The organism is Alteromonas sp. W364 (assembly GCF_031846205.1).
In the GTDB taxonomy this organism is placed as follows: Bacteria; Pseudomonadota; Gammaproteobacteria; order Enterobacterales; family Alteromonadaceae; genus Glaciecola; species Glaciecola blandensis.
The window spans coordinates 1-57671 of sequence record NZ_JAVRID010000001.1 but is presented as its reverse complement, the minus strand read 5'-3'; the positions used below and the strand labels follow the sequence as shown (position 1 = coordinate 57671).

The window sequence follows — 57671 nt, the reverse complement described above, 5'->3', positions numbered from 1 at the left end:
GCAATAAAGAAAAGAACAGCATGGTAATAGTCACTGGGCGGCGAATAGCAAATGAAGCTAAGGCTGCCCCCGTATGCGATAACTTATCCATGAGAAACCTCCGCATCGTCAGTTAACACAGGCGTCGATTCCTTGCTCGTTTGAGCATAATGTTTACGATCAAAGATACTGTACAAAATAGGGATCAAGAACAGTGTTAACAATGACGCAAATAGCAGCCCAAATATTACAGTCACTGCCATAGGTGTGCGAATTTCTGCGCCTTCACCTAAACCAATCGCCATCGGTAAGAGGCCCAAAACGGTCGTCAGTGTGGTCATCAGAATTGGACGCAAACGGCTATGAGCAGCATCGATAATCGCCTCCATTTTCTCTGTACCCGCTTGGCGCAACTGGTTAATTCTATCAATAAGTACAATCGCGTTGTTCACCACGATACCTGCCAACATTATCAAGCCAATAAACACCACGACACTAATGTTCGTGCCAGTAATAAACAAACCATATACGGAGCCAGCACAAGCCATGGGCACGGTGAACAAGATTAAGAAAGGATGTAAGAAGGATTCAAACTGTGAGGCCATGACAATATAAACCATGAACACAGCCAGCGCTAACGCTAGGTAAAGTGATGAAAAGCTTGCCTCCATCTCTTCGCTCTGCCCTGCTACTTTGGCATCTAATGATAATGGAACTTGTGTTTCATCAATGATCTTTTGCGCTTCAATTGCAGCGGTACCTAAATCACCATAGGCTAGGTTAGCACTGACTAAGACAACACGTTGTTGATCAACGCGAGAAATCTCACTAGGGCCAACGGACATTTCAACATCGGCCACAGTTGCCAGTGTGACTGCCGGTGAAGAACCTGGGTTCACAATCAACTGACCAATATCCGCAACAGAATTACGTTGGTCGCTTTGATTGCGAACAAGGATATCAATTTTACGATCATCAATACTAAATTTAGTCGCAATTTCGCCACCTACTTTGGCCGCAATTAAACGTGATACATCCGGTGCATTTAAACCCAATTGCGCAAGTTTTGCATGGTTGAAGTTTATTTTTAACTCTGGAGAACCTGTTTGCAAAGAGCTTTTCACATCAGCAAAGCGCTTATCTTCACCTAAAGCACCTGCGAGTTTATCTCCATACTGCTTGAGTAGCGCAAGGTCATAACCTGCAATTTCAATTTCTAGTGGCGTTGAGAAACTAAATAACTCAGGTGTACCAAATTTACTTTGCACGCCGGCTTTTCTTGATAAATGAGCGCGCATGGCTTCCCGCACTGCATTCGCTTGCTCTGGCGTAGTGCCATCTTTCATCACGACATTGAGCTTGCCCCAATAGTCTCCGCCCTGTGCTGGTGAGGCATTCATTAAACTACCTGTACCTGCCAATGAATAGGTTCTTTCAACCCCTTCTTGAACTTGCGTGAAACTGGCTAGTTCACTTAACACTGCATCAGTCGTTTCTAATCGTGTACCAGTAGGCAAGGTAACTTCCACATCAAACTCGCCTTGCGCAAGCGGTGGAATCAGTTCTAAACCGATTCGTGGTAATAGTAAGATAGAAAGTAAAGATACCGCCATGATGGACATCATCACTAATACACGCGCTTTCAATGCCCCTTTTAGAGCGACAAAATAACTGGCAGACAAAACGTTATATACTTTATCGAACACCCATAAAACAGGTTTAAACAAATAAGACAACGCGACTGCAAGAAGTTTATAGATACTTAATACCAGGGTAACGAAAACAGCTGGAACATAGTAAAAAACTAGCTTAATTAAGCCCCTAAATGGCGCTCCCAGGTAGTAGAAAAATATACCGACTTTACTCGTTGGCTTTGTACGTGACGAGCGTGGGCCTAAGTCGAGACCTGGTGCATCATTACTATTCGTTGCACCGGCTTTATCACGCGCAGCTAGCATTGGTATCAATGTTAGCGCAACAACTAAGGATACAGCTAAGGCGAATGTAACAGTGAGGGCTTGGTCGCTAAATAACTGCCCTGCAATCCCTTCAACAAACACTAAAGGGAAAAACACAGCCATAGTCGTTAAGGTAGAGGCAACAATAGCCATTGATACTTCAGATGTGCCTTTTGCCGCAGCTTCCTTCGCATTCACTTTGTTCTTTTTGTGACGGTCAATATTCTCTAAAACAACAATACTATTATCAACTAACAAACCAATCGCGAGCGCGATACCGCCTAAACTCATAATGTTGAGGCTAATATCATAGCTATTCATTAAGTTAAATGTGGCAATGATAGATACCGGAATTGAAATAGAAATAATCAGCGTTGGCCAGATATTTTTTAAGAAGAAATACAAGATAAACATCGCTAAAACACCGCCAATAATGGCTGCCGACTTCACCTCATCAATGGCACTAGCGATAAATTCAGACTGGTCATACACTTTTTGAATTTCATACTCTTCTGGCATATTGTTTTGCAAACGTTCTAAGCGTTTTGCTACCGCATTTGCCACATCAACCGTGTTCGCATCACCTTCTTTATAGATAGCAATTTCGACACCTTCAAAACTATTGAAACGAGTAATAGAACTTCTTTCTTTGTATGAATCAATAACTTCGGCGACATCACTAAGCTTAATATAGCGCCCTTCTCTGCTCGCAATAAAGATGTTTCGCATATCGTCTAAGCTTTCGAACTGATTGATGGTACGCACCAAATACTCTTGAGAGCCATCTTCGACTCGACCGCCTGACGCATTGACGTTTTCGTCTTTTAAGCGTTGGATAATTTCATTCAATGAGATATTCAATTGGCTTGTACGCTGCTGGTTTATCAACACTTGTACTTCGTTTTCTAAACCTCCGCCAACACGAACTGATGCAACACCTTCCACTGATTCAATACGACGCTTAATTTCTTCTTCTGCGTAGGTCCGCACACGTTTGGTAGTATTAACATCCATCACCGTGAGTGAAGCACTATCGCTTTGCTCGGCATCGATGTTCTTGCTTCCCAGCCCATAACGCATAATAGGATCTAAACTTGGATTAAAACGCAGTAGTAAGGGACGAGTCACATCCAAAGGCAGAAAAAGCACATCTAGCTTTTCGCGTACTTCCAAGCTTGCCATGTCCATTTCTGTGCCCCATTCAAACTCAAGCACAACGTCAGACTGTTCAGCTTTTGAAGCAGAGACCACTTTTCTTACGCCTTTCACAACGCCAACCGCTTCCTCAATAGGTTTAGTCACCAACTGCTCCACTTCCCCTGGGGCGGCACCAATATAATCAGTGCGAATAGTCAGGGTTGGATAAGATAACTCGGGTAATAAGTTAATGGACAAACGAGACAGTGAAACGAAACCAAAAAGCAATACAGCTAAGGTAAACATCCACACTGTGACCGGCCGATTAACAGCAACGTCGATGATTTTCATGGTGAACTTCCTTATTAACCGTTTACGATTTCAACAGTAGCGTTGTCTTTCAGGTTTTGATGGCCTGTTATCACTACCTTTTCAGTACCCATCAAACCATCAATCACTTCAACCAAATTACCTTCTTGATAACCGATTTTGACTGCTACCTTTTTCGCCATACCTTGGTCATCAACAACAAACACATTCACTTTGTCATCTATCGCTAGCATCGCTTTACGAGGGATTAGTGTAGTATTGTCACGGGTGTCATAATTCAATTTTACTTGAGTGAACATGCCAGACTTTAATTGGTTTTCATCGTTTGGTACTCGAAGTGTGACCTTAAATGTGCCGGTTTTAGAATCGATAACGGGGCTAATACGCTCAACGAAAGCATTGACGGGTTTGTCACTCAATGCAGTCACAATTAGGCCTGCTTTTTGGTCTTTATGTACTTTGGAGAGTTCTTTTTCTGGCAAATACACAATGCCATATAGCTCTTTTTGCTGAACGATGTGAAACATTCTTTCACGTTGGAAGGATTCGGTTAAGTTTCCTACCTTCGCGTTTCTTTCAGCTATATAACCACTGATAGGTGCCACAATGGTCGCTTCTTTCAAATCAAGCTCAGCTAGCGCCAAGGTGGCTTTTGCAGATTCATACTGTGCGGTGATCTTATCGTAGGTATCATCACTCACCAGTTTTTGATTATAGACTTTATTGATTTTAGCTAACTCTTTTTCAATTCCTTGCATGTCGGCTTCAGCGCGCTTTAGGGCTAACTCGTAGCGAGTTGGTTCTAGCTTCGCAAGCACTTGGCCTTTTTCAACATAATCACCTTCTTCGACCATGATTTCTTCAATGATGCCTGACGCTCGCCCAACAACAAAAGCTTCTTCTTTCGCTTCTAGTACCGCTGTTGTTTGATAATTTGAAGAGATACTTCCAACAGCAACCGAGTCGACTTCTACCGGAATTGGGATGATTTTTTCTTCAACAACATCACCAGCTTGCTCAGAATCTTTGTTTGCTGCAGCTTGTCCGCAAGCGCTTAAAGAGACAGTGAGTGCCAGAATAGAACTACATAGGAGTAATTGAAGTGAAGAGCTTTTGTTTGCTTGATCATCATGAGAGTAAGTCATGGGTTTCCCTTATTGAGTCTGTGCTATCAAATTAAAAATGAATGTCACATCGCAATTGTTTAAATATTTATAGCTTGCGATGCGTGTTATCTATTAGTCGCGAGAAAAGCGCGAATCGTTGAAAACAAGTTTGCACCGACTGTGCCATTAATAATTAATCAATATTTTCAATAACTTAAGAATAATCGATTCCATTGATTGGTGAATAAAGCGATTAGAATTGGTGAGTTTTGCTAAATGTTGGCTAGAAAGTTTGTGGTTTGTGTTACAAACGGGGCGAATCTAAATATCCTGTTACAAACAAGTTACCCGTTCTGGCGATATCGAAGTCGCTTCCACTGCCGTCTCGGCACACAAGGTCATTGCAGAACACATCGCCACCTCAGCACACACCGTCATCTCCGCACACACCGTCATCTCCGCACACACCGTCATCTCCGCACACACCGTCATCTCCGCGAAGGCGGAGATCCCCTCTATATTCTCGAATATGCAAAAATAAAGTAGGTTCCCGCCTTCGCGGGAATGACTATGGATTTCGGAATGACAGTGGCGCGCGGGCATGGGTTCCCGCCTTCGCGGGAATGACTATGGAGCCGGGAATGACTATGGAGCCGGGAATGGCTACGGAGCCGGGAATGGCTACGGAGCCGGGAGTGCCTATGGAGCCCGGAATGACTATGGGGCGCGGTGATGACTATGGGGCGCGGTGATGACTAAGGCGACAGCGATTAAAAGTTTGGTTTATAGTCGTAGTCTTCTACTGTTCCTGATTGATGAAAATTCTCTAATGGTTCTTTTTTAGCGAAAGTCGAGTTAACTAAATTATATGGCACCATCTGAATCGAGTTATTAAAGTGTTCTACCGCTCTGTTATATATAGTGAGTGCAGCTGCAACATTGTCGTTCTTATCGCTGATTTCACTCATCAGCTCTTTAACTAGTTCTTTAGCACCTAATTCGGGATAGTTTTCAGCAGTCGCTTTGAAACTAGAAAACAAGGCATTTGATTTTGCCTCAACAGTACTAAGCGCTTGTACGTCAATATCATCTTTATCTAACTGGGAAATTGACTCTCTCAGCGCGGTGACTTTTTCAATAAAGTCACTCTCAAACTCTTTAAAGTCATTTGCCACCTCGGTGAGTTGAGGAATTAAGTCCTGTTTTAATTTTTCATAGGTAATGACGTCTGACCAAGCGCGTTTTGCTCGATTCAAATTGCTAATTATTGTGTTGTATAGAACAACAACAACAATGATTAAGCTGCCGATAATAATAGAAGTGATCATGATTTATCCTTGATGCGCTATTTGTTCTGGTTAATAAACTGCACTAATTCTTTAGTAAGCTCAAGTATTGGTATTGATGCTGGCTTATCAATCCCCTCTAGGTAACGTGTTGTTTCTTGCAATTTCGGCTTTCGTACTTCACTCGGAAACACCTGTTTTGGCAGCTCAATACATGCCACTGAATCACCGGTTACATCAAGTGACTTTACAAAGTTAAACTTGTCAGTGAATTCAAGCACGACCTTAGGTTCGAAAAACTTTGCAGCATGCATTTCAGTTAACGCCCTCACCTTGAATAACTTGTTAAAAGCACGGCTAGCGGAATCCCAGCGAGCTTGAAATCGTTTTGTATTTAAACTCAAATAATTAAAATCTGTAAACTGCACAAGCACACCGTATTTGTATTTTGTGGTTTTACTTTCAGTTGTTCGTGTTGTGCCATTACTATCGGTGCTAGTTGAAGTGCTAACATCAACATACTTAAATTCAAACAGAGTAAACGGGGTAGTATCGACACCACCTAAATACCGTTTAGTGATACTTTGCCCTTCATCCCCACATTTGAACAATGGAAAAAGCGCTTTTAACTGTCGCCAATATTCTTTGCCGTTATACTCGTAGTCTCTAACAATGCCTGCTTGAATTGCTACCGCCCTTACATACAAAAGATCGCCTGCTTTTTTAACGGTACTATATCTCATCCAAATGACAGCTATTGCGCCAATCGCACTCACACCGGCTGCGACTCTCAGCCACATGCGGTCCTCGTAAGTGAGATCCATTTGAGACCAGTATGACAATATGGCCATAAGTCCAGCAAAGGCGAGTGCCATTATGGCAAAAGTGTGATTGAACTGGTATTTCTGTTGTTTACTGAATGAGGTAATTGCTTCAGTTGCTTTGTCTATATCAGCTGGCGTTTTTGCCGTTATTGCTCTGGCTCTCAACTCAGCCAGGTGTTCCTTTAATGCTTTATTTCTCGATTTCACTCAGGTCTTGCCTTAGATATTTTTTACATACCAATACTATACTGCATTCTACTCATAGCTTGGGTGAATAAGTTTAAAAATCTAAATCACTGATTTGAATTTGACCAAATAGGAGGCTTACACCAAACTCTTGTTAAAGTTATGTTAATAATTTATATTACCTGTAACTTTTTCATAACACTTACAATTCCTGAAAAATAAAAACTAAGAATTGGGTGTCTAAAAAAGAATACTTGATGGCGCTATTATTCGGTGGGACTGCGCTGCCAAGGTCAAATGGAAATTTAATAACAACCTTGTTGTAGTAGGAGTCACAATGATATTGAATCATTTATGGGGAATTTATACTCATCCGAAAGAAGAATGGCAAACCATTGATAAACGCCATGAGTCTTATTTTTACGCGCTTAGTCACATTATGGTTATTGCACTGATACCAGCAGGCATGGCGTATTTCGCTTCTGCGCATTTAGGCTGGGATATTGGCGCAGGTCCAACCGCTGATACCATTAAATTAACGCAGTCTAGTGCCATGCAAATGGCAGTAGCTATGTACTTTGGCCTTGTTATTGGTGTAATCGCCCTTGCAGTGCTCATTCACGAGTTAGCCAAGTCGTTTGATGCTCATCCTAATTATACACAGTCATTAGAGCTTGCCGCTTACACTGCAACGCCCTTATTCATGACTGGATTCAGTGCGTTTTACCCTGAATTGTGGTTTATTATGTCGGTTGGCCTAGTTGGCTTATCGTATTCAGTTTACCTCTTATACTCTGGCGTACCAATTATGCTGCACATTCCAGAAGACAAAGGCTTTATCTATAGTAGTTCAGTGGTCACCTGCGGTTTAGTGCTGTTAGTTATTTTAATGGCATCGTCGGTCATACTATGGAGTGTTGGCATCGGTCCGCAATATATGTAGCAACAAAGTCTTTATCAAACACAAAAAAGCCCGCTAAATGCGGGCTTTTTTATGTCTGAGAAGAACCTTGCTTACTAGATAACATAATCACGCTAAGCTCTTGGACTAGGCGTTACGACCCATATTATGCATTTCTAAGTTACTTAACTCTTCTTGCACAACTGGCGCTGACTTCGCTTTTTCACTTCTCGCTTTGTCAATGCTCTCAAGGTACGCCTGGTCAACATCACCTGTAATGTAATTACCAGTAAATACAGAGGTTTCAAAGGCAGTTAAGTTATTATTCTCTTCTCTCACTGCTTCGACTAAGTCCTCAATATCTTGAAAAATCAGGCCATCAGCTTTAATACAGTCAGCAATCTGTTCTATTTCACGACCATAAGCGATCAACTCATTTGCTGATGGCATATCAATTCCGTATACATTCGGGAACCTAATCTCAGGCGCCGCAGATGCAAAGTAAACCTTGTTGGCACCAGACTCTCTAGCCATTTCTATAATTTGTTCTGATGTTGTACCTCGTACGATTGAATCATCTACTAGAAGTACATTTTTACCTTTGAACTCAGAGGAAATCGCATTTAATTTGCGACGTACTGACTTTCTGCGTTGTGTTTGACCCGGCATAATAAAGGTGCGACCGATATAGCGGTTTTTCACGAAGCCTTGGCGATACGGTTTTTCCAATGTATTTGCAATTTGTAATGCAACATCCATTGATGTCTCTGGGATAGGAATAACCACATCTATGTCTAAATCTGACCATTCACGAGCGATTTTCTCACCCAGTTTACGTCCCATATTAACGCGTGAAGCATAAACACTAATACCATCGATGAATGAATCCGGACGAGCAAAGTAGACAAATTCAAAGATACAAGGAGTGCAGCTCGGTTTAGACGCGCATTGCTTTGTGAATAACTCACCTGCTTCATTCACATAAACGGCTTCGCCTGGTGCAACATCTCTGACGAAATGGAAACCAACAGCGTCTAACGCGACGCTCTCAGACGCTACCATGTATTCGTCACCATGTTCTGTCTGGCGTTTACCCAGCACCAAAGGACGTATGCCGTGGGGGTCACGAAAGGCTACCATACCGTTGCCGATAATAGCCGCAACTACAGCGTAGGCTCCCCTAATTTTACTATGAACAGTTTCTACCGCAGCAAATATTTCTTCAGGATGTACTTCAAAACTGGCCGCGTTTTGCAAAGCATGTGCGAAGATATTCAATAACAGTTCTGAATCCGAAGTGGTATTAATGTGGCGACGAGAAATGCGAAAAACTTCGTCTTGTAATTCATGTGCATTGGTCAAGTTACCGTTATGAGCGAATGATATACCAAAAGGTGAATTAACATAAAAAGGCTGAGCTTCTGCCGAGCTTGATGAACCCGCGGTAGGATATCGACAATGCCCTATGCCAACATTTCCGGTTAAACGCTTCATGTGGCGAGTTCTAAACACATCACGAACTAAGCCGTTTTCTTTGCGTAAGTGGAACATCCCGTCATCGATGGTCATGATCCCGGCGGCGTCTTGTCCACGGTGCTGAAGCACAATTAATGCGTCATACAAATCTTGATTTACCGGACCTTTTGCTACTATCCCGACAATACCACACATACCAAAACCCTTTTATTCGGTTGGAGAGAGAAAACTTGAACTCTCTTTCACATATTCAAAAAACCATTCGATGATCACTGAAAACTCAGGAACCAAGATTGACTGCTTCCACCACTCGCTATCCGCCAATGGGGTAAAAGTATCCATGAAGAAAAGTAATGCGCTGACAATAAGCACACCTCTAATTGCACCAAATACGGCGCCAAGCGCTCTGTCTGTACCACTTAAACCAGTTGCTTTCACCAATTGTGAGAACACGTAGTTGACCAGAGCACCGACAATCAATGTCGATATAAATAAAATGGCTATTGCTACACCGTTACGAAACATCTCGTCAGAGATACCGGTAAGAAATTTTGCTAGTTGGGGATAAAGCTGACTAGAAACAATAAAGGCAGAAAACCAGACGACCAAGGAAACAGCTTCTTTCATAAAGCCGCGTATCACGCTGATGACAGCGGAAAAAGCAATAATACCTAGAACGGTAAAATCAAACCAATTCATGATGTCAGAACCGCTTCGCAAGTTTGGTGCGAGATAGTATTAAAATTTGTCATAAACCTTGGGGTTAACATGCAATGAGAAACATGCTTTTTCGGGCTTCTTAATTTGCCGCGCATTCTACCAGAAGGCAGGAAACTGTCCAATCTTTAAATCGACAAATTACGTCTAAACGCTATTTGGCTTACCCCATTTATGCCTTAGTTTGCATTCACATCAAATGGGGTTACTTTACCCGTTAAACCCGTTGTGGCTTTTAGGTGAGGTAGCGCCTTGTCGAGCTTGTCTCGTTCTATCTCTGGCCCAACAAACACTTTAGTCAAACGGCCTGCACTGGTTTGCACCTTTCGTGTAAAAACGCGATACCCGGCTTTTTCAAGTTTTCGAATAAGGTCATTTACATTTTTTAAGTTGCCAAAACTACCCAGTTGCACAACCCATCCTTGGTCTTTTAATTTTTCAGCTGAGGTGTCTTTCTGAAGAGTTTGAGTTGCTAATGAATTGTCTTGATTTGGCGTCGATGGTTTACCTTCATCAGCAGTCACGTTTTTGTTGTCAGTCTCAGCTGACGCCTGCCCTTTTTGCTCATTTGAAGCCTCATTCGCAGCCGCTTGCATATTCTTCGCTAAGGTTTTTGCCAACTCATTCGCTTGCTCGTCACTTTTTTCACTCGCATTATCAGCAGTCTGGGCATTAGCAGTATTGCCATCTGAGGTTTCATCCGCCTTTTCGAGTAAATCATCAGCAGCAACATCATCGACAATGACCACCTCTCTTCGAGTGGCATTTGCCACCTGCTCTGCAGGGAACGTTTCTGGTTCAGTGGCGGATAAATTAGAGGTCGAACGCGGAAAATCGACAAACGTTTCATTGTTCGTTTGTTTTTTTCCATCCAAATAATCTGGCAGAAAAATGACCGTTACGGCAACCAAAATAATGGTACCTACTAACCTATTCTGTAAGGCATTTGACACTACAGCGTCCTCTAATTTTGCAATTTATTAATGATGACAAAGGCGATCTGCGTTATTGTACAACTATTTCTCAAGCCTTTGATATATTATGCCTTAGCATGGCGCGCTAGAACAGCCGCAACTGTTAAAAAAGACCCCATAACCAATATCAAATCATCAACTTGAGCATTATCGAGCGCTTTCAAGTAGGCAGTTTCTACGTCTGGAAAAGACATTAGCCTCTCAACATCAAGCTGACCGGTAATATCGTTATCTTGCACCGCTTGACATAAACGCTCGGCTTTCTCTCCTCTGCTCGTCGGCAATGTCGCGCAATACCAATGCATGTCCATCTCGCCAAACGCCGACAAACTCACTTCAATATTTTTATCTTTCAGCATACCGACTACGATATGACAGGTACGAAATGAATAAGTTCGTAGTAAGGAGCTCAACTGCATTGCACTGTCTTCATTGTGCGCAACATCCAGTATGACAGGACATTCACCTTTGCATTCATCACGATGACGCAAGACATGATGACGCCCCATTACCGAAATAGAGTCGATAATTGACTGTAGTTCTTCACTGGGTAGCAAGAAGCTATGTTCATGCTTAAGTAAGGAAGCTAAAAGGTTTATCGCCGCTAGCGCGGTTGCAACGTTCTGCTTTGGAATGCTGGCACTTTCTACCGAAAACGATTGATTGTCCACTGTCACTTCTGCGCGTTCAGGAGAGTAAAAGAAGTCTTTTCCGACTAGTTTCAAAGGAGTGCCAATTTGTGCAGCATACTCTAACAGGGATTGTTGCGCCAAAGGCTCCCCCACAATAGCGGTTTTTCCAGAGCGGAAAATCCCGGCTTTTTCAAGAGCAATTTTTTCTTTGGTATCGCCTAGCCAATCTTGATGATCAAGCCCAATACTGGTAATCACAGCCACGTCAGAATCAATGACATTAGTGGCATCCAAGCGACCACCGAGGCCGACTTCTAGAATAACGACATCCACTTTTTGGAGGCTAAAGGCCTTGAGAGCGGCCAACGTCGCATATTCGAAATAGGTTAAAGGAAGTGTTTTTTCCGAGATTGATCTCGCTTGGTTAATTTGATGAAAAATAGAACACAAAGCGTCTTCATCAATATTTTTACCGTTTATCCGAATTCGTTCGCAATAACTTAGTAGGTGCGGTGAACTGTAAACCCCAACACTGAAACCCGCAGCTAAGCAGATTTTTTCGATTAAAGCGCAAGTCGTACCCTTGCCATTTGTACCGCCCACGGTCAGTACTTTTTGCTGCCTAAAATCCACCTGCAGACGCTCTACCATCTCTGCAGTACGAGACAAGCCCATATCAATTTCCTTGGTATGGGCTTGTTCTATATAGGCTAACCAGTCGTTTAGACTTGTCTGTTCATTCAACATGAAACCCTACGAATAGTTGGTTATACGGCTTCTTGAGGTCGGTGCAACTTCGATAGTACGGAGTACAACTTATCTCGCATTTGGCGACGATCAACAATCATATCAATTGCCCCTTTTTCAACTAAAAATTCGCTACGTTGAAAACCAGGAGGTAGCGTTTCACGGACAGTTTGTTCGATAACTCTTGGGCCAGCGAAACCGATCAAAGCTTTTGGTTCAGCCACATTGATATCACCTAACATGGCAAGACTTGCTGATACACCGCCCATAGTAGGGTCAGTAAGTACAGAAATATAAGGCAGACCTTTTTTACTCATTTTTGCCAAAGCAGCACTCGTTTTAGCCATTTGCATTAACGACAATAAGGCTTCTTGCATACGAGCTCCACCACTGGTCGAAAAGCAAATAAGTGGCGTGTTGTTTTGCAAACAAGAGTTAACCGCAGCAACAAACTTCGCACCCACTACGGATGCCATTGAACCGCCCATAAAGGCAAATTCAAAACAAGCAACTACGACAGGCATTCCGTTTAGCTTACCCTTCATCACTACCAGCGCATCTTTTTCGTTAGTACTTTTTTGTGCTGCTGTAATGCGGTCTTTATACTTTTTACTATCTTTGAATTTCAATACATCTTGCGGCTCTAAATCTGCGGCTATTTCTTCTCTATCCGCCGCATCTAAAAAGGCATTGATTCGCGCTCTTGAAGTGATGCGCATGTGATGATCACATTTAGGACACACTTCCTGAAGCTTTTCTAATTCGGTCTTATAGAGAACTGCGTTACAAGAACCACACTTCGTCCAAATACCTTCTGGCACATTACTTTTAGTTGAAGACTGCGTGCGGGGAAGTATTTTCTCAATCCAACTCATGAAACATTCCTATGTTTATTCTGTTAGGCTTTTTCGCCAGTTCGTTCAGTATAGTCAATTTATACAGACTACGCTGCTAACTTTGGGATGCATTAAATCACAGATCCCTTGGATGACGAAAGTAAAACTGGTCTAAGAAGTTAGCTTTGCGTTAGTAATACTGTGCAATTTTATAAAAATATAGGCCCAAAAGGGCTTTTTGGAATAGCAAATTGTGCGGGGTAACACACGTCTACTAGGTACAAACCATTTGGCCTAGCTGTTACGCCGGCAAGGGTTCTATCCTTGGCTTCTAACGTAGCCTTCATCCACGCTACCGGCTCTTCACCCGTACCTACTTTTATTAACGAACCGACAATATTGCGGACCATATGATGTAAGAAAGCATTGGCAGCAACTTCCACAACAATGTAATCGTCTTTTCGCGTCACACTTATTTCGCTCATATTTCGGTTGGCTGTATTTGCTTGGCAGCTAACGGCACGAAAAGAAGTGAAATCATGCTCTCCCACCAGACACTGCGCAGCTTCATGCATGCGCTCATGATCCAGCGGATAATAAACATGGGTAATGCCACCATGCAGAATAGCAGGCCGCAAAGGATGATTATAGATAATGTACCGATAACGCCTGGAGGTCGCTGAGAAACGCGCGTGAAACTCTTCACTTGTGTCCACCGCCCACTTCACACCAATATTGTGCGGCAAATGAGTATTTACGCCTCTCGTCCATGCCTTTGTTGGCCTTTTTGCATTGGTATCAAAGTGCACCACTTGATAAGTTGCATGCACTCCCGCGTCGGTCCGACCAGCACATACTACAGCAATGGGTTCTAGGGCAATTTTCGCTAAGGCTTTTTCAAGCTCTTCTTGTACACTAATATCAGCTTGTTGACGTTGCCAGCCATGGTAGGCGCTTCCGTCATATTCAATGCCTAACGCTATTCGCATCTTGTATTAATTAACCTATATTCTTATTTTTACTATCGTTTGGGGCGAGTACTCGCCACATTACGTCGACTTTGACCGGCTTTATTAAGCTTGTGCTTTTTAACAGAGCGACGCATGCGACTGATACGAGCATGATCAAGTTTGTCATCATCTGTTTTGAGGTTTGTTTCGGTTTCTTTCGGCAGCTGCACCATTTTACGAAGCTGATTAACTTTTTCTAAATCGAGCTCTATCCAAGCCCCTTGAGGCAAACGCTTTTGTAATTCAAGGTTACCGTAGCGCACTCGGATTAGGCGACTAACCTGCACACCTTGTGATTCCCATAAACGTCTGACTTCTCGGTTTCGACCTTCAGATAAGGTCACGTTAAACCATTGATTCAAACTTTCATCATCTGTTGGGCGCACATGAATATGTGTAAATTTAGCAACACCATCTTCAAGTTCAACACCCTTTTGCAATGTGCGTAACATAGCTGGCGCGACCTCACCGAATACGCGAACAGCATATTCGCGCTCAATTTCGTGTCTGGGGTGCATCAAACGATTTGCTAATTCACCATCGTTGGTAAATAGAAGTAAGCCACTCGTATTGATGTCAAGTCGGCCTACCGCAATCCATCTATCGGATTGAATATTGGGAAGACGATCGAAGACGGTTGCTCTGCCTTCGGGATCATTGCGAGAACACAATTCGCCCTCTGGTTTATTGTACATAAGCACACGGCAAGGGGACTTTTCTTTGCTGCGCGAGAGCAGATGCCCGTCTACACGCAATTGGTCATCACCGCCAACACGGTCTCCCAACTTCGCAACAGTACCATTGACGGAAATCCTTCCCTCTTCTATCCAGCGTTCCATTTCACGTCGAGAGCCCACGCCATTGTTGGCAAGGACTTTTTGTAGCTTTTCTGTTTCTTGACTATCAGTCATTTTCTATTCACTTTATTGGTTACTGCTTGATCTAGCGCATTCATGCACTAGTGTAGTTGTTCGTTGTTTGGCGCATCGTTCGCCTGTTCTGCTGTCGTATTGATGCCCGTGCTATCGTCACTTAGCGCGTTCGGGGCATCTGTGTCAGCCGCATCCATTGCCATCTGCAAGTTTTCTTCAAACATTTGGGCAGAAGGCAAATCTGCTAGACTAGATAATGAAAAGTAGTCCAAAAATGTTTTAGTTGTTGCCAGTAAAGCCGGCCTGCCTGGCACTTCCTTATGACCGATTACCTTAACCCAGTTTCGCTCAGTTAAGGACTTGACGATGTTACTACTGACAGAAACACCGCGAATTTCTTCTATTTCACCACGTGTAATTGGCTGGCGATAAGCAATTAGCGCCAGGGTTTCTAACATTGCTCGACTATATCGAGGGGCGTTTTCTTGCCATAACTTTGACAACAATACGCCTAAACTTTCATCTGATTGAAAGCGATAGCCGGAGGCAACCTGCACTAAGCGAATACCCCGAGATGCGTAATCAAGCTCTAACTCTTTTAGTGCTTTCTTTAACTGCTGAGTACTCACACTAAAATCACTTAAAAACGTGGACTTCATCATATCGATACTCAAGGGAGCATCAGCAACGAATATACCAGCTTCAACCAACTGCTTTAATTGAACATCATTGATCTTCTGCATACTCAATTTCACCTAATTTCACATGAATACTGGTAAAAGCACCTTCTTGAGAGCAGATAATCAAGCCACTTTTGACTAATTCCAAGATCGCGATAAAGGTCACTACCACACCGCCTTTACCTTGTTTAGAGTCAAGTAAGCTCGACATCTCAGTGTATTTATCATTACTTAGCAATTGTAACAGATGCGACATGCGCTCACGAGTTGATAATACTTCTTTTTCAATTTGATGGTGTTCGAATGCCTCAGCACGTTGCATAGCACCTTGAAACGCGAATGCAATCTCTTGCAAAGTTACTTTCGGCAAGTGTTTGATTGGTTGAACATTTTCACTAGTTTGAGCCTTTGCGATAAAGTTATCTCGGTCAATTCTAGGCGCGGCATCAAGTTCTTCTGCGGCTTTCTTAATTTGCTCATACTCTTTCAATCGCCGGATTAACTCAGCACGAGGATCTTCTTCATCTTCTGTCGCATCTTCTCGCTTAGGCAGTAATAATCTCGATTTAATTTCTGCCAACATTGCCGCCATGAGTAAATACTCTCCCGCTAGCTCTAGCTTCAAATCAGTCATCACTTCCACATATTTCATATACTGCTGGGTGATTTGCAACACGGGAAGTTCAACGATATCGAATTTTTGTCGACGAATGAGATACAAGAGAAGATCGAGTGGTCCTTCAAAACTGTCTAAGATAACTTCTAAGGCGTCAGGCGGAATATATAAATCTTCGGGCTTATCAATCATTGCCTCGCCGTTTACAAACGCCAAAGCTAAAGGTTGTTGCTCCTTTATCTGCGCTATTGGCCTCGGCTCATTGTCATGCAGTGACTTGTCATCTTCGCTCATACTCTATGTCAATCTTCGCTATTCATGCGTGGTTTAAAGCATTTATTCAAATGGACTTGGGTCGCCACTACCAACCCTGATCACGTCCGTATCGCCTTCAGACATATCGATAACTGTGGTGGGCTCTTCACCTAAATATCCGCCGTGAATGATTAAACCTACCAACTTTTCAAGTTTATCCCGAATTTCCTCTGGGTCGGTTTCGGCCATGGTTTCATTGGGTAAAATCAAGGTAGTCGACATCAGTGGTTCACCTAACTCTTCAAGCAAGGCAAGCGCGATAGGGTTGTCGGGTACACGAATACCAATCGTTTTCCGTTTCGGGTTTTGTAAGCGTTTCGGCACTTCTTTTGTGGCCTTTAAGATAAAAGTGTAAGGGCCAGGAGTATTGTTTTTAATTTGCCTAAATGCGGCATTATCAACGCGAGAGTAAACGGAAAGCTCTGACATATCTCTGCACATCAAGGTAAAGTTGTGGTCTTTGCCGATGTCACGAATGCGACAAATTTGCTCGAGTGCTTTTTTGTTTTCCATCTGGCAACCTATGGCATAGCCAGAATCAGTTGGATATACGATAACCTCGCCCGAATTAATGATCTCACAAGCCTGCTTGATTAATCGAGCCTGAGGGTTATCGGGATGAATATAGAAAAATTGACTCATGCTAAACTCTCCGTAGCAATCTGCATAGAAATCTTCGTAGCAACGCTACCGTGTAATATTTTGCCACTATTGAGCGTAAACCGAAGTTACTAATGTGGCTTGCTTAAGCACTGATCATACTCCAATCGTGCCAAACCGGCACTATACTATCTGGAATTTCTAATCGACGGCCCAGTTCAGTGAATCGTGATGGAAAATGGAAGTCTGAACCAGCAGAAGCAAGTAAGTTGTTATCTTTTAGTATTTCTTGAAGTAAACGCTTTTTATCTGCAGCCATGTTTGGATGCGTAATTTCCATTGCGTCACCACCATGCTGACTAAACTCATTAACTAGGCGACGAAGCCATTTGCTCGTCATATCGTAATGAGAAGGATGCGCTAAAACAGCGCTACCACCAGCATCATGGATCCATTGAATCGCCTCTTTTACGCTTATCCATTTGGGTGTAACGTGAGCTCGTTTGTTTTTACCTAAAAACTTTGTAAAAGCTTGCTGCGCGTGTGTCACAACGCCTCTTTGCACTAAAGCTTTGGCGATATGATTGCGCGATATTTGAGCGCCATCGGCATAAGCTAAAGCCAGATCGTAGATCCCCTCATGACCACACTTGTGGAGTTTTTCACAGATGCGCACTGCGCGTCGGTCACGTTCTTCAAGCTGCTGACTCAGACGTTCCAAGAAAATAGGATCATGATTGTCCACATTTAAACCCACTATGTGAATATCAAAACCATGCCACGAAGTCGATAATTCAACACCAGAGATTATCTGCATTCGCATATTTTCAGCTTGCACATAGTCTTTTGCTGTTTGTATTCCCGCCACAGTATCGTGATCAGTGATGGCTAACACATCAACTTGCATTTGTTGCGCTCGTTGAACCAATTGAATTGGTGATAAAGCCCCGTCAGAGCAATTTGTGTGACTATGTAAATCTATTTTCAACACTTTTTCTTCTTAATTATAACAACTAAAACAAGTAAGATACTTGACACAGAGAGCGATTTGTTTTCTTCTATGCAGTATATACAAAAACACGCAGTGAAGATATGGATGCGCATTCATTACGATGCAAACCCGCAACAGTAGCAAGTGTTTATCAGTTTGGTGTTTTAGTCCCAGGCAAAAAAGAAATAGTGAGAAAACATAAAATGAATACAGTGATTTTGAACATAACAACAAACCCTGCAAGCACTCTTGCACGCGTTTGGTGGTGGCACACGCTCAACTAAGGGCTGTGTGTACGTTCGTATCACAAAAATAAGGCCCGTTTAGCGGGCTTTTTTTTTGATTGTTTTTCGCCCATAAAAAATAAAAACAAATTACATCAGAGCAGTCAAAACGGAAAACGAGAAGATCATGAGTTTAGCAGAATTAGGCCTAGAGGCCGGCCAAGTCGAGAGTATCATCGTTGATGGCCCCTACATCAAAGATCCATTATTGGCCTACCAAGCATTAGGCAAAGAAAACAGTCTGTTATTAGAGTCGGCAGAAATAGACAGCAAAGCCAATCTGAAGAGTTTGTTGCTGGTAGATGCAGCTATTCGCATCGAGTGTAATGACCAAAGTGTGACAATTACAGCTTTAACAGCAAACGGTATTTCAGTGTTTCCAGTCTTAAAAGCAGCATTGGCTGACTATCATTCACACCAAGAGGTGGCTGAAGACTCGATGCGTTTTGAGTTTCCTGCAATATCCAGCAACATAGATGAAGACTCTAGGCTCAAACAAGCCAGTGTTTTTGATGTATTAAGAGTGTTAAAAAACGAAGTGAGCACGCTTCGAGACCATCCAAATGCTTTATTCCTCGGTGGTGTATTCTCTTATGACTTGCTTGGTACATTTGAAAAGTTACCCGAAGCAACATTCGCCGACAATAACTGTCCTGAGTATGTTTTTTATCTAGCAGAAACCTTACTTTTAGTAGATCACCAAAACCAAAAAACCGAATTAATTGGTTCGGTTTTTAGCGGCCCAATGGTTGCGCAACACTATTTCAGTATTAATCAGCGTTTAGAACAAATTAAACATCATTTAAGTGACTTGCCAAATAAGATCGAAGACGCTCAAATTGTCAAAAACATAACTCTACAAGTCGATAAGTCAGACCAAGAATACTGTGAAGACGTGAAAAATTTGAAAGAGCATATTCTGGATGGTGATATTTTTCAGGTTGTGCCGTCACGCTCATTCTCTTTACCCTGTCCGTCTCCACTGGCCTCATATCAACAGTTGAAGAAGCAGAATCCATCACCTTACATGTTCTATCTACATGATCAAGATTTCACTATGTTTGGGGCATCTCCCGAGTCTGCCTTAAAATACGACCAACAAAGTAATGTTGTTGAAGTGTATCCGATTGCTGGCACAAGACCACGTGGCAAAAACCAGGATGGCACAATAAACTTCGATATGGATAGTCGCCTTGAGTTGAACTTGCGTCAAGATGAGAAAGAGAAATCAGAACACATTATGCTTGTTGACTTGGCTAGAAATGACGTGGCAAAAGTTAGCAAGCCCGGCACTCGGCACGTAAAAGACTTACTTAAAGTAGACCGATACTCACATGTTATGCACTTGGTGTCTCGCGTGGTTGGTGAATTAAAAGAGGATTTAGATGCTCTTCACGCTTACCAAGCCTGCATGAATATGGGGACGCTAGTCGGTGCACCTAAAGTCAGTGCTGCGTCGTTGATTCGAGAAGTGGAAAAACAGAAACGGGGTAGCTATGGCGGCGCTGTTGGTTATCTCAATGGCAATGGTGATATGGACACATGTATCGTTATCCGAAGTGCATTTGTTCGTTTAAAAACGGCTTATATTCAAGCCGGTGCGGGTGTTGTGAATGACTCCATACCGCAATCAGAAGCCGATGAAACAAGAGCAAAGGCACAGGCTGTCATTTCAGCGATTATCGCCGCTCATAAACCTGTTAAACAAGGAGAAGACAAATGAGCGCCATTAATCTTGTCTTAATAGATAACGTCGATTCGTTTACTTATAATCTAGTGGATGAAATTCGTAGCCTTGGCGTAGAGATGACGATTTACCGCAACACAGTAGACACTCAAACTGTTCTCGATAAATTAGCCGAATATAAGAAGCAAGGCCCAAGTTTATTGATGTTATCTCCGGGCCCCGGCGCGCCGAGTGACGCAGGTTGTATGCCGGAACTTCTAAAAAAAGTGAAAGGAATATATCCGGTAATAGGGATTTGTTTAGGTCACCAAGCGATAGTTGAAGCATATGGTGGGACGGTTGCACGAGCGCCTTATGTCATGCATGGAAAAAGCTCTCAAATGCAGTTTCTTGAAGATCAGGACACGCTATCAATATTTGCTGGTTTATCCAACCCTTTATCGATTGCTCGTTACCATTCACTCGTGGCAACCTCTATGCCTGACGACTTAAAGACAATTGCCAGTATAGATGGCTTGGTGATGGCTGCCTTGCATCCAAAACATAAAATGCTAGGTTTTCAATTCCACCCAGAATCTATTCTAACTTGTGATGGCAGTCAGTTATTGATGCAGAGTATTCGTTATTTAGTCGAAGAACCCATCTCTGCAAATGAGAAAAAAGTAACGAAGGCATCAACATGATCATGCTTTCTAATACAATAAACAGTGATATAAGAGCTACCCAAACAAGGCTCAGCAATAACAACACAAGGACGAGCGATTATGACTAACGCACGAACTCATGTTCAAACCAGTTTAGAGAAGCTTTACCTCGGTCATTCTCTCAGCTTTGAAGAAGCACAAGCGGTGTTCAACCAAGTAATGCGTGGTGAAGTAAGCGAAATCGAGTTGTCAGCGCTGCTAGTTGCCTTAAAAATTAAACGTGAGAGCACGGATGAAATAGCCGGTGCAGCCTCAGCGATGGTGCAAAATGCGGTTCCCTTCCCTCGTCCAGATTACGCTTTTAGCGACATAGTGGGCACAGGGGGAGACGGCCATAATACTATTAATGTTTCTAGCGCAGCAGCGGTCGTAGCCGCAAGTTGCGGTGTGAAGGTGGCTAAGCATGGTAACCGAAGCGTATCGAGTAAATCAGGCTCTTCCGACCTATTCGCTGCTTTTGGTTTACAGCTCGATATGTCACCTGACACCGCAAGACACTGTTTAGACGAAGCAAATTTGTGCTTTTTAGCCGCACCTGCGTATCACTCTGGTGTTAAACATGCGATGCCGGTGAGATTAGCATTAAAAACACGCACACTGTTCAATATATTGGGCCCTTTAGCTAATCCAGCCAAGCCAAGCCACAGCGTATTAGGTGTGTATACACCGACGCTGCTAGATGACTATGCTCAAACCCTAGTAAAGCTTGGGCACAAAAGAGCTTATGTCATTCATGGTAGTGGTTTAGATGAGTTAGCTCTGCATGGGCCAAGCCAAGTTGTCAGCATAGCCGGGAGTGAAATAAGCAAGCAAGAAGTCTCTCCTGCTGATTTTGGTTTGAAAGAGTATCCACTGAGTGCCATTGAAGGCGGCGAACCAGCTCAAAATAAAGCACTTATTGCTGATGTATTTAACGGAGAAGGTAAGCCAGCGCATACCGCCGCGATTGCAATGAATGCCGCTGCATTGATTCAGTTAAATGGTCTCACTGAATCGTTTAAAGAAGCGTGTGATTTAGCAATGGCAGCTATCGAACAAGCTAAACCGATGAAGACAATGACAACGGCAGCAAGATTGAGCCAAGGCAAATAAAATGAACAATTTTCAGGTATTGGTAAGCCTAAAACTACGCAGAGTGAGTAAGCAGTGACTAAAAATGTATTAGAAAAAATTGTCGATGACAAACAAGCAGAAATAGCGCAACGCAAAATAGACTTCCCGCTGTCGCAGTTTAAAGCAACATTGCGCCCGTGTACCAAAGACTTTTATGCGGCATTAGCAGCGCCAAATGCGAGTTTTATTCTTGAATGTAAAAAAGCATCGCCATCCAAAGGTTTAATCCGTGAGCACTTTGATTTAGATGAAATAATCGATGCTTATAGCCCGTATGCGTCATGTATTTCGGTACTGACAGATGAAAAGTACTTTCAAGGCAAATTTGAATATTTAGATTATATAACCTCAAAAGTCGACCAGCCGGTAATTAACAAAGACTTTTTTGTTGATGAATACCAAATATACCTTGCCAGATATTACAATGCTGACGCGGTGTTACTGATGCTATCGGTCTTGGATGACGAACAATTCAAAGTGTTAAACGACCTTACGCATGAACTCGGGATGCATGTGTTAACAGAAGTTAGCAATGAAGAAGAGGTCGAGCGCGCATTGGCACTAAACGCCAACATTATCGGTATTAATAATCGTAACCTACGCGACCTCAGCACAGATCTCGCAACAACTGAACGCTTGGTACCTTTGATTAAGGAAAGTGGTTTTGACGGTGTAATATTGTCAGAATCAGGCATATATCAACACAGCGAAGTCCAACGCTTGACACCTTTAGTCGATGGCTTTTTAGTTGGTAGCGCGTTAATGGCTGAACATAATCTACGTAAAGCGGTTGAAAAACTGATTTTCGGTGAAGTGAAAATTTGTGGTATTAATTCCATTGAAAACGCGAAGCTAGTTGCTGCATTTCCAGCAACCTACCTGGGTCTCATTTTTGCAGCGAAATCACCTCGTTTTGTTGCCATTGAAAATGCCATGGAAATAGCCAATTTTGCACAATCTGAAAGCGGCCTAAAAACCGTTGGCGTTTTTGTCGACCACCCTATCGAGTTAGTATCGGATTATGCACGTAAATTGAACCTTAGCGCTGTGCAACTGCATGGCAGTGAGTCTCTTGGTTACGTGCAGGCTTTGAAACCATTACTGCCTCAAACTTGCGAAGTTTGGTCAGTGATTGCGATTGAACAAGACAGTGACCTTACTAATTTGTCAGTTATTGAAAACGAAATACAAGACGCCTTAGGTGTTGCTGACAAAGTACTTTTAGACTGTAAAGTTGGTCAGCAACTTGGCGGCACGGGGGTATCTTTTGATTGGCGATTGTTAGAGGGTGTGCCTCAAAAACACAGACTCATCTTAGCGGGCGGCTTGGATTCTCATAATATCCAACAAGCCAAAGCAAGTGGAGTCGGCATTCTTGATGTGAATTCTGGCGTTGAAGAACAAGCGGCAATGAAGTCACAGATGAAACTGTCACAAGTATTTGCCAACTTACGCAGCTATTAAGAGGGATGAACGAGATACCCAAACAACAAACGTTTATGCTAGTGGCATTGAGCCCTAAACAGCAAAAGGCTGTAAGCATTAATATTGAAAATACGAATTCAGAAACAAAGAGCGAGTAGATAATGAATAATTTAGAAAGTAAATTTGGTGAATTTGGCGGTATGTATGTGCCTGAATTACTTATCCCGGCGCTCGACCAACTTGAACAAGCATTTTTAGATGCGAAGGACGATCCTAGTTTCCAGAAAGAATTTATGGATCTCTTAAAAGATTACGCGGGTCGCCCCACGGCAATGACCTTGTCACGCAATTTGGTCTCAAACCCATTGGTTAAACTGTATCTAAAGCGTGAGGACTTATTGCACGGTGGTGCGCATAAAACGAACCAAGTACTTGGTCAAGCCCTGTTAACAAAACGCATGGGTAAAACGGAAGTTATTGCTGAAACCGGAGCGGGTCAACATGGCGTTGCAACCGCCTTGGCTTGTGCCTTGCTCGGATTGAAAGCGCGCATATACATGGGCGCGAAAGACGTCGAAAGACAGTCTCCGAATGTGTTCAGAATGCGCTTAATGGGCGCTGAAGTCATTCCGGTAGACTCAGGTTCGGGCACCTTAAAGGATGCGGTGAATGAAGCAATGCGCGATTGGTCTGCTAATTATGACAAAGCTCACTATTTGCTTGGTACAGCTGCAGGTCCTCACCCGTTCCCAACGATTGTACGAGAGTATCACCGCATGATTGGTGAAGAAACACGTGCACAGATATTGGAAAAAGAAGGCCGCCTGCCAGACGCAGTCGTTGCTTGTGTCGGTGGTGGTTCAAACGCAATTGGTATGTTTGCTGATTTTATTGATGAACCCAGTGTCCGCTTAGTCGGCGTAGAGCCAGCTGGAAAGGGCGTGCATACTAAAGAGCACGGTGCAACTATCGTCACTGGCACGAAAGGCATTTTACACGGTGCGTATACCTTTATTATGCAAGATAAAGATGGGCAAATTGAGGAGTCATATTCGGTCTCTGCAGGGCTTGATTACCCAGCAGTTGGACCACAGCATGCATTTTTAGCCGAAACAGGAAGAGCGGAGTATCATGCCGTGACAGATGAAGAAGCGCTAAATGCTTTTCAATTGCTAGCCAAAAAAGAGGGGATCATCCCAGCATTGGAATCTTCTCACGCCCTAGCTCACGCCTTAAATATGGCAGACGAAGCAACAGAAGAAACGATTATCGTCTTGAATCTATCTGGCCGAGGTGACAAAGATCTTGCCCATGTCACCAGTATTTTGGGAGATAAACTATGAGCACACAACGCTACGCAAACATGTTCACTAAGCTAAAAGCTAGCAAGCAAGGAGCCTTTGTTCCTTTCGTTATGATTGGCGATCCAGACAGAGAAACATCTCTCGCTATTATCGATCAATTAGTGGAGAGCGGCGCTGATGCCCTAGAGCTTGGTATACCGTATTCTGACCCTATCGCCGATGGTCCTACGATCCAAAAAGCGGCGATAAGAGCACTGGGTTCTGGGATTAAAACTCAGGATTGCTTTGAGATACTGACTGAAATAAGAGCGCGGCATCCTGATACACCGATTGGCTTGTTACTATACAGTAACCTTGTGCTCGTTAACGGTATTGACACCTTTTATCAAAAGGCTGCAGCGGCTGGCGTCGACAGTATATTAATTGCTGATGTGCCATTGAGAGAAGCGCCACGCTTTATAGAGATTGCAAAAGCGAATAACATCGAGCAAATTTTGATTGCGCCACCCAACGCCTCCGATGAGACACTTAAATCAATTGGCGAACAGTCGAGCGGTTACACTTATTTGCTTGGTCGAGCAGGTGTTACCGGGGCAGAAACAGCCGTTGAAATACCAGCATCAGACCTCATTGAGAAGCTAACAAAATTTGAAGTAGCGCCTCCTTTATTGGGTTTTGGTATATCCACCCCTGCACAGGTAGCTGATGCGATTCAATCTGGTGCTGCTGGCGCAATATCTGGCTCAGCGACAGTCAATATTATTGCTAAGTATTTATCTGATAATGATGCCATGCTTGCAGAGCTAGGTTCATTTGTCGCCAAGATGAAAGCAGCCACAGCCCTATAACGGGCTGTTTTTCTAGGAGTAAAATATATGTGGTACGTGATTTACGCGGAGGATGTAGACAATAGTCTCGACCTTAGAATGGCTGCAAGGCCTGCACACTTGGATAGGATCAAACACCTTGTTGACCAAGGAAGAATATTGGTTGCAGGACCTACCCCATCGATTGATAGCGAAGATCCAGGCCCAGCGGGATTCACAGGGTCTTTGATCATCGCTCAGTTCGATAGCTTGACCGACGCACAACTGTGGGCAGACACTGACCCTTATGTTGAGGCTGGCGTTTTTAAATCTGTGGTAGTAAAACCCTATAAGAAAGTGCTGCCATAGCACAATGAGTATTTTTGTTAACCCTTCCTTGAGTATAGAAGAGGCTGAATTTAGTTTGTCTGCTACCCGCGCCCAAGGCGCTGGGGGGCAGCATGTTAATAAAGTTGCCACTGCAATATATCTGCGATTTGATATTAATGCCTCATCGCTGCCAGAGCGCCTGAAACAAAAGCTATTAAATAGTAACGATAATCGAATTAATAGTGAGGGCGTGCTGGTTATTCGCTCTCAAAACCACCGAACTCAAGAGCAAAACAAACGAGAGGCTATTGCTCGTTTAAAAGAGTTCATCAATGAAGGTAGCTACGAAAAACCAATTCGCAAAGCAACTAAGCCAAGCCGTTCATCACAGCGCAAGCGCTTAGACAGCAAAACGAAAAGCGGTGTACAAAAAAAACTGCGAAAAAAGATAGATTTTTAATCCTTAGCCCGCTCCTGCAATGTGATAAATTACTACAAGGCTTGTGCATCTCATGATAATGTATTGACAGATTTGTAGTCGATTGCAAAATCACATGAAACGCTATAATTCAGCCTGCGTTCAGCAAAATTGAGTAGTATTAAATAGCGAATTTCAAATGACAACAGTACTCTACAGGAGATATTTGTATTAAATCGGTTTTAGTTCGGTCTTTTATTCTAAGTTTGCTTCTCGTTTTTTCTAGCCAGATTGTTTTGGTTCAAAACGCTCATGCCTTTCAACAAGCTGAGAAGAAAAAAATTACCAAGTCTCAAGCTGCGCGACAAGCACAAAAAGCGGTCAACGGGAAAGTGCTAAAGGTAGAGTTAAAAGGCAGTGCATATCGAGTCAAAATACATCAAAGCTCTGGACGAGTCGTTTTCGTCATGGTCGATGCTTACAGCGGAAAAGTTCGCAAATAAACGGTCAACAATAGACTCATATTAAGGACAATCGGAGATAAATCCATGCGAATACTCATTGTTGAAGATGACAGCAGACTGTTATTACAACTCGACCAATACATGCAATCCCAAGGCTTTAGCGTCGACCTTGCGGATGACGGTGAAAAAGCACTGTTTCAACTACAAGAATACGAATACGACTTAGCCATTGTCGATGTTGGCCTGCCCAGCATCGATGGCTTCGAAGTTATCCAACGAGCAAGAGCTGCCGACGTTTCATGCCCTATGATCATCCTCACTGCGCGCGACCGCTGGCAAGAAAAAGTAAAAGGTTTAGAGTGCGGTGCAGATGACTATCTGACTAAACCCTTCGTTCATGAAGAGCTATTGGCGAGAGTCAAAGCCTTAATTAGACGCTCAGTTGGCCAAGCAAGTCCACTCATTCAGAAAGGCCCACTATCTCTTGATACTGTTGCTAATCAACTCTTTGTGAATGAAGAAGCAATCGAACTTACGGCTTATGAATATAAAGTCATCGAGTACTTGATGCTAAACCCTAAAAAGGTAGTATCAAAGACTGAGATGGTAGAGCATATTTATGACCAAGACTTCGACTTAGATAGCAATGTCATCGAAGTTTTTGTCGGTCGCTTGCGTAAAAAAATCGATAAGAATAACGAAATAAAGCCCATTGAAACACTTAGAGGCCGAGGGTATCGACTAAATGCGAACTTATAGTGCACGACAAGGACACCTATAAACGATGAAAGCATGGTCAATCACGCGACGGATTTTCCTCACTTGCTTTTTGTTCGTCGCGATCTTCTTTCCAGCTATCATATTTTCCATGCAAAATGCCTATGAGCGCAGTTTACTTCTAGCCAAAAAAGAAGAACTATCTACCACTGTATTCGCCATGATATCTGAATTCGAATTCGAAGATGGAATAGCATCCATGCCTTCTCAGCTCTTCGTTGAAGATTTAAACTTACCAGGTTCGGATCTTGTCGCTGTCATTAAGTGGCGTAAACAGCAAGTATGGCAATCCCAATCCGCCATCGATAGCAAAATAGATACGCGTTTGTTTGGTAAATTATTCAGGCAGACAGAAGACCAAGCGTCAGGCAAATTACTCTTCAATTCTGACTTTAACCCTGAAGACCCGCATTTTGCCCTCAGCAATACGGCAGAGTTCTTTATCGATGGTAACTTTGAAGAAGTGACCTTTCTCGTGATTAACGCCAAAGATAAATACGAGAATGAACTGAATACGTTTATCAATCGGCTATGGGGATGGATTGCAGTGCTAGGATTTGTATTGCTTGGCCTCATTGCCTTGTCATTGCGCAGTGTGTTTATGCCAATGCAAAAAATCATTGCTCGTATTGGCCAAATAGAACATGGTGAAATTGAGCATATTACCGACGACTATCCGCCTGAATTACAACCATTACAAAGCAGTATCAACAAACTCCTCGACAGTGAAAAACTACAACGCGAGCGATATAAAAAGAGCCTCGATGATCTTGCTCACAGTATCAAAACCCCATTGAGCGTGGTTTTGGGTCAAAGCAATTTGAGCGAAGAAATAAAACAGCCCGTATTACAAATCGACAATATCGTTAAACGACAATTGAAACGTGCGACCATTAACGTCATTGGCTACTTACCTAGTATCGATGTGCACCCAATTTGTGTCTCTATGGTAGATGCAATGGAAAAAATACACAGAGATAAATCGCTTACTTTGCATGTCGATACGCCAAGTCCAGCACCACTTTCAATCGACCAAACAGACTTCATGGAAATTCTTGGCAATTTATTGGATAACGCATGTAAAGCAGCCAAAAAAGAAGTGGTCATTAAATATGAACGCGATGCCGACCTTACTAAGGTTTCGGTAATTGATGACGGTGATGGTATCAGTCAAGAAGAGATAGATACCATCACCACGCGAGGCAAACGACTGGACAGCTACTCAGAAGGACAAGGCTTAGGTTTAGCCTTAGTTGTTGATATGCTTGACACTTACGGGGGCCAGCTCACTATCGTTTCTTATAAAACGCACAAAGATGACCTTATCAAGCACCCTCGAAGAGGTAGCACATTTACTATCCATTTGCCGACGCAACGCTCTATATTGGATAACTAAGTGAGCTCACTTAATTTGAAGCTTGAGTTTCCTCGTTACCCTTAGCTTCCTCTACCGTTTCTCTCGTTGGATCATCACTCGATAGTAGTATTGCTAACCACTTGCTTTCATCACGCGATTCCAGCGCAATTTTCACGACCATTGTTAACGGCACAGACAGAAGCATACCTACGCTGCCGAGGAGCCATCCCCAAAAAATTAATGATAGGAACACAACTAGCGTAGACAAACCTAAGCCCCGCCCCATAAAGCGCGGTTCTATCACATTCCCCATCACCATATTCACCACAACAAAGCCTAAACCCGCTAAACCCGCTTTGGCAAAACCAAACTCAACAAAAGCCATTAACACGGCAGGAATGGCAGCAATAATTGAACCGATATTAGGGATAAAATTAAGCATAAAGGCGAGTACAGACCACAGTAAAAAGTGATCAACGCCCAAGAAATAAAGCCACAAACCAATGCAAAGACCGGTCCCCAAGCTAACCAGCATCTTAATACCTAAGTAGGAGTTGACTGACTGCAGGAAGCGGTCGATGTGAGTCATTTTCATGTCTGGATCAGCTAGGGCCACATGAATTCGCTTCGGCATTGTTTCTGCTTCAAACAGCATAAAAATGACGGTTAAAATAATCAGAAACAAGTTTGAAAGCACGCTACCCATACCACTCAGAAAACCGGTGGCTACAGACATTGCTGCGCCGGGGTCGAGGTAGGACATAATCAATTGTTGATCGATATTTATGTTCAACACAGCAAGCTTGTTGATTACCCATGCAAACTCGCCAGATAGCTGCTCTCGATAAACGGGCATGTTTGCACGAAACTCTGACAATGATTGCGTAATTAAGCCTGCTAGCATGAAACCAATCACTAAAATTATCAGTATAACTAAAGTAACAGATGCCCAACGCGGAATAGAGTATCTTGCAGCCCAGTTAATTAATGGACTACAAGCAATCGCAATGAAAGCGGAAAGAAGGAATGGCACCATAATCACGCTGGCAGCTTTAATGCCTGCTAAGACGATGACGATGCAAGCCATTACCATCATCGCTTTAGCTGTAGGTGACTTAATATCCATAAATATCCTTATTCTGTTACGCTGAGTTTTGATTGCTGCCGAGCCCATCGAAAGTGGCATAGCTATCGAAACAACATAGACTACAATAGTATGACGTCAGTCTACCCTAGTCTGATACAGGATCAACAGCTCAGCGTGATAAACACCGATTAAGAAAGTAGTAATAAAATGAATCACTCAAGTAAAATTTAGACAAAAAGGAAATGTTCATTCAATGAATTTGAATCAAGCAACAATCAGAATTAAAAACCTTCGCTTACGCACCTATATCGGCATTAACGAAGACGAAATTAAAAACCAACAGGATGTAGTGATTAATGTAAAAATTCATTATGACGCCAAGAAGGCGACTGATTCAGATTTGATGGATCACGCCTTAAATTATAAAACCATTACAAAAGCCATTATTCGCTTGGTCGAAGATAATCGTTTTTATTTACTAGAGAAGCTGACACATGACGTGCTCGAAATTGCTGCAGAGCACCCTTGGGTGACATTCGCAGAAGCTGAAGTAGATAAGCCGCACGCATTGCGATTCTCTGACTCAGTTTCGTTATCGCTATCTTGCACGAAAGGATAATTCACATGACTCAACACATTTTGCTGACTGGTGGAACTGGTCTCATTGGCAGACAGTTAGTTAAAAAATTTCAAGGCGCTTATCAGATAACCGTGTTGAGTCGTGATCCAAGCCGCGCGCAACGCTTACTGGGCAGTGAAATCAATTACCTGACCCTTGACGATTTAAGTTCACTAGAAGACGTTGATGTTGTAATTAATTTAGCTGGAGAACCAATTGCAGATAAACGCTGGACTGACAGTCAAAAACAGCGAATTTGTCATAGTCGTTGGGATATTACTCAAAAGCTAGTGGACTTAATAAAGGCTGCTAAAAACCCTCCGCATACATTCATAAGTGGCTCGGCAATCGGTGTATATGGACGTCAAGGCGATACAGTTGTTACGGAAACATTTACTGATTTTCATGATGAATTTAGTCGTGAGGTTTGTCAGAAATGGGAAGATATCGCTTTTCAAGCGAATGAATTCTGCCGTGTATGCATACTGAGAACTGGCGTGGTTTTATCTGAAGAAGGTGGTGCGTTGGCTAAAATGCTAATGCCATTTAGACTTGGCTTAGGCGGTCCAATTGGTACTGGTAAACAATTTATGGCATGGATTCATATTGAAGATATGCTTAATGGCATAGCGTTTCTTATTGATTCAAGGTCTGCTCAGGGGGTATATAACCTGACCTCCCCTAACCCGAACACCAATCACTTTTTCTCTTTAGCCTTAGCTCGTCGGCTTGAAAGGCCCTGCATTTTTAAAGTGCCTGCCTTTGTGCTCAAGACCTTAATGGGAGAGTCCTCAGACCTCGTTTTACATGGGCAAAAAGTCGTACCTGAAAAGTTATTGACTGAAGGATTTACCTTTCATTATCCAGAGCTAAAAGACGCTTTAAAAGCACTCGATTTATGACAATGGGCATGCATACATCGCAATTGAATTGAGTGTACGCTATGAAATGAGTTCCATGTCTATGTGCATGATGCCATCTTCATCATAAGGTTCGCTAAACGCTACGAAGCCGAGCCCTTCATAAAACGTTTGCAAATAACATTGCGCGCCAATTTGTATACTGTGTTGTGGCCAATTGCGTCTACAATACGCGATACTTTCATTCATTAGCGCTTCGGCAATCCCTTTTCCTCTATGCGACGGTGCTACGACGACTCTACCAATACTGCTTCCCACAAAAGATACACCCGGTGCTAAGCAACGTGAATAAGCAAGAACACGTTCCTGCTCATTATCGAACAAACAAATATGGGCTGCGTGCTGGTCAGTATCTTTGTCGTCTAAATCCGGATAGACGCACTCTTGCTCAACCACAAAAACATCGCTACGCAGCTTTAGTAAGCTATAAAGCGCAGCGACATTGAGGTCGTCGAATCGAAAAGTTTTGAATGAGATAGCACTCATTATCACACCATTTTGCGCAGTAATTCACCTGTATTTAAGCTTAACAGACGCCAGCACCCGATGGCACCTAAAATACCGACTGTCACTGCACCTACTGCTGGCGCAATCAGCCAATAACTTAAATGTAGACTTGCTTCCATTTGAAAAACCTTCGTTTGTAGCATGTATAGACTAAACTCGTTAGATATGGCTGCCATCAAGCCGGCCACTAAGCCAATGATAATGAACTCGTTGATCACACTGAACCGAATTGTCCATCCTTTCGCTCCTAGCGTTCTTAATATGGCCAATTCTTGCAAACGTTCATCCATACTCGCCTGTACTTGCGCTATCAACACTAGCGCACCGGCTAAAAGGACCAATATCAGTATAAACTCCACAGCCATTGACACTTGGTCTATGATTTCGCGTAATTGATTAATACGGGCATCCACATCGAACAATGTCACGCTGGCGAACGGCGCCATTAATTTTGTTATTTCAGGTTTACGCTCTTCGTCTAAGTGGAAACTTGTAATATAAGTTGGCGAAAAGTTTTCCATCGCTTTTGGATGCAATACGAAGAAGAAGTTCGGTTGCATCGTTTGCCAGTTAACTTCACGCAAGCTAGTCACGGTGGCTGAAACCACTTCACTGCCAATATTAAAGGTCAGCACATCACCTAGCTCTATTTCCAGTCGTTCCGCAACCTCAGCTTCGATAGATAAGGGAACGGGATCGCCCTCTTCCCAGACATCCAGCCACTCACCTTCAAGAATTTTATTACCTGTTTGCAGCGTTGTGCTCCAAGTTAGATTTGCCTCACGACCTAAGCCTTGACGGCCATCATCAGTAGCATCTCTCTCTTCTTTAGTGACTTCTGTGCGAATTTTTTCGTCGTTAATGGCAACAAAGCGGCCTCTAGCAACGGGGTAATAACCATCACTTTCTACATTGTTCTTGTCAAAATGCTCAATGAGACCTAAGCGCTGGGTTTCAGTGACATTGGACAGGAAATAGTTTGGCGTGCCTTCAGGTAATTGGTCTCGCCATTGTTTGACCATATCGTTGCGCATAACCAGCACAACTAACAGCAACATAATGGTAATTGCGAAACTTATCAGTTGCACACTGTTCCCCATTGCTCGGCGACGTATCCTAGCCCATGCTAGTGTCCACGCCCCCATGCTGCCGCTGCCAAGACGTCGACCAACCATGATGAGTACGTTTGTTACACCCAATAACAATGCAACTAAAATGATTCCTGACACAAAGAGTATCGCGCTGATCAACAAATCTTGGCTATATATCCACATCAACAAAAAGACTGCAATACCTGATGTAGCAAACTGCAATGCTTTTGATGATAAGGTGGTATTAATGTCTCGTCGAAGCACTCGCAATGGCGGTACCGAAAACAATTGCAGTAAAGGATAAAGAGAAAACAATACAGCACAGACAACACCGGTAAATACAGCAATGGCTAATGGTCTCCAGTGCCACACATCCAAAGAAACCTCGACTGTACCTGCGAGCAAATGCACAACCCCTTGTTGCAGCAAGAAGCCTGTAATTACCCCCAGTATAATTCCCAATATAGTGATAAAACAAATCTGCAGGAGGTAAATGCGCTGAACCATTTTTTTGCCAGCACCTAAGGTTTTCATGATCGCCACAGGGTCGAAATGACGTTGACTATAACGCTGTGCAGCAACTGCTATAGAAACTGCTGCAAGTACAATAGCGAGAAGACTCGCGAGTAAGAAATACTGCTCTGCTCGCGCAATAGAACGACCAATTGCTGAATCATCATCTTCGATTGACGTCCAGCGATGAATTTCGCGGTCCAATTGTGGGCGTAACCAATCATAGTATTCGTCTAAGTCTGAAGAATCGCCGGTGAAATAGTATTTATAACTGACTCTCGAGCCAGGACCTGTGATGTTAGTTTTAGGTAAATCTTCGGCTGACATCAACGCTATTGGGTCAGTATTGAATACACTGAAACCGGCATCTGGTATTTCGCTCAGCACACGCGTCACGGTGAAGCTAGAATCACCAATGTCAACGCTATCTCCCAATTCGATCTGTAGGAGTTGGAACATCCTCGAATCAAGCCATACCTCACCTGGCTCGAGAGAATCACTGGTTGCTTCAGGAACACCAAACGCTCTGTCTGTGACTTTGATTGCACCTTTCAAAGGATAATCACTGTCAACAGCCCGTAGATCTGATAAAGCGAGCTCATCATCACCAAAAACCATCGAGCGGGTAGAAACTTGATAAGCCGTTTCGAGACCAAACTCACTGGCTTTGACTACCCAGCTTTCATCCACAGGGGTGCGTGAACGCAATTGTCGATCAGCGGCGATGAACTCGGCAGAGCGGTCCGTCAGAGCGCCTTGAAGACGTTCACTAAATAACGATAAGGACAAAACCGAGGCGACAGAAAGCACAATCGCCAATAGAATTATCGTGAGTTCCCCACGCTTCGCTTCGTGTTTAAACAAGCGCCAGGCCAATTGAAATACCATAGACATGCTTATTCTCCAGAAACGACTTTAAGTGGTTTTGTTTCTTCACTTAACTCGCCAGCATGCATACGCAGTTGACGCTGGCAGCGCTGTGCCAGTGCATCATCGTGTGTTACCAAGACTAGAGTGGTGTTGGAGTCTTTATTTAAGTCAAAGAGTAAGTCTTCGACCTTTGTTGAATTGTTAGAGTCCAAGTTACCGGTAGGTTCATCAGCAAACAAAATTTTAGGATTGGTGATAAATGCTCTCGCAATCGCTACGCGCTGTTGCTCGCCACCTGATAGCTGATTAGGGAAATGACTTGCCCTGTGCTCTAGGCCAACCTGTTCGAGGATCTTTTGCGCGAGTTTTCTCGGTTCAGGTAGGCCCGCAATTTCTGCTGGAAGCATGATGTTTTCAATTGCGGTCAAACTTTGGACCAACATAAAGCTTTGGAAAATAAAACCGACCTTGTCACCCCGTAAGCGCGCCCGCTGTTCTTCGTCCATATCATGCAGCGCTTCTCCGTCTAACATAATATGACCGCCTGACACTTCGTCTAAGCCCGCAAGTAAACCAAGCAAAGTTGACTTTCCCGAGCCAGATGCGCCTATAATAGCAACAGATTCACCAGGCTTAACTTGAAAGCTAATGGGTTGAAGGATCTGTAACTCGCCTTCGCTCGTATTAACCTTTTTAATTACGCTTTTCGTTTCAATCATCAGTGGAGCTGTTGTCATAGTGTTTTCTTTTATTCAATTCTTTAAATTTAGTTGGAGTAGAACCCGAAATAACGATGGGAGTACACGCCAATCGGCACGTGTCGCTACGACCGTAGTTATGAGCTTTGTTATACTTCTTTTATTCCCGTTTTCAGCCTATTCAGATCAGCAGAAAATTCAAGAACATAAGTTGCTAGTTCTCGGTGACAGTCTAAGCGCTGCCTATGGACTTACTCAACAGCAAGGCTGGGTTTATTTGTTACAAAATGCATGGCAAAAAGAAGAAAGAGCGATAGAAGTAGTCAACGGTGCTATCAGCGGCGACACAACTGACGGAGGACTTTCTCGCCTACCCAGACTTCTCGATCTGCACAAACCAACACATTTACTCATCGAATTGGGTGGGAACGACGCGCTTCAAGGCCACAATCCGAAAAAGATTAGAGCCAATATCAATGAAATGGTTCAACTAGCAAAAGCTCAAAACGTAGAAGTAATGATACAAGCGATGCAAATACCGACAAACTATGGGCGCCGCTACACGCAAATGTTCACTCAAATATACGCTGATGTTGCAGAGACTAACGGCATTCCATTAATCCCATTTTTTCTTGAAGAAATAGCCCTCAAGCCAGAGTTAATGCAAAATGACGGCATTCATCCTACTGCCGAAGCGCAGCCGATGATCAAAGATTTTCTCAAACCTAAACTGGAACAGCATATCCTGCCATAGGATATGCTGATTTCACTAATCCTCAGCCTCGTAGGTGAAGACCTCTTCTAAAGGTTTATTGAACAGATGAGCAATTTTGAATGCCACCTCTAGGGAGGGATTGTATTTGTTTTTCTCGATTGCCATGATTGTTTGTCTTGTTACTCCGACAGCTTCCGCCAAAGCTTGCTGAGTCATTTCATCTGCAAAAAAGCGACACTCTCTTACTCTATTTACAATTGCCATACTGTTTACACCGCATCTTTTCTATACAGTACTATTTGATGAGTAAAACGCACTATTTCTGACAGAATAAACACAAATAATAAAACATGTACTTCAAATAACGGAATTGGGAAGTATGCCTTTATCGATGATTCCATGCCAATGGCATGAGGCAGCAGCAATTGACCCAAGGTAATAATCACACCAATGCTTAAGACCCAGTAGCCACTATTATTTGAGGTAAGTGCAATCAGGCGATCTCGCTCATCCCCTTCCACTTCGGCTTTGGAACCAGCAGCCGAGATAAGAGACTGAAAAATAATCTCTATGATAATGATATATAAAATAGCACTACTTAAATTAGCCATAGCGACATCGATTGCTTCTTGCTCTGAAAGACTACTCATGTCAATGCTGAAGACTCTGATTGTGTAAAAACCAAAAACAACCAAAGTCGCTATCAGTGACAGCCACGTACTTTTTTCTTTCAAGGTCATGTTCATTGTTATCTCCAAAAGAACTATTTATTTAAAAATATAAAAGCGCGTTTTCACCAAAATAATTGCTTAGCGCACTTCGAATAAAACATATAGTAAACATTACCAGACACAATGTATAGTATTTTTAACCTAAAGAACAATATAAATTACTATTTGATTGAAATTTAAAACAAAAAAAAGCCATATCACCTTGAGGGAAATACGACTTTTAACAAGAAACGATAGTCTTTCGCTTAACTCTTTATCAGAGCATGTTTAAGGCCTTGTGTATGACACAGGGACTGACTCATCTCGTTTTAAATAACGGTCTCGCAACTTAGTTTGGCGTGAGGTCATTTCAACTTCTTCACCTTGAATTATCACGTTAACCGCAGTCTGCGTAACTTCCAAAGGATCTCCAGACCATATGACAACATCAGCAACCTTACCCGGCTCTAAGCTCCCAATCTCGTTATCCAAACCAAATATTTCTGCGATATTAATGCTTAAAGCCGCGATACCTGCAGAATGCGGAAGTCCATTTGCCACGGCATTGCCGGTATGTTGAGTGGCCAATCGAATATTGTGTGTATCCATGCCAATAACAACTTTAACACCTGCTTTGTGCAAACGAGCGGCATTTTCTAGAGTGGCTCCCAATTGATCAAAACCACCTGGTAGATTGTACTCAGGATTCACAATAACGGGTATCTTTTGCGCTGCTAACTCATCCGCTAAACGCCAAGCTTCTAAGCCATGAACTAACACAATATTCAGGTCAGAATATTGCTGTTTTAGTTTTAATATTTGAGCAATATCAGCCGCTCTGTCTGCTTTCATCAGCAAAGGAACTTCACCCTTCAATACGGGAATAAGTGCTTTAGCATCGGCCATACTGCTGATGCCTTCCCAATCTTCACTTGGGTTTAATGAATAGCTTTGCGCGAAGGTCACTTCTTCAAAAATGGTATGAATAGCAACCCACATGGCTGCGCGACTGCCGCCATTGTCCTCTGCACCACTGTTGCTGACATCAATCTGCATGAAAGCTTTCGGTTTCATCACAGAATCAAAGCTAGTCGCCAAGCTAATTACTGCGCCCTGACCTTGGAAGAGCTGCCCAGTATGGCTTAAAGCCGTCGCTGCAGACGTAAAGCCTTCAATGCGAGTAATTGGTATCAACGTAGAGTCATTATTCACAGCATACTGAACATCTAAGGCTGCCCCTACTGATGAGACTGGATGTTCATTCGTCCTGGCATCAACCACTCCAGCTGACATACTGACTTCTTCCAGACCTAAAGATGTGTAGGCACCAATAAAGCCAGGTGTAACAACCTTACCTCGTGCATCAATTTCGCGGTAACCGCTTGGCACATCGGTCCCTTCAATAACCTGCTGGATACGACCCTCATTAATTAACACCGTACCTTCTTCAATAACACCTGCTGCAGAAACGGTATGTACCTTACCACCTACAATCGCAATTTTTTCAGCAAATGACGAAGCAGACATTCCCAGCCCGAGTGCCATACAGGAAACTATGCTTACTTTTTTGAACAAACTCATTTTGCGTCTCCTTCTGCTACTTGTCCTAATTCAAAGTCACTCACCGGCCAACTCTCAGGTTTATTTCGGTCATAAACCATCGCGCCATCAATAAATACTTTTTCGGCTTGAGCATAAGTAGAGAATGGGTCAGTGCTCCACAACACAACATCCGCATTCTTACCTTCTTCTAGTGAACCCGTTTTATCAAAAATACCCAGCGATTTTGCTGGATTTGCTGACAACCATGTCCAAGCATCGGCCTGCGAGATGTCGATACCTGCGCGCTTACCGTCAGCCCAAGCCTTTGCTGCCTCTTGGTTAAGTCGTTGGATACCTAAGTCGCTATCGGAATGCACAATTGCACATGCTTTGGCTGCATGTACCATCGCTACATTTTCTTTGATGCCGTCGTAAGCTTCCATTTTGAAACCCCACCAATCTGCCCACATTGCTGAGCAAACACCATTTTCGGCAAGTTTGTCGCCAATTTTATAGGCTTCAACAGCATGATGGAAAGTCCCAATCTTGTAATCAAACTCCTTCATCACATCCATCATCACCGTCATTTCGTCAGCACGGTAACAATGCATGTGCACCAGAATTTCGCCGTTCAGCACGCCAGCGAGTGTTTCTAAGTTGAGATCACGCTTTGGTGGAGTAGCTGATACACCAGCATCTAAGTCTGCCTGATAATCAGCCCAGTCTTTTTGATACCCTTGGGCATCAATCCAAGCTGAGCGATAGCCAGCGACGTTTGCCATACGTGTCATTGGACCGCCTTTTTGACCATATACACGCTTCGGATTTTCACCACACGCCATTTTAATTCCGTAAGGCGCGCCAGGAAATTTCATGTCTTGCATCGTTCTGTTCGGCACGTTTTTAACGGTGACACTGCGACCACCAAACAAATTTGCAGAGCCGGGGAGAATTTGCAAAGAAGTTACACCGCCAGCTAAGGCTCTTTGAAAGCCAGGATCTTGTGGCCAAATAGAGTGCTCAGCCCATACTTCTGCGGTCACTGGTCCGGTCATCTCATTGCCGTCTGAATGAGAATGCGTTGAAGGCGAAGGATATACCCCCAAATGACTATGATTATCGATAATACCCGGCGTAAGCCATTTCCCCTCACCGTCGATCTCAATCGCATCAGAAACGCTGCTAACACTGCTACCGACTTCTTTAATCACACCATCTTGAATGAGTATTTCACCATCTTCAATTTTACCACCAATGCCGTCGAGTATGGTGACATTGGTGATGATGAATGGCGCACTGTCTATTACTTTATAGGTGCTTGGGAATGGATTAGTATCAATACCAGCCACGATTGTTGATTTTTGTTCTTCATGGTCACTGCTACACGCACTGAGAAGCGCGGCAGATACGGCCAGCGCCAAACCGAATTTTATATTGGGTTTAAACATATCTTTCCTTGTTCCTAGAAAAGTGGATTTATTGTTATTGTTAGATACTCTTATTCTTTTATTATCTCAGCCGAATTGTTGTAGGCAGAGACAATCTTCGTAAAATTAATAGAAAGAATAAACGAGTGCAATCGAGTTTCAGCGAAAAGCATAAAATAGCCAGAAGCTGCTGTAAAGTTAGGACACAATAGCCAGTTTTTCCATTCCTAAATGGGAAATAGCAGATAAAATCAAGCTAAGTGAGAAATATCTTAAGAGGAAAGCAATTCAACAATGGCTTGAGGGTCTTTTAGTGTGCGCAAAGAAATAAACATTTCTTCAGCTTCTGGATATTGTCGCTTTAAATAGTTGAACCACTGTTTAATGCGGTTTGGATAATAACGGCCTTTATCTGAATAAATTTCATAGCCGGAATAAGAAACAAGCAAAGCCTTCACTTCTTCCCATGTCATTCCTTGATGACCATGTTTAATCGTATTTGCGAGATTAGGCAGCGCTAATGCCCCCCGACCCAACATAATATCGTCACAGCCACTTTGCTCCTGGCATAGTGCAGCATCCTGAGCACTCCATATTTCACCATTTGCGATGATTGGAATATCGGTCGTCTGTTTGATCTTTTTTATCCATGGCCAATAAGCAGGCGGCTTATAACCATCAACTTTGGTACGAGCATGGATTGTGAGTAAACTTGCTCCCGCTTGCGTAATCGCGTCGGCATTCTCAAGAGCCAATGATTTATCGTCAAAGCCCAAGCGGATTTTAGCACTAACAGCCTGTTCTGCAGGCACTGCGTCACGCACCGCTTTGATGATTTGATACAATGTTTCCGGCTCTTTGAGTAATACTGCCCCCCCTTTACTTTTATTGACCGTTTTCGCTGGACAACCAAAGTTCAAATCGATACCTGGGGAACCAAGCTCTACCGCTCTAACCGCATTTTCTGCCAGCCACTGGGGATGTTGCCCAAGAAGCTGTACCCTAACAGGCACACCCGAAGGCGTTTTTGCACCATGATGCAATTCAGGGCATAAACGATAGAAGGTTCTGGGAGGTAATAGTTGCTCTACTACTCGCACAAATTCAGTAATGCACAAGTCAAAACCACCGACTTTTGTCAGCATATCTCGCATCAAATGATCGACAACACCTTCCATCGGCGCTAATACTATTTTCATAGCCTACATTATGCCGTATCTAAGGTAATTAAATTGATGTTTCTCATGCTATCCAATTGGGCGTGTTATTAGCAATTGCTAAATTTAAGTCATAAAAAAACCACCCTATTGGGTGGTTTCTCTATATGGCGTCCCCTAGGGGATTCGAACCCCTGTTACCGCCGTGAAAGGGCGGTGTCCTAGGCCTCTAGACGAAGGGGACAAAAAACTTTTCGTTAAAGCTACGCTTTAACAGTTTTTTGTTAGGCTTATTATCGTTACGATAAATCACCTAACCTAGACCAAGCGACGACAGCTTGGATTTATAGTTACTTAACGTTTAACTAACGTCTCATATTGACCACTGAGAAAATGGCGTCCCCTAGGGGATTCGAACCCCTGTTACCGCCGTGAAAGGGCGGTGTCCTAGGCCTCTAGACGAAGGGGACAAAAAACTTTTCGTCAAAGCGATGCTTTAACAGTTTTTTGTTAGGCTTATTATCATTACGATAAATCACCTAACCTAGACCAAACTACGACGTTTGGATTTCTGTCACGACAAACTTGGTGGAGCTAGGCGGGATCGAACCGCCGACCTCTTGCATGCCATGCAAGCGCTCTCCCAGCTGAGCTATAGCCCCGTGTCCAATTGGACCTGCGAGCTATGTTTCGTGCTACAGTTCCGTGACAGCGGGGCGCATTCTAGGCATCTGGATTAATTATGTCAACGATTTTTTTAAGAATTTTCTCTATTTGCTATGTAATTAATCGCCTTGTCGATTCTTTGAGCAATTTGCTCTTTAGAGATCAGGTTTAATGTGACATCAAGAGATGGAGAATTTCCCGAACCTGTTGCTGCAACTCTCAACGGCATACCAATTTTACCCATGCCCACGTCCAATTCTTCAGCAGTAGCATTAATCGCCGCTTGAATATTTTCCGCTTGCCAATCTTCTATTGCCAATAACTTCTCTTTTACTGTTTCAAGAGGCAATCTAGCAACCGGACGTAGGTGCTTCTTAGCGGCTTTCTCATCAAAAGCCTCATAATCTTCAAAGAAATAACGGCTGATACTAGCCAGTTCTTTCAATGTACTCACTCGGTCCGCTTGAACAGTAATGACATCAGCTATTGACGGACCATTACTAGTATCAATCCCCTGCTGCTCAAAATGCCACTGCGCGTGCTTGGCAACTTCTTCGCTTGGCAGGCTCTTTATATAGTGTTCATTTAACCAGTTTAGTTTTTCCGTGTTAAACGCACTTGCCGACTTGCTGATTGAATCTAAACTAAAGTGTTCAATCATTTCTTCAACACTAAAGATCTCCTGGTCACCATGTGACCACCCTAGCCTAACCAAATAATTCAATACCGCTTGTGGTAGATAGCCATCGTCGCGATACTGCATCACGCTCACAGCACCATGACGCTTCGATAACTTCTTACCATCATCCCCCAATATCATGGATACATGGGCATATTCAGGAATGGGTGCCCCTAAGGCTTTTAGAATATTTATTTGACGCGGTGTATTATTAATATGGTCCTCACCACGCACCACATGTGTAATACCCATATCCCAATCATCGACCACCACACAGAAATTGTATGTAGGTGCACCATCAGTGCGCTTAATAATAAGATCATCAAGCTCGCTATTGGCGATGCGAATTTCACCTCGAACATGATCATTTATCACGACTTCACCGTCTAGTGGGTTTTTAAAGCGCACAACAAACGGCATGTTTTCTGGATGATCACTCCGATCTCTCCATGTGCCAGGATAGCGCGGCTTTTCACCTTTCTTTTCTTGCTCTTCACGGATCGCATCGAGTTCATCAACGCTCATGAAACATTTATAAGCTAAGCCTTTTTCTAGCAACTCATCAATCAATTGATTGTATCGGTCAAAACGTTCAGTTTGATAATAAGGCCCTTTGTCATGATCAAGACCTAACCAAGACATACCATCCAATATTGCTTGCTTTGCATCATCGGTAGAACGCTCTAGGTCAGTATCTTCAATACGCAATACGAATTCACCGCCTTGGCTTTTTGCATATAACCAAGAATAAAGAGCTGTGCGAGCACCGCCAACGTGAAGATAGCCAGTCGGACTGGGAGCAAAACGGGTTACCACTGTCATGAGAAAAACTTCCTTAAAAAATAATGCGCGTAGTTTACCGCTTAATGCCCACAGGAAAAAGTAAAGCTCGACCTTATTTCATGCATTATTAACTGCAATGTTATTCGGAGAACACAGTTTGGCCGAAAAATGAACGTTTGATACAATTTTTTCAAAATGCTGTTGACAGACGCGGTCGCAACTCTATAATACGCGTCCACTTGCTTAGGAACACTCACAGCAAGTCAGTAACAAGATGGACGCTTAGCTCAGTTGGGAGAGCATCGCCCTTACAAGGCGAGGGTCACTGGTTCAAGCCCAGTAGCGTCCACCACTTTCTCTTGTTACAAATAAGATATATGGACGCTTAGCTCAGTTGCAAAAAGAGCAAGCATCGCCGCTCCTTATTACAAGAAGGGCGAGGTTCACTGGTAAAAGCCATGTGGATATCCAAAACAATATGGACGCTTAGCTCAGTTGGGAGAGCATCGCCCTTACAAGGCGAGGGTCACTGGTTCAAGCCCAGTAGCGTCCACCACTTCTTCAAGTTCAAATGCATCGCCGTTCTTTACAAGAGATGAGGCGAGTGGTTCAAGCCCAGTAGCGTCCACCACTTCTTCAAGTTCAAATGCATCGCCGTTCTTTACAAGAGATGAGGCGAGTGATTCAAGCCCAGTAGACTCTTGCTATCTATACTGAGGTTAATCTAGCTCAATCAAACGCTCAAATAATACGGCAACCTGTCCTGCGCCGCCGTGAACACTGCTACCATAGTTTAGAGTGTGCACACGCCATCCTTGTTTCGCATAAGAATTAATTTGAGCGTCAAATTTATATTCAGCTTGTTTGTTGTTTCTTCCCCACGTCGACAACCAATCAACATCATTTTTAAAAACTACTGACTTGTATTCGAAACAAGACTCAGGTTCAACGTAATCGAGTTCTTCGATATTCAACCCAAATACAGAGGCCAGTGCTTTTTTCGATTGTAAGGAGATACTACCTTCTTTTTCGATCCGTTGAACTGTTCGTAAATTTAAGCCCGAAGCAACCGCAAGCTCTTCTTGGGACCACGCTTGCTTATTACGAAGTCTTTTAACCAGTTCTCTGTCAATTATCATGTAGCACCTACAAACCTTATTGATTTTTATCGTTTTGAGTTTTATATAAAGCTATACCTATCGGTAACATTATAACGATACCCAGAATATAGCTACCGATACTTCCGCCTATCGCTATACCCGCACATATCACTATGGCTGTAGACGCTGACAATGTTTTATTCTGTAAAAAGTTTTTAATGTTCATACTGTAATCTCTGTTCGTTAAATTGAATCATCTTTGTACTGTTTAATCGCTGTATATTGCTACGGCGTTTTACTGACAAAATGACGACAGCAAACTTATCCAATTGAAATTTATAGCTTTTATTCGTAGAGATAAAATAAGAATTGTAGAATTTGACAAAGCTGTATACCGATTTGGCTTTGGTAGGATTAAATAGTTCCTCGCTAATTACACACCACGAGCAATGGAATGATTGCCTATTTCACTTATCGATTTTGCGCCAGTGAGCGTCATAGCAACCTGCATTTCTTTTTTGTAAAGCTCCAGCAGATGTTCAACCCCATTTTGACCTCGAGCGGCTAGCGCATAAATGTACGAACGTCCCAACATTGTGCAGTCTGCGCCGAGTGCTAACATACGAACAACATCCAAACCATTTTTGATACCAGAGTCGACAAACAATTTAATGTCTCCTTTTACAGCATCAGCAATAATTGGCAAGGCTTTGGCTGAAGACATTACTCCATCCAGTTGTCTACCACCATGATTTGAGACCACGATGCCATCCGCGCCAAAGCGCACTGCGTCTTTTGCATCTTCGACATCAAGAATGCCTTTTATGATGAGTGGGCCATCCCAATAATCTCGAATCCACTCTAAGTCTTTCCAAGAAATAGAGGTATCAAAATTATCGGCTAGCCAGCCAATGTAGTCGCCCAACTTTGTTTGTTTTTGACGATACTTGGATATATTGCCCAAATCGTGAGGTTTACCTAACAGGCCAACATCAAACGCCCATAGGGGATGAACCATCGCTTGAAGCACCCTTTTTATCTCTGCCCCAGGGCCGCTCATGCCTGAATGCATATCTCGATAGCGCGCGCCCGGCGTTGGCATATCAACGGTAAAAACAAGTGTTTTCACACCCGCAGCTTTTGCTCGCTGCAATACATTTTTCATGAAGCTGCGATCTTTAAGCACATACAATTGAAACCACATTGGTCGCTCTATTTGAGGCGTAACTTCTTCGATGGGACACACCGATACCGTCGACATTGTGAAGGGAATTCCTTTGTTCTCTGCCGCTTTGGCTGCTTGAACTTCACCACGCCGAGCATACATTCCTGTTAAACCAACTGGAGACAGTGCTATTGGCATAGCAAGCTTTTCTCCGAATACCTCATGCTCAAGACTCAAACTCGACATATCCTTAAGTACTTTTTGCTTAAGCGAGATATTTTCTAAGTCGGCAACATTCGCTCTAAGCGTGCTCTCAGAATAAGATCCACCGTCAATATAATGAAATAAAAAGGGCGGAAGTTTCTTTTTTGCAGCAGCGCGATAGTCAGTAGTAGCTGAAATAATCATAGTATGGTTTCATTTTTGACAGAATGACTATCGTATACCTTTGTATTTGGTAGATAAATAGAATTAAGTATATTGTTAATTTCTTAAAATGGTGGAATTGGTCAGCATTCGATAAATTTATTGCAATAAAAATCAATCTAACTGAGTGCATGCATAGCTGATCAAAAATCCAGCAAACGCACTGATTTTAAATGAATAAACTGCTCCACATCTGTCATTACAAATTTAATTAAAGTATATTCTTAGCATCACGATAACTTATTCAATGTTTACTTAATGTTGAAGAATCACAGCAAATGGAATTGTCGGTCATCTCACGGATGCGTATACTCATTATAGACAATAAGCAGAGCGCAACTAAGCATCTGACCCCGCAGCTTGAACAGATTGGCTTCAGAAACATCCAGTATGTTGAATCTACTCAGCGCGCCCTACTTGCCCTTGAAAAACTCACATTCGATCTAGTTATCTGCGCTTACAGCATCAAACGAAGCCATGATGGTTTGTATTTCTATGAAAAGCTGTTGCAAAGCAAACTTCTGCCAAGCGAGACCGCATTTGTATTTACAAGCCACGAAACTAACTTTGAAATCATTCAAAGCATCTTAGAGTTGCCTGCTGACGATATCCTAGCTAAACCACTGAAAGTAGAAAAACTCTACAAACGAATCTCAAGAGTGATGCGTCGCAAACAAAAGTTCATCACGGTACACGACTTTATTAATGAAGAAAAATACAACGCCGCAATTACCGAAGTAAATAAAATACTAAGCTACCAGAGTAATCGAGATCTGTTCCCTCTTGCCTTAAAAATGAAAGGGGATCTTTTACTATTAGCTAAGCAATATGAAGAGGCTAAAGCGTTCTTTACGTCAATGATAAAAATTGAATCACTAGCATGGGCGGAACAAGGCTTAGTGAAAAGCTTAATCGCTCTGGGCTTCGATGATGACGCAGAAAAACAAATCATTACTTTAGCAGCTAAACGCGAAACGAAGACCATGGCCTATGAGCTTCTTGCTAGCCTACAAATAAAACAAGGTGCATACAGTGAAGCACTAGAGAGCATGTTGATTGCGACCGAGATTTCGCCAAAAAATATGCGCAGACAACATATCGCTAGGCTGATTGCTCGCTTGACCCACGATCACGAAACAGAGTTCGCCGTCACTCAATTACTGTTGAGTAACTCAAAGAATACAGTAAGTGAGACGCCTGAAGTTTATATGAAAGTCGTTCGCGCAGGTATCGACTTTGCAATGACAGCGGATCCAAGCCAAGTCAATGAAGTGATGAATGCGACGAGGCAATATCTGACGGAATTAAAAAGAAAGTTTGTTAATGAGGATATTCAAGAAGACATCAACATTATTAAAGCTCGCATGTCGTACTTGGAAAATGATGTTCAAAAAGCAACAGACTTAGTTGAAAATTTCACCAGAGACAATCGTAAACTGGGTGATGAAAGCTTAGCAGATAAAGCGAAAGCACTGCATGAAGTGGGCTTGAAAGACGACGCCCTTGCTTTATATAAAGTCATTGAAGAACGGGCACAAAAACGAGCTAACTATGTCGATGACCAACTTTCTGACATCGCCCTATTTAGCCAATGTATTACACAGGAACGATTCGAAAAAGAACAAGTTCGTTTAAACCCTAAAGAGCTCAACGCAGAAGGCATCACAGCTTTTAGAAATGGCAATTTTGCAAAAGCGTTTGATGTTTTTTCCCAAGCCGCGAATATCATGCCAAAGAATACGGCAATTGCACTCAACCTGCTACATGTCATATCCAAACTGAAGCTTAGTACAGCAATAGAGGAAGTGAATACGCACGTGCTGCACTCAGTCAACTTACTTGAGCAGAAGAAGTTGAGTTTTGAACAAGCGCAAAAGTACAAAAAACTTCGAAATCTTCTGAACGTATAAGCACGTTTTCACGTAGAATCAACTCATTATTTACATACTGAGTCATCGAATTATTCATGCGACCATCTCGCTTTTCAACGCCTGACGACAAACCAGTAAATTGGTCAGTTCTCACTAAGCTCTGGCCTTACTTGCTAGAGTTTAAAAGCCGTGTCTGGCTTGCCATCGGTTTTCTGGTAGCAGCAAAAGTAGCTAGTGTATGCCTCCCCTTCGTCTTAAAACACACCGTTGATAATCTCAACTTAGATACCACCAAAGAAATCATTATGGGGGCAACACTAGGTCTGATTGTCGCCTATGGCGCCCTGCGTTTAGCAAACGTCTTATTTGGGGAAATCAGAGATACGCTATTTGGTAGAGTGACAGAGAGAGCAATGCGTCGTTTAGGCTTAACCGTATTTGAACATCTTCACAAGCTTGATCTCAGTTTTCACTTATCAAGACAAACCGGCGGCCTATCTCGTGATATTGAACGTGGAACCAGTGGTATCAGCTTTTTGATGCGTTTTTTGATTTTTAATATTGGCCCAACCCTATTAGAGATAGCCCTCGTCATTGGCTTGTTATTTTATAACTACGGTGCAAGCTTTGCGCTTGTGATATTTGGTTCTGTCGTTCTCTACGTCAGTTTTTCAATGAAAGCCACTGATTGGCGCACAAAGTTTGTTAAAGAAGTGAACCAAGCCGACAACAGCACCACTTCCAGGGCGGTCGATAGCTTACTGAATTACGAAACCGTAAAATACTTTAACAACGAAAATTTTGAGGCTAAGCGCTACGACGTCGATCTTGCTAACTGGGAAACCGCACGACGAAAAAACCGGCTATCATTGTTTGCCTTAAATGGCGGACAGGCAACAATCATCGCAGTAGCAATGACCAGCATGATGGGACTCGCTGCAGTGAATGTTGCGAGCGGCAATATGACCATTGGTGATTTCGTTCTGGTCAACGCTTTCACGATGCAAATATTCATGCCTTTGAACTTCCTAGGCTTTGTATATCGTGAGATTCGAGGCTCACTGGCAAACATTGAAAACCTATTTGACCTATTAGAAAAACCGCCAAAAATACTCGACAAAGACGACGCTACAGAGCTTCAAGTCAGTAGAGGCGAAATAAGGTTTAACGAGGTGGGCTTTTACTATGACGAAAAACGACAAATACTCAAAAACGTCAGTTTCACTGTGAAAGCTGGAAGTAAGGTAGCCGTTGTTGGTGAGAGTGGCGCGGGCAAATCAACCTTAGTAAAACTCTTATTTCGTTTTTATGACCCCAGTGCTGGCCATATCTCAATTGATGATCAAGACATTGCAAAGCAAACTCAGGCATCTGTTCGCCAACAAATTGGAATAGTGCCACAAGATACCGTTTTGTTTAACGATACCCTATACGAAAACATTCGATACGGTAAGCCAGAAGCAAGTGATGACGAAATAAATCAAGCGATAAAGCTAGCCCACCTTGATGAGTTTGTAGATCGTTTGCCAAATAAAGGAGATACTCAAGTTGGCGAGCGTGGCCTGAAACTCAGTGGCGGAGAAAAACAGCGAGTTGCGATTGCACGAACAATTTTAAAACGTCCGCCAATAATGGTATTTGATGAGGCGACCTCAAGTCTTGATTCTCAATCTGAACAAGCCATACTCTCTGCTTTACGTGAAATTGCAAAAGGTCATACGAGCTTTATGATTGCACACAGATTGTCGACTATTGTGGACGCTGATAATATTATCGTCATGGATCAAGGAAGTGTTGCTGAACAAGGCTCTCACGAAGAACTTTTGGCCTTAAACGGCCTATATTCCCGTTTATGGCAAGCCCAACAAAAGAATCAAGCGCAAATTGAGGAAAACTAAAATGCAAGACTTCGATTTCTCAGCACATTCTGCGCAAGAATTGTTGGAATTAGTCAATGCCAAAATGCCCTTTGGCAAATATGCCGGAACGCCATTACTTGAGCTACCAGAACCCTATCTGGTTTGGTTTCACAAAGAAGGGTTTCCTAATAGCAAACTCGGCGAACAACTCGCGATCATGTATGAGATTAAATTGAACGGCCTAGAACCAGTATTACGACCTTTGTTACACGAAAATCGACAAAAGGAAAGCTACTCCGAAGAGACAAAAAAACGCCTAGTAGACATTCAAGAGCGCGATAAATATCGCTTTTAGTACGTATTGTCTTAAGTCATAAAACCTTGAAAATCAGCCTTCGGTAAGAATATGCCTCAATATGCAAAAGTCCCCGTTAAAGACATTGGAATAGACCACCAAATATTGCAGTTGCACGCAGCCATGGCTAAAAAGTGCTTTGCTAACCCAGCATTATTTGAACAAATCGAAGCTCGCATTGAGACTCGCTACGCAGCCAAACAAATGCGATATGGCGCTTATCTCACTTGGCTATCAATACTAGAACTAAAACACCAACCCGAGAAAATGCTGGCCGCACTGCTAGAAAAATCCTTCAAAATGAGAAATTTGAGAAGAGCGACGGTGTTCACAGGGGTTCTTACTGAGGATGAACGTCTAGCGGTAATCGAAAGTTTGCACCGCCCTATCACTTAATTCATAAGATAATGAAACATAAAAGAAACACATCAGTATCTGTTTATTTTGCCCTATTATTCTCTAGCGGCATGCTAGTCGCTTTTTACCTTCAGCACTTTCCACGCATATTGTTTTACTTATACATAGCGTTAAGTAGTCTTAGTTTTACCCTATATGCCTATGATAAATGGCAGGCCAAACGTGGGGGTTGGCGAACACAGGAAAGCACGCTTCACCTATTTGCATTATTGGGCGGGTGGCCAGGGGCAGCAATGGCAAGACAATACTTGCGGCATAAGTCTTCAAAGCCGAGCTTCCGAACTAAATATTGGTTTTCTATTTTGATTAATGTCAGTGCATTATTTTGGCTATATACACCAAGTGGAGCCAAGTATTTGATGCAGTTAAGCAGTATTATGTAATGACAATATAAGTTGCACTGTCAGTGACTTGCCACTAATAAACGTTATACGCGTGTCGATTTCCATCCAAAACCCGCCGTTGTGCAGCTCTGAAAACACACTAGATGAAAACGTCTATTGCAATAGCTCGATGAGCCGATGAGGCCTATGTTTAATCACATTTAACAGCAAAATAGTTTTCATTGTCGATGACGGCTAGCTGTGGAAAGCTTTTTACTAAATCATCGTAGTCGCTCTCACTCCTCTCTTTTAGTCGGTATGACGCTCTCAAGTGATGCTGCGATACGCTTATGCCTTTTTGTAGAAAGTATTGAGTAGTAAATAGCTTTTATTCTTCTTATACTCTCAACCGATGACATAGATAACTTTGAGGTTGGTAGTTGAATGATAAAAGAGATAACGGAAAGGGCAAACACATGATCAAGTACGTTATCCTTATATTATTCTTTAGTGGGTCGCTTAGTTCAGTCGCTGCCGATACAGCGCACAATTCAGTAAACTCGGATATTAAACATCCCGAATATCAAAAAGTCTGGAACTGTTATACAGCGAGCGATGCACAAGCGCGTAAAAAGCAAGTCACAGAAGGTATTCTGCCCTACATGGTGTTTGAAGGTGAAACTAAGCCTGTTAGTGTCGAAGCGCGCATGAGCATGTCCAAAACTCCCGCTTTTTCTGTCGCGGTAATTCACCAGGGTAAGCTCGACTGGAGCGAAGCTTGGGGCAAATTACAAAACGATGGTAGCAATGCTGATTGTGGCAGCCTTTTTCAAGCAGGTTCTCTCGCCAAGCCATTTACGTTGCTCGCAGCGCTGCGGATGAAAGCTGCAGGATTGGTTGATTTTGATCAGGATATCGAAACTTATTTTTCATCTTATCGTCTACCTGAGGGTCAGCAAAGCAAAGCTAATCCTATTACGCTGCGCAATTTGCTTTCACATACAGCTGGAACTGTGCGTGGTGGATATGCTGGCTACGCAAAGAGCGAGCAGATGCCGACAGACGAACAGATCGTGCGCGGTGAAGCACCGAGCAATTCGCGAAAAGTAGAAGTGGTTAATGAACCAGGCGCATCGCTCGCTTATTCAGGTGGCGGATATACTTTAATTGAAATTGCCCTAAAGGATAAGTTGAATAAACCTTTTGAACTAATAATGCGCGATTGGCTGCTCGATCCGGTTGGCATGAAGCAAGCAGATTTCACTGTGCCTTTGCCAATATCTAGTCATCCTCATACCGCGCGCGGACATCAAATCGATGGTGGCATCGTTGCCGGAGGCTGGAACAACTATCCCGAGCAGGCCGCTGCGGGCTTGTGGGCAACGGCTAGGGACTTGGCCATGTTTTTGTTAGAGATGCATAAAGGCTATCATGGTAAAAGTAATGTATTCACTCAGGCCAGTATCGAAGAGATACTAGCGACTCCTATCGCTAACCATGCTTACGGTTTTAGGTTAATTAACGATGGTAACAATCAAGTTTTTATCACTCATTATGGCGGCACAGTGGGATACAGGGCTGGGATTACTATGAACTTGAGAACCGGCAATGGTGCAGTGTTTCTGGCGAATTCGGATAATGGAGCAAACCTTGGTGAAGAATTTTTCAGCGCAGTCTCCCGAGCCTATGAATGGCCGGTGTTTCGAGAGAAAGTCATTAAGCGCGTTAAGCTATCCCCTGAAGTTTTGCAATCACTCACAGGAACTTATATTTTCCCTGCACAGGGCTGGAAAGTGTCGGTGGTGAACCAACAAGACTCTTTAAGATTTGTATTTCCGGCAGGTAATCGCCTTCCCCTTACTATGATTCCGATCCAAGGCAGTGAGTATCAGTTTGCTCACGAAACCGGTGTTATCGCTCGCTTTTTTGACGAAGAAAACGATTTAAACATTCATTTATTCGGCCAAACTGGGAAACGACAGCAGTAGATGAGTTTGGGTGTTGTATATGACACGAGGCGAGTGTCAGCGCTGGTTCAATGGTATTACTTGCAATAAACACATAACGATAATATGTCGATCGTTCAACCGAGTATATTGCAGGTGAAAGCTTCCTTTCTGGAAATTTTTTAGCTAGGTACGCGTTGTGCCAATCCACAACATTGATAAGGTCAATTATGAATGGCGGTTGCCATCCAATTGCACACATTCGTGTGGTAGTCGTGACTGTGAAGTTTGTGCCAAAAGCGGACAGTGATAAATACCCTTACATAATTCACTTATTTAATCTGCATAATCCACACCTGATGACACCTGTCTATCGTTGCAAAACAGAATCACATCTACACCTTCTCAAACAAATGCATTGTCGACAATTATAAATTTAAAAAGTGTTTTAATTGATTTTAATTCGATCAACCCCTACTATTGTCGACAATAAAGCGTATGACGATAAAATAGGTAAGATTAATTTGGATTCATATAATATTTTCGGAACGATCAATACGATTTTTATTATTGTTAGTTTGTATGGTGTGTTTTCTCAATTGAGAACGATATGGAAGAGAAAAGAGTCTGGTATTGAAAGCGAAAGGCCAACTGCACTTTTATCATTAAACCAATTTACAGTTAGCTACTTGGCATATTTGTCGTTCTTTATATACGGATATTCAATAGAACCGTTTAATCACTATATAGTCTGGCCGAGATTACTTGCTTCGGTATTAGTAGCGTTTATTTTGTTTGAAATTTGGCAAGACCGAAAATCTAACCACTCTAAAAGCTCCTTTAGCTTAGCCTGTGCAACTTTGCTGATTGCTATCGCAGGATTATTTATCGGTGAAACAATAATCGATCAAGGAAAATATATTTCTACAACTATCATTGTTTTAGTAACAATCTTGATAGCTCAAGGTTATTACCACCAAATAAAGCTAATTATTAATTCAGGTAGCACAGGTGCTGTCGATTTAAAGATGAGTCAATTCATCTTTATGATGGATATTTCGACTATAGCTTTTGCTTTAAGTATGGGGCTAAGCATAGGATGGCCATTACTAGTGTTGGCGATTACCAGTGGTATTACTAAAGTCATTATTATGTTTTTATTCAAATGGGTAAAAATCAGTCCAACAGCCCAAAAGCGCAGAAATATTGTGGTTGCTTAAAATACCTTGGCCGACGGTCATTATATAATGTGGTGACCGTCCCTTTATCGCTCTTTGCGGACTTTAACCTCAAAAAATCAACAGTCCGCTAGTGCCTCAGACTTGACCGATTGATGAAGGTCGCAAGCCATCCAAAAGTCGACATAACCGCATAAAACGTTAGAGTTAATTTTTAAACTCTCCGACCCCATGGTCTTCATGGTTTGTATCTACCTATTTTAGAATCGATCCTAAAAAAAATCGTCATTATTGCTTTTGCACAATTTTTACCTATTTGGTTTCATCCATATCATAATGATTTAAGAAATGTGGTGTATCAGGCATTGGTCGACTAGCTTGATTTTACAGCATACATACTTGGAAGTATGGATTGGTTGTGCAAGCTCTACTCTGCACTAAACCTCTATTTTGTTAGCCTTCCTCTTATTAAATCTTCTTTTTTCTTCAGCGCATTGACTAAAAAATTCATTAGCAGTTGTATACGAGGGGACTCTCGCAAGTCTGGATGGGTAAGCACCCAAATATCTACCTGCTCTTCAATGCGTGCTGTGGGTAAGCGCATTAGGTTGTCGGTGGTATCGGCCATAAAGCAAGCAGCCCGGGCCAATCCATATCCTTGCTGCAATGTTGTAAACCTTGTCACAATGTCGTTTATGCTAAACGCAATGGGCAAATCTGGATAGGGGCAGTTGGCAAGCCAAGTTGGTTGGTCTGTCACATTGGCGGGCACTATCCAACGCCTGTTTTCAAAAGGCGTATTTTTAATATAGTTCTCATCACCATAATACGACAGTGCAAAAGGGAATAAGCGCCTTCCAACTAAATGCTCGGGTAACTCTTTTGCGCCTCTTATCACAATATCAGCTTCAGATTTATCGAGGTTAGCCAAATTTTCTGAGCATATAATCCTTAGCTGAATACCCGGATAGCTTTCAATAAATTCACTTATATCAGGCATTAGTAAATACTGCGCCATGGCTTCTGACAACGACAGCGTAATGGGCCCGTTAATAGAATCGACATGGGCACGCTGCGCGCGGTCACTTATTCCTATTAGCTGCTCTATTTCTTGTGCAGTGCTAATTAGTGCCTTTCCTAGCGGTGTCGATACAAACCCAGAAGGATGTTTTTCAAACACCAACGCGCCGCGACGTTTATGCAGTGCGTCTAGTCGCCTTGATACTGTGGTGTGAGTCGTATTTAACAATACCGCCGCTGCACGAAGTGTGCGCGTGCGGTGTATGGCTAGAATTAATGCGTATTCGTTCCAATCGTTCATGGAACGATAATGCACCAATGAAAATAAAAAACAAGCCTGTTCTACGTATGTAAGTCTTTATACACTTTACGTCTTGTTTTAGGCAATGTTAGCCAGTAAAAGTGGAGTGTATCGATGAGAGTATTATTTAATAGCAGTATTTATAAGTTGTTCACAGTATGTCTAAGCCTGATTTTGTGCATGAGTTCGTTTAATAGCGTCATGGCTCAAGACCAACCTAGCGATGACATACAGACTTTAATGGTGCATTTTGAACCAAAGCAGATGATTCAACTGATTTCGCCCGACACATCAATAAGCAAAAATACTAAAGAAGCTGCCAAACTTAGAGGCAAATATTACCAAGAGGCTATTCCGCTTGCACAGTCGTTTGGTTTTAAAAATCATGTACAACTGAACGTAACAAACACGCTAGTGGGCAGCACAAAACCCACCGCGCTTATTTTGTCGTCGTGGCCGTCGGTGGCTACATTCGATGAATTTTCGGCCTTACCCGAGTGGCCTAAGCTTAAAGAAATGCGCAAAAATGCATGGGATGAACTCAGCCTTTATAACGCAGAAATTGACCATGCAACCATATTAACTTTTCGAGAAGATAAGTACTACACCGTTCTTTTTGCATGGATAAATCCAGAACATCCTAGTGACTACTTAGCATATTTAGCAGGAATTGAAACTGCGCTAAACAGAATAGGCGGCACATTTATGCTAAAGCTTAAAGAGCCTAGCATAGAAGTTCATGCGTCTGAAAATAATCCACCTTTTCAGATAACTTTTGTTGAATGGGATACAAAAGACGGTTTCACGAAATTGTCGAAACAAGAGGACTATAAGCGCTACACCAATTTGCGTGATTCAGGCCTTCGCAAAGTAGAATTTCATCAAATTAAGCCTAAGTTTCCTAAATCCTAGCGCTTAGCTGTAGCGCTCATGTGGTGTACTCATGTGAAGTACATCCAAATTCGAATGAGTGGCCATTTACTCTGTTTTACACTATTTTAATTTAAATAAGGGCGTGTTTTTGACTATATTGCATGATGGGTAAGTGCCATCCAATTGCAGTCATTCGCTTGCACAATTCAACTAAGATCTAAGACTCGATTATCGATAACAAACTAAGCATCAACGGTCTCCTCTGGGCGTGAAGGCCCTGTATTTAGGCACAAAACTCAAAAAAGCGGGTGAGATTGAGCCTTTTTTTATTTCATTAAATGATAATGTGCGCTCGAGTGCACAAACAATGCACAATGTGACAGTGGTATTTTGAGATAAGAACATGGAGACTAAATGGCTAGGAAAAACGCCTTAGAAACAGGCATATTAAATGATTCAGCTTTTTACATTTTATCGACTCTCGTTGAAGAAAAGCATGGGTATATGATTATGAAAGTAATTGAAGAGGCGAGTTCAGGGACGGTGAGCATTGGGCCAGCGTCTTTATACACAACCCTAAAAAAACTGCTGGATTCAGGATTAATACAACGCAATAAAACAAACGATGAATCTACCAAAATTTATCAAATTACTAAATCTGGTAAGCAAACTCTTGAAAACGATATAAATCGAAAAAAAGACATGATTGAGTTTGCACAAAACCTAATGCAATAGACTTTAAGTGTTCCGCTCGACAGAACATTATCAATACTAAAAGTGACGCCATTTAAAAGACTTAAATAAATAAGGAAATGAAAATGAAAAAAAAGTATCGATTAAATTTTGGCTTGGCATTCTTTGAAAAAAGCACCATGCAAAAATTTGAAAAACTTGCCACTCAAGGCTGGCTGTTTAAACGTTTTGCTTTTGGTGGTTTTTTATTGGAATTTGAACAAGGTGAGCAACAAACGCTCAGTTACAGTCTAGGCTTTCAAAGTGAGCCTGACTCGGATTACTTTGAGATTGTACGAGCGGCAGGATGGCGGCACGTAACATCGCATTTTAACGAATTTCATGTTTTTAGCGCGTCACCCGGTACAGCTCCTATTTATACAAACGACGAAGGAGAAGCAGAAAAATATGAAGAGCTAAACTCATCCTTCGGTAAGGCCGCACTCTATACGTTTTTGGCTATCCTTGCTGTGACGGCCTTGATGATGCTAAGCCAAATCTATTTTAGTCTACTGTATGTGCCGTTGCAGATACTCCAATATTCTTGTGTCGCGACCTTTGTATTTTGTTTATTACCTTATTGTAAATACACTTACGACCGCTTAAAACGATAGTTTAAATGCGGTTTAACGATCGGCGGTTGGCTTTCCATTAAGTTTATATACCTTACCGCCTTTCATCACCATATCAACATTCTGTAATAAGTTGATGTAACCCAGTACATCCTCTTTAACCGCAATAATATCAGCGTATTTACCTTCACTCACCGAGCCAGTTTTATCACTGACTTTCGTCAGTATAGACGGCCATAACGCAAAAACTCATTAAACTCACGTTTAACATGCTTGGGTAAGTTTGCGATAAAATCTGGATAGTAGCGTTCAACCATTTGATAGATTAGCATTGTTTATGGTCGATGGCGCTTGTATCTTTCACTTTGTTGCTTTGCCAGCACATGCATTCTTCGTTACATTCTTTGTGGACTAGAGTGTCAAAAACAGGCGCATTTTACGACTGGCTCAATGTTCGCTTAGGGTTTGTGTGTTCGGCTGGTTTTATGGCTACTCATTTTGGGTGTTGAACAAATTTGATAAACATTTGTTCTTGCAGTGATTGAGTATGCGGGCTTTTAACGATTGAAGTCGAATGAGATGTGCAAGACCTGCCTCAACAATTACCGTTCTTGCATGCATCCAACGTCCGCAATGAACGTTAACTTGCCTGTCGGGAAAATTAGCTGGAAAAAGCGAAATTTGTTCAACAGAACCAAAAAAGCAAC

General features: G+C 42.6%; 55 protein-coding genes, 5 tRNA genes and 1 pseudogene (1 of these 61 running past the window's edge). 27 read left to right on the top strand and 34 right to left on the bottom strand.

What is annotated here, in order from left to right; all coding sequences use genetic code 11:
- The 5 genes from RM556_RS00305 to RM556_RS00285 form a co-directional block, all read right to left on the bottom strand.
- Window positions 1-91: the 5' end (the start) of an efflux RND transporter permease subunit gene (locus RM556_RS00305; RefSeq protein ID WP_311373569.1), read on the bottom strand. The gene continues 2993 nt to the left of window position 1, outside the view; the window shows 91 of its 3084 coding nt (coding positions 1-91); its start codon is at window positions 89-91; its stop codon lies off the left edge, out of view.
- Window positions 84-3425 carry an efflux RND transporter permease subunit gene (locus RM556_RS00300; protein ID WP_311373568.1) on the bottom strand — a complete coding sequence of 1114 codons (3342 nt, stop codon included), beginning with the start codon at window positions 3423-3425 and terminating at the stop codon, window positions 84-86. Before RM556_RS00300 ends, RM556_RS00305 begins: the two co-directional genes overlap by 8 nt.
- Before the next feature lie 14 nt (window positions 3426-3439).
- On the bottom strand, window positions 3440-4549 hold the full coding sequence (locus tag RM556_RS00295) for an efflux RND transporter periplasmic adaptor subunit (RefSeq protein WP_311359963.1): 1110 nt from the start codon (window positions 4547-4549) through the stop codon (window positions 3440-3442).
- Window positions 4550-5280: 731 nt separating this feature from the next.
- A complete protein-coding gene (locus RM556_RS00290) occupies window positions 5281-5838 on the bottom strand; it encodes a LemA family protein (RefSeq protein WP_311359961.1) in 558 nt (185 codons plus the stop codon).
- 17 nt (window positions 5839-5855) lie between these two features.
- The gene (locus tag RM556_RS00285; protein ID WP_311359960.1) at window positions 5856-6827 is read right to left on the bottom strand and encodes a hypothetical protein; all 972 of its coding nucleotides are present in this window, start codon (window positions 6825-6827) and stop codon (window positions 5856-5858) included.
- A gap of 316 nt (window positions 6828-7143) precedes the next feature.
- On the opposite strand from RM556_RS00285, the gene RM556_RS00280 reads away from it, so the two are divergent.
- Window positions 7144-7749 (top strand): Yip1 family protein, encoded by a 606-nt coding sequence (locus RM556_RS00280; protein WP_311359959.1) that lies wholly within the window; start codon window positions 7144-7146, stop codon window positions 7747-7749.
- 105 nt (window positions 7750-7854) lie between these two features.
- Here RM556_RS00280 and purF read toward each other — a convergent pair whose 3' ends face one another.
- The 11 genes from purF to RM556_RS00225 form a co-directional block, all read right to left on the bottom strand.
- Window positions 7855-9378, bottom strand: coding sequence for an amidophosphoribosyltransferase (purF, locus tag RM556_RS00275; protein WP_311359958.1), 1524 nt, complete (start codon window positions 9376-9378; stop codon window positions 7855-7857).
- Between the two features lie 12 nt (window positions 9379-9390).
- On the bottom strand, window positions 9391-9882 hold the full coding sequence (locus tag RM556_RS00270; protein WP_311359957.1) for a CvpA family protein: 492 nt from the start codon (window positions 9880-9882) through the stop codon (window positions 9391-9393).
- Window positions 9883-10079: 197 nt separating this feature from the next.
- Entirely contained in the window at window positions 10080-10853 is a 774-nt protein-coding gene (locus RM556_RS00265; protein WP_311359956.1) for an SPOR domain-containing protein, read from the bottom strand.
- A gap of 86 nt (window positions 10854-10939) precedes the next feature.
- Window positions 10940-12253 (bottom strand): bifunctional tetrahydrofolate synthase/dihydrofolate synthase, encoded by a 1314-nt coding sequence (gene folC, locus RM556_RS00260; RefSeq protein WP_311359955.1) that lies wholly within the window; start codon window positions 12251-12253, stop codon window positions 10940-10942.
- Window positions 12254-12273: 20 nt separating this feature from the next.
- Window positions 12274-13128: an acetyl-CoA carboxylase, carboxyltransferase subunit beta gene (gene accD / locus RM556_RS00255; protein WP_311359954.1), complete on the bottom strand. Its 855-nt coding sequence runs from the start codon at window positions 13126-13128 to the stop codon at window positions 12274-12276.
- A gap of 170 nt (window positions 13129-13298) precedes the next feature.
- Entirely contained in the window at window positions 13299-14078 is a 780-nt protein-coding gene (gene truA, locus RM556_RS00250) for a tRNA pseudouridine(38-40) synthase TruA (protein ID WP_311359953.1), read from the bottom strand.
- A 32-nt stretch (window positions 14079-14110) separates the two neighbouring features.
- A complete protein-coding gene (gene rluB, locus RM556_RS00245; RefSeq protein ID WP_311359952.1) occupies window positions 14111-15010 on the bottom strand; it encodes a 23S rRNA pseudouridine(2605) synthase RluB in 900 nt (299 codons plus the stop codon).
- 47 nt (window positions 15011-15057) lie between these two features.
- Window positions 15058-15714: an SMC-Scp complex subunit ScpB gene (gene scpB, locus RM556_RS00240; protein WP_311359951.1), complete on the bottom strand. Its 657-nt coding sequence runs from the start codon at window positions 15712-15714 to the stop codon at window positions 15058-15060.
- The gene (locus RM556_RS00235) at window positions 15698-16561 is read right to left on the bottom strand and encodes a ScpA family protein (protein WP_311359950.1); all 864 of its coding nucleotides are present in this window, start codon (window positions 16559-16561) and stop codon (window positions 15698-15700) included. Before RM556_RS00235 ends, scpB begins: the two co-directional genes overlap by 17 nt.
- 42 nt (window positions 16562-16603) lie before the next feature.
- Window positions 16604-17224 (bottom strand): L-threonylcarbamoyladenylate synthase, encoded by a 621-nt coding sequence (locus tag RM556_RS00230; protein WP_311359949.1) that lies wholly within the window; start codon window positions 17222-17224, stop codon window positions 16604-16606.
- Between the two features lie 103 nt (window positions 17225-17327).
- Entirely contained in the window at window positions 17328-18170 is an 843-nt protein-coding gene (locus RM556_RS00225; protein ID WP_311360705.1) for a PHP domain-containing protein, read from the bottom strand.
- A 414-nt stretch (window positions 18171-18584) separates the two neighbouring features.
- On the opposite strand from RM556_RS00225, the gene RM556_RS00220 reads away from it, so the two are divergent.
- The 11 genes from RM556_RS00220 to RM556_RS00170 all read left to right on the top strand — a co-directional run bounded on the left by RM556_RS00220 (window position 18585) and on the right by RM556_RS00170 (window position 28881).
- Window positions 18585-20180 (top strand): anthranilate synthase component 1, encoded by a 1596-nt coding sequence (locus RM556_RS00220; protein ID WP_311359948.1) that lies wholly within the window; start codon window positions 18585-18587, stop codon window positions 20178-20180.
- Window positions 20177-20827 carry an aminodeoxychorismate/anthranilate synthase component II gene (locus tag RM556_RS00215; RefSeq protein ID WP_311373567.1) on the top strand — a complete coding sequence of 217 codons (651 nt, stop codon included), beginning with the start codon at window positions 20177-20179 and terminating at the stop codon, window positions 20825-20827. The genes RM556_RS00220 and RM556_RS00215 overlap by 4 nt, the downstream gene beginning before the upstream one ends.
- Window positions 20828-20908: 81 nt before the next feature.
- Window positions 20909-21940 (top strand): anthranilate phosphoribosyltransferase, encoded by a 1032-nt coding sequence (trpD, locus tag RM556_RS00210; protein WP_311373566.1) that lies wholly within the window; start codon window positions 20909-20911, stop codon window positions 21938-21940.
- A 54-nt stretch (window positions 21941-21994) separates the two neighbouring features.
- Window positions 21995-23425: a bifunctional indole-3-glycerol-phosphate synthase TrpC/phosphoribosylanthranilate isomerase TrpF gene (gene trpCF, locus RM556_RS00205; protein WP_311373565.1), complete on the top strand. Its 1431-nt coding sequence runs from the start codon at window positions 21995-21997 to the stop codon at window positions 23423-23425.
- A 122-nt stretch (window positions 23426-23547) separates the two neighbouring features.
- On the top strand, window positions 23548-24729 hold the full coding sequence (gene trpB / locus RM556_RS00200; protein WP_311359944.1) for a tryptophan synthase subunit beta: 1182 nt from the start codon (window positions 23548-23550) through the stop codon (window positions 24727-24729).
- Entirely contained in the window at window positions 24726-25538 is an 813-nt protein-coding gene (gene trpA, locus RM556_RS00195; RefSeq protein WP_311373564.1) for a tryptophan synthase subunit alpha, read from the top strand. Before trpB ends, trpA begins: the two co-directional genes overlap by 4 nt.
- A 27-nt stretch (window positions 25539-25565) precedes the next feature.
- On the top strand, window positions 25566-25865 hold the full coding sequence (locus RM556_RS00190; protein WP_311373563.1) for a YciI family protein: 300 nt from the start codon (window positions 25566-25568) through the stop codon (window positions 25863-25865).
- A 4-nt stretch (window positions 25866-25869) separates the two neighbouring features.
- Window positions 25870-26286: an alternative ribosome rescue aminoacyl-tRNA hydrolase ArfB gene (gene arfB / locus RM556_RS00185; protein ID WP_311359941.1), complete on the top strand. Its 417-nt coding sequence runs from the start codon at window positions 25870-25872 to the stop codon at window positions 26284-26286.
- Between the two features lie 254 nt (window positions 26287-26540).
- Complete coding sequence (locus RM556_RS00180) at window positions 26541-26747, top strand: PepSY domain-containing protein (RefSeq protein WP_311373562.1); 207 nt, start codon at window positions 26541-26543, stop codon at window positions 26745-26747.
- 45 nt (window positions 26748-26792) lie between these two features.
- The gene (locus RM556_RS00175) at window positions 26793-27467 is read left to right on the top strand and encodes a response regulator transcription factor (protein ID WP_311359939.1); all 675 of its coding nucleotides are present in this window, start codon (window positions 26793-26795) and stop codon (window positions 27465-27467) included.
- A 25-nt stretch (window positions 27468-27492) separates the two neighbouring features.
- A complete protein-coding gene (locus tag RM556_RS00170; protein ID WP_311359938.1) occupies window positions 27493-28881 on the top strand; it encodes an ATP-binding protein in 1389 nt (462 codons plus the stop codon).
- Window positions 28882-28891: 10 nt separating this feature from the next.
- Here the strand turns inward: RM556_RS00170 and RM556_RS00165 are convergent, their stop codons facing one another.
- On the bottom strand, window positions 28892-29968 hold the full coding sequence (locus RM556_RS00165; protein WP_311359937.1) for an AI-2E family transporter: 1077 nt from the start codon (window positions 29966-29968) through the stop codon (window positions 28892-28894).
- A gap of 214 nt (window positions 29969-30182) precedes the next feature.
- Between RM556_RS00165 and folX the strand changes: the two genes are divergently transcribed.
- A complete protein-coding gene (folX, locus tag RM556_RS00160) occupies window positions 30183-30548 on the top strand; it encodes a dihydroneopterin triphosphate 2'-epimerase (protein ID WP_311359936.1) in 366 nt (121 codons plus the stop codon).
- Window positions 30549-30553: 5 nt separating this feature from the next.
- Window positions 30554-31450 carry a TIGR01777 family oxidoreductase gene (locus tag RM556_RS00155; RefSeq protein WP_311373561.1) on the top strand — a complete coding sequence of 299 codons (897 nt, stop codon included), beginning with the start codon at window positions 30554-30556 and terminating at the stop codon, window positions 31448-31450.
- Between the two features lie 39 nt (window positions 31451-31489).
- On the opposite strand, the gene RM556_RS00150 is transcribed toward RM556_RS00155, so the two are convergent.
- Genes RM556_RS00150 through RM556_RS00140 form a run of 3 tightly spaced genes read right to left on the bottom strand, consistent with a single transcriptional unit; the run spans window position 31490 to window position 35168 of the window.
- Window positions 31490-31954 (bottom strand): GNAT family N-acetyltransferase, encoded by a 465-nt coding sequence (locus RM556_RS00150; RefSeq protein WP_311373560.1) that lies wholly within the window; start codon window positions 31952-31954, stop codon window positions 31490-31492.
- Window positions 31955-31956: 2 nt separating this feature from the next.
- Window positions 31957-34473, bottom strand: a complete 2517-nt coding sequence (locus RM556_RS00145) for an FtsX-like permease family protein (protein WP_311373559.1) — start codon at window positions 34471-34473, stop codon at window positions 31957-31959.
- Window positions 34474-34475: 2 nt separating this feature from the next.
- A complete protein-coding gene (locus RM556_RS00140) occupies window positions 34476-35168 on the bottom strand; it encodes an ABC transporter ATP-binding protein (protein WP_311360704.1) in 693 nt (230 codons plus the stop codon).
- 118 nt (window positions 35169-35286) lie between these two features.
- Here RM556_RS00140 and RM556_RS00135 point away from each other — a divergent pair, with 118 nt between their 5' ends.
- Window positions 35287-35901 carry an arylesterase gene (locus RM556_RS00135; RefSeq protein ID WP_311359932.1) on the top strand — a complete coding sequence of 205 codons (615 nt, stop codon included), beginning with the start codon at window positions 35287-35289 and terminating at the stop codon, window positions 35899-35901.
- 15 nt (window positions 35902-35916) lie between these two features.
- On the opposite strand, the gene RM556_RS00130 is transcribed toward RM556_RS00135, so the two are convergent.
- The 9 genes from RM556_RS00130 to gltX all read right to left on the bottom strand — a co-directional run bounded on the left by RM556_RS00130 (window position 35917) and on the right by gltX (window position 42865).
- Window positions 35917-36126 carry a helix-turn-helix transcriptional regulator gene (locus RM556_RS00130; RefSeq protein WP_311359931.1) on the bottom strand — a complete coding sequence of 70 codons (210 nt, stop codon included), beginning with the start codon at window positions 36124-36126 and terminating at the stop codon, window positions 35917-35919.
- A 5-nt stretch (window positions 36127-36131) separates the two neighbouring features.
- Window positions 36132-36608 (bottom strand): hypothetical protein, encoded by a 477-nt coding sequence (locus RM556_RS00125; protein ID WP_311373558.1) that lies wholly within the window; start codon window positions 36606-36608, stop codon window positions 36132-36134.
- A 252-nt stretch (window positions 36609-36860) separates the two neighbouring features.
- Entirely contained in the window at window positions 36861-38153 is a 1293-nt protein-coding gene (locus RM556_RS00120) for an amidohydrolase family protein (RefSeq protein ID WP_311359929.1), read from the bottom strand.
- A complete protein-coding gene (locus RM556_RS00115; RefSeq protein ID WP_311359928.1) occupies window positions 38150-39562 on the bottom strand; it encodes an amidohydrolase family protein in 1413 nt (470 codons plus the stop codon). The genes RM556_RS00120 and RM556_RS00115 overlap by 4 nt, the downstream gene beginning before the upstream one ends.
- Before the next feature lie 251 nt (window positions 39563-39813).
- Window positions 39814-40740 (bottom strand): tRNA dihydrouridine(16) synthase DusC, encoded by a 927-nt coding sequence (dusC, locus tag RM556_RS00110; RefSeq protein ID WP_311373557.1) that lies wholly within the window; start codon window positions 40738-40740, stop codon window positions 39814-39816.
- Between the two features lie 126 nt (window positions 40741-40866).
- Window positions 40867-40942: transfer RNA gene (locus RM556_RS00105), tRNA-Glu, on the bottom strand.
- Between the two features lie 150 nt (window positions 40943-41092).
- Window positions 41093-41168, bottom strand: a tRNA-Glu gene (locus RM556_RS00100).
- 116 nt (window positions 41169-41284) lie between these two features.
- Window positions 41285-41360 (bottom strand) — tRNA-Ala (locus RM556_RS00095).
- Between the two features lie 95 nt (window positions 41361-41455).
- The gene (gene gltX / locus RM556_RS00090; protein WP_311359926.1) at window positions 41456-42865 is read right to left on the bottom strand and encodes a glutamate--tRNA ligase; all 1410 of its coding nucleotides are present in this window, start codon (window positions 42863-42865) and stop codon (window positions 41456-41458) included.
- A gap of 237 nt (window positions 42866-43102) precedes the next feature.
- On the opposite strand from gltX, the gene RM556_RS00085 reads away from it, so the two are divergent.
- Together RM556_RS00085 and RM556_RS00080 are read left to right on the top strand one after the other, a co-directional pair.
- Window positions 43103-43178, top strand: a tRNA-Val gene (locus RM556_RS00085).
- Window positions 43179-43306: 128 nt separating this feature from the next.
- Window positions 43307-43382, top strand: a tRNA-Val gene (locus RM556_RS00080).
- A 163-nt stretch (window positions 43383-43545) separates the two neighbouring features.
- Here RM556_RS00080 and RM556_RS00075 read toward each other — a convergent pair.
- The gene (locus tag RM556_RS00075) at window positions 43546-43965 is read right to left on the bottom strand and encodes a helix-turn-helix domain-containing protein (RefSeq protein WP_311359925.1); all 420 of its coding nucleotides are present in this window, start codon (window positions 43963-43965) and stop codon (window positions 43546-43548) included.
- Between the two features lie 394 nt (window positions 43966-44359).
- Window positions 44360-45499 carry an FMN-dependent L-lactate dehydrogenase LldD gene (gene lldD, locus RM556_RS00070; RefSeq protein WP_311359916.1) on the bottom strand — a complete coding sequence of 380 codons (1140 nt, stop codon included), beginning with the start codon at window positions 45497-45499 and terminating at the stop codon, window positions 44360-44362.
- Window positions 45500-45795: 296 nt separating this feature from the next.
- Between lldD and RM556_RS00065 the strand changes: the two genes are divergently transcribed.
- From RM556_RS00065 to RM556_RS00035, 7 genes and pseudogenes are all read left to right on the top strand, one after another.
- Window positions 45796-47427, top strand: coding sequence for a response regulator (locus RM556_RS00065; RefSeq protein ID WP_311373556.1), 1632 nt, complete (start codon window positions 45796-45798; stop codon window positions 47425-47427).
- Window positions 47428-47483: 56 nt separating this feature from the next.
- Window positions 47484-49286, top strand: a complete 1803-nt coding sequence (locus RM556_RS00060) for an ABC transporter ATP-binding protein/permease (RefSeq protein WP_311373555.1) — start codon at window positions 47484-47486, stop codon at window positions 49284-49286.
- Between the two features lies 1 nt (window position 49287).
- Window positions 49288-49515, top strand: a pseudogene (locus RM556_RS00055) (DUF3820 family protein); the annotation flags it as partial.
- A 138-nt stretch (window positions 49516-49653) separates the two neighbouring features.
- A complete protein-coding gene (locus tag RM556_RS00050) occupies window positions 49654-49998 on the top strand; it encodes a hypothetical protein (RefSeq protein ID WP_311373554.1) in 345 nt (114 codons plus the stop codon).
- A gap of 11 nt (window positions 49999-50009) precedes the next feature.
- A complete protein-coding gene (locus tag RM556_RS00045) occupies window positions 50010-50402 on the top strand; it encodes a DUF1294 domain-containing protein (protein ID WP_311373553.1) in 393 nt (130 codons plus the stop codon).
- Window positions 50403-50818: 416 nt separating this feature from the next.
- Window positions 50819-52330 carry a serine hydrolase domain-containing protein gene (locus tag RM556_RS00040; RefSeq protein WP_311373552.1) on the top strand — a complete coding sequence of 504 codons (1512 nt, stop codon included), beginning with the start codon at window positions 50819-50821 and terminating at the stop codon, window positions 52328-52330.
- Between the two features lie 410 nt (window positions 52331-52740).
- Window positions 52741-53508 (top strand): hypothetical protein, encoded by a 768-nt coding sequence (locus RM556_RS00035; RefSeq protein ID WP_311373551.1) that lies wholly within the window; start codon window positions 52741-52743, stop codon window positions 53506-53508.
- 403 nt (window positions 53509-53911) lie between these two features.
- Here RM556_RS00035 and RM556_RS00030 read toward each other — a convergent pair whose 3' ends face one another.
- Entirely contained in the window at window positions 53912-54787 is an 876-nt protein-coding gene (locus RM556_RS00030; protein ID WP_311373550.1) for a LysR family transcriptional regulator, read from the bottom strand.
- Window positions 54788-54901: 114 nt separating this feature from the next.
- Here RM556_RS00030 and RM556_RS00025 point away from each other — a divergent pair, with 114 nt between their 5' ends.
- The 3 genes from RM556_RS00025 to RM556_RS00015 all read left to right on the top strand — a co-directional run bounded on the left by RM556_RS00025 (window position 54902) and on the right by RM556_RS00015 (window position 57006).
- The gene (locus RM556_RS00025; protein ID WP_311373549.1) at window positions 54902-55699 is read left to right on the top strand and encodes a hypothetical protein; all 798 of its coding nucleotides are present in this window, start codon (window positions 54902-54904) and stop codon (window positions 55697-55699) included.
- Between the two features lie 375 nt (window positions 55700-56074).
- Window positions 56075-56395 (top strand): helix-turn-helix transcriptional regulator, encoded by a 321-nt coding sequence (locus tag RM556_RS00020; RefSeq protein ID WP_311373548.1) that lies wholly within the window; start codon window positions 56075-56077, stop codon window positions 56393-56395.
- Between the two features lie 83 nt (window positions 56396-56478).
- Window positions 56479-57006: a DUF2812 domain-containing protein gene (locus RM556_RS00015; RefSeq protein ID WP_311373547.1), complete on the top strand. Its 528-nt coding sequence runs from the start codon at window positions 56479-56481 to the stop codon at window positions 57004-57006.
- A gap of 12 nt (window positions 57007-57018) precedes the next feature.
- On the opposite strand, the gene RM556_RS00010 is transcribed toward RM556_RS00015, so the two are convergent.
- The gene (locus RM556_RS00010) at window positions 57019-57159 is read right to left on the bottom strand and encodes a hypothetical protein (protein ID WP_311373546.1); all 141 of its coding nucleotides are present in this window, start codon (window positions 57157-57159) and stop codon (window positions 57019-57021) included.
- A 294-nt stretch (window positions 57160-57453) separates the two neighbouring features.
- A partial coding sequence (locus tag RM556_RS00005) for a hypothetical protein (RefSeq protein WP_311373545.1) occupies window positions 57454-57671 on the bottom strand: 218 nt, incomplete at its 5' end.

Bases quoted from the DNA above. Each gene is read 5' to 3' on its own strand.
- RM556_RS00040 (WP_311373552.1), top strand. From the start codon at position 50,819: ATGATCAAGTACGTTATCCTTATATTATTCTTTAGTGGGTCGCTTAGT.
- trpB (WP_311359944.1), top strand. From the start codon at position 23,548: ATGAATAATTTAGAAAGTAAATTTGGTGAATTTGGCGGTATGTATGTG.
- RM556_RS00065 (WP_311373556.1), top strand. From the start codon at position 45,796: ATGGAATTGTCGGTCATCTCACGGATGCGTATACTCATTATAGACAAT.
- RM556_RS00060 (WP_311373555.1), top strand. From the start codon at position 47,484: ATGCGACCATCTCGCTTTTCAACGCCTGACGACAAACCAGTAAATTGG.
- RM556_RS00175 (WP_311359939.1), top strand. From the start codon at position 26,793: ATGCGAATACTCATTGTTGAAGATGACAGCAGACTGTTATTACAACTC.
- RM556_RS00130 (WP_311359931.1), bottom strand. From the start codon at position 36,126: ATGGCAATTGTAAATAGAGTAAGAGAGTGTCGCTTTTTTGCAGATGAA.
- RM556_RS00230 (WP_311359949.1), bottom strand. From the start codon at position 17,224: ATGAGTCAATTTTTCTATATTCATCCCGATAACCCTCAGGCTCGATTA.
- RM556_RS00120 (WP_311359929.1), bottom strand. From the start codon at position 38,153: ATGAGTTTGTTCAAAAAAGTAAGCATAGTTTCCTGTATGGCACTCGGG.
- RM556_RS00145 (WP_311373559.1), bottom strand. From the start codon at position 34,473: ATGTCTATGGTATTTCAATTGGCCTGGCGCTTGTTTAAACACGAAGCG.
- RM556_RS00155 (WP_311373561.1), top strand. From the start codon at position 30,554: ATGACTCAACACATTTTGCTGACTGGTGGAACTGGTCTCATTGGCAGA.
- scpB (WP_311359951.1), bottom strand. From the start codon at position 15,714: ATGCAGAAGATCAATGATGTTCAATTAAAGCAGTTGGTTGAAGCTGGT.
- RM556_RS00220 (WP_311359948.1), top strand. From the start codon at position 18,585: ATGAGTTTAGCAGAATTAGGCCTAGAGGCCGGCCAAGTCGAGAGTATC.
- trpD (WP_311373566.1), top strand. From the start codon at position 20,909: ATGACTAACGCACGAACTCATGTTCAAACCAGTTTAGAGAAGCTTTAC.
- RM556_RS00015 (WP_311373547.1), top strand. From the start codon at position 56,479: ATGAAAAAAAAGTATCGATTAAATTTTGGCTTGGCATTCTTTGAAAAA.
- RM556_RS00290 (WP_311359961.1), bottom strand. From the start codon at position 5,838: ATGATCACTTCTATTATTATCGGCAGCTTAATCATTGTTGTTGTTGTT.
- RM556_RS00150 (WP_311373560.1), bottom strand. From the start codon at position 31,954: ATGAGTGCTATCTCATTCAAAACTTTTCGATTCGACGACCTCAATGTC.
- folX (WP_311359936.1), top strand. From the start codon at position 30,183: ATGAATTTGAATCAAGCAACAATCAGAATTAAAAACCTTCGCTTACGC.
- RM556_RS00020 (WP_311373548.1), top strand. From the start codon at position 56,075: ATGGCTAGGAAAAACGCCTTAGAAACAGGCATATTAAATGATTCAGCT.
- RM556_RS00115 (WP_311359928.1), bottom strand. From the start codon at position 39,562: ATGTTTAAACCCAATATAAAATTCGGTTTGGCGCTGGCCGTATCTGCC.
- purF (WP_311359958.1), bottom strand. From the start codon at position 9,378: ATGTGTGGTATTGTCGGGATAGTAGCAAAAGGTCCGGTAAATCAAGAT.
- RM556_RS00235 (WP_311359950.1), bottom strand. From the start codon at position 16,561: ATGAGCGAAGATGACAAGTCACTGCATGACAATGAGCCGAGGCCAATA.
- RM556_RS00030 (WP_311373550.1), bottom strand. From the start codon at position 54,787: ATGAACGATTGGAACGAATACGCATTAATTCTAGCCATACACCGCACG.
- RM556_RS00050 (WP_311373554.1), top strand. From the start codon at position 49,654: ATGCCTCAATATGCAAAAGTCCCCGTTAAAGACATTGGAATAGACCAC.
- folC (WP_311359955.1), bottom strand. From the start codon at position 12,253: ATGTTGAATGAACAGACAAGTCTAAACGACTGGTTAGCCTATATAGAA.
- RM556_RS00280 (WP_311359959.1), top strand. From the start codon at position 7,144: ATGATATTGAATCATTTATGGGGAATTTATACTCATCCGAAAGAAGAA.
- arfB (WP_311359941.1), top strand. From the start codon at position 25,870: ATGAGTATTTTTGTTAACCCTTCCTTGAGTATAGAAGAGGCTGAATTT.
- RM556_RS00170 (WP_311359938.1), top strand. From the start codon at position 27,493: ATGAAAGCATGGTCAATCACGCGACGGATTTTCCTCACTTGCTTTTTG.
- RM556_RS00190 (WP_311373563.1), top strand. From the start codon at position 25,566: ATGTGGTACGTGATTTACGCGGAGGATGTAGACAATAGTCTCGACCTT.
- RM556_RS00025 (WP_311373549.1), top strand. From the start codon at position 54,902: ATGAGAGTATTATTTAATAGCAGTATTTATAAGTTGTTCACAGTATGT.
- lldD (WP_311359916.1), bottom strand. From the start codon at position 45,499: ATGATTATTTCAGCTACTACTGACTATCGCGCTGCTGCAAAAAAGAAA.
- RM556_RS00295 (WP_311359963.1), bottom strand. From the start codon at position 4,549: ATGACTTACTCTCATGATGATCAAGCAAACAAAAGCTCTTCACTTCAA.
- accD (WP_311359954.1), bottom strand. From the start codon at position 13,128: ATGAGTTGGATTGAGAAAATACTTCCCCGCACGCAGTCTTCAACTAAA.
- RM556_RS00045 (WP_311373553.1), top strand. From the start codon at position 50,010: ATGAAACATAAAAGAAACACATCAGTATCTGTTTATTTTGCCCTATTA.
- gltX (WP_311359926.1), bottom strand. From the start codon at position 42,865: ATGACAGTGGTAACCCGTTTTGCTCCCAGTCCGACTGGCTATCTTCAC.
- dusC (WP_311373557.1), bottom strand. From the start codon at position 40,740: ATGAAAATAGTATTAGCGCCGATGGAAGGTGTTGTCGATCATTTGATG.
- RM556_RS00215 (WP_311373567.1), top strand. From the start codon at position 20,177: ATGAGCGCCATTAATCTTGTCTTAATAGATAACGTCGATTCGTTTACT.
- RM556_RS00300 (WP_311373568.1), bottom strand. From the start codon at position 3,425: ATGAAAATCATCGACGTTGCTGTTAATCGGCCGGTCACAGTGTGGATG.
- RM556_RS00135 (WP_311359932.1), top strand. From the start codon at position 35,287: ATGAGCTTTGTTATACTTCTTTTATTCCCGTTTTCAGCCTATTCAGAT.
- trpA (WP_311373564.1), top strand. From the start codon at position 24,726: ATGAGCACACAACGCTACGCAAACATGTTCACTAAGCTAAAAGCTAGC.
- RM556_RS00270 (WP_311359957.1), bottom strand. From the start codon at position 9,882: ATGAATTGGTTTGATTTTACCGTTCTAGGTATTATTGCTTTTTCCGCT.
- RM556_RS00125 (WP_311373558.1), bottom strand. From the start codon at position 36,608: ATGAACATGACCTTGAAAGAAAAAAGTACGTGGCTGTCACTGATAGCG.
- RM556_RS00165 (WP_311359937.1), bottom strand. From the start codon at position 29,968: ATGGATATTAAGTCACCTACAGCTAAAGCGATGATGGTAATGGCTTGC.
- truA (WP_311359953.1), bottom strand. From the start codon at position 14,078: ATGCGAATAGCGTTAGGCATTGAATATGACGGAAGCGCCTACCATGGC.
- RM556_RS00140 (WP_311360704.1), bottom strand. From the start codon at position 35,168: ATGATTGAAACGAAAAGCGTAATTAAAAAGGTTAATACGAGCGAAGGC.
- RM556_RS00075 (WP_311359925.1), bottom strand. From the start codon at position 43,965: ATGATAATTGACAGAGAACTGGTTAAAAGACTTCGTAATAAGCAAGCG.
- rluB (WP_311359952.1), bottom strand. From the start codon at position 15,010: ATGACTGATAGTCAAGAAACAGAAAAGCTACAAAAAGTCCTTGCCAAC.